This is a genomic window from Chloroflexus islandicus, from assembly GCF_001650695.1.
GTDB classification, from domain to species: Bacteria; Chloroflexota; Chloroflexia; order Chloroflexales; family Chloroflexaceae; genus Chloroflexus; species Chloroflexus islandicus.
In genome coordinates this window covers 1-57,671 of record NZ_LWQS01000036.1, presented here as the reverse complement: position 1 = coordinate 57,671, position 57,671 = coordinate 1, and the positions used below count along the sequence as shown (strand labels likewise).

Here is a 57,671-nt window from a genome sequence, read left to right as displayed (position 1 = left end):
ATTACGCGCACGTATCCATGGAGAATCCTCGGCGCTGAGGTGATGGTGCGCGCGCCGGATGCGGCGCGGCGAGTGTTAACGATCGCGCGCGGGGTTGAAGATGGCGTGCAGGTGGGCATGGCGGTGATTGGCCAGCAACCGGGCGGTCCTCCGGCGCTGATTGGTGTGGTTGAGTCGGTGGGCCCGCGCACCGCCGATGTGTTGATGATCACCGATATTAGCAGCCAGCTCAGCGTGCGGGTGTTGCAGGCCGATGGCGCACCGCTAGGGTTGATGCAAGGCCAATGGCAACGCGGCTCGCGCTTGCGGTTGGAATTAATCGATCGCAACGTAACGATGCGGGAGGGAGAGCGGGTGGTGACCGCCGGTTTGAGCGGGGCGCTTGATCTGCCGCTCGATCTGGCGGCGATGCCGGCAGCCGTGCCGATTGGTGCGATCGAGACGGTACAGCAAGAGGGGCAGCGCCAGATAGGTGCGATCAGGCCCTTCGTCGATCCGGATCAGGTGCGCTACGTGTGGGTGATTCTCAGCCAAGACGAATAGAAGAGCGGCTGGCGCGCGAGCTAGGGCTAGCTTTGGTGTTGCTGGCGCTGGCGCTCGTGCAGGTCACACTGCTGACGGGCCTCGCGGGTTTTAGCGTCCCGATTCTGCTAGTGCTGGCAATTGCGCGCGCCTTAGTTGGCGCCGGTACCGCCGAACCGGTGCGCGGGTTGATGCGCGGGTTGTGGTGGGCATTTTATGGCGGGTTGGCGCTTGATGTGTTAGGCACTATGCCGCTCGGCAGCCATGCCATCGCTCACCTTTTGGCGGTGGCGATTGTTGGTTTAGCTGCCCGGCGGTTTGCTGTGGAACGTCCGCTCGTGCCGTTGCTGGCGGTGGCGGTCGGTACCGTCATCTACGAAGGAACGCTGGCCTTGATTGCTTTGCCGGCAATCGAAGACTGGCGGATGTATGGGTTGGTGGTGGTGGCGCCGTCGGTGTTGCTGGCTTTGATCCCAACCTTGCCGGCGGTGGCGATTGTTCACCGGTTGGTGCGAGCGGATGGGTAGACAAGCGAAAGGCTGATGCCTAGTTATGGCGAGACTCATTGCGCTACGGAGTGTCTTGTTGCTGGTGGTGGTCGTGCTGGTGGCACGGCTGGCGCAACTGCAACTGGTGCAAACTGATGCGCAGCGATTCGGCGCCGATATTGAAGTCACTACCCGCCGGTATTTGACCAACCAACCGCGTCGCGGCGAGATCTTTGATGCGCGCGGTGCATTACTGGCCGAGAGCGTGCCGATCTATAATCTGGCAGTGGTGCCGGGCCAATTGCCGTCAGCAAGCAGCGCGCCTGAGCAGCGGGCGTTGACGTTGGCGCGGCTGGCGCAAATTGCCGGGTTGCCGGCAACCCTCATTATTGACCCGGCTAGCGCGCTCGAAACGACCCCCGGCTTGCGCACTGAGTTAGCTGCATTGGGGTCGCTGCCTTCACTCACGTCTACTACTGCCCTCACGCTCACCATTGCCCCCCCCGATATCTTGCGCGCGCTCACGATCAGCCAAACCTATCGTGACGTCGCAATGCTGGCCAATCCGGTCGAACAGCTTTTGCAACAGGCCAACGCGCGGAGTTACCAGCCGGTCGTGATTAAAGAGGATATTTCGCCGGAGTTGGTGTTAGCGTTGCGCGAAAACGCCAATTATCTGCCCGGCGCGCGGGTGATCGAAGGCTTCCGCCGGCGTTACCCGTTGAGTAGCGCCATTCCCTCGCTGTCGCATCTGCTTGGGTACGTGGGCCGGATCAACGCCTGCGAGCTGGTGGCCGTGAATCCGGCCAGCTCGTGGTTGCGCGGGTTGGTTGATATTACCGCGAATGCGCCGATCTGCGGCTTGATGGCCAAACAGATTGACCCGGCCAGCATTGGCTTGCCGCCCTATTTGCCGAGCGACCAGATTGGCAAAGATGGCCTTGAAGGCGCGTATGAGCAGGTGCTGCGCGGCCAAATGGGGATTGACTCGTTGCTGGTCGATGCGTTGCAGCGTCCGGTTAGTGATGTCACCACATTGCGCCCGGTCGCCAACGGCCATGATCTCGTGCTGACCATTGATGCTCAATTTCAGGCTGAAGTCGAGCGCATTTTGCAGCGCTGGATCAATGAAGGAGAGCAACGGCGGCAAACGGCGCGCGAGGCGCATAAGCGGGCCTACGATCCGATTGTGGCCGGCGTCGCGGTGGCGATCGATCCGCGGAATGGGCGGGTGTTGGCGATGGTCAGCCTGCCCGATTACGACAACAACATCTGGGTTGATCCGGCGCGGGCCAATGATTTGCGGGGATTGCTTGCTCCGCCGAGCGCTGAAGCGCAACGCGAGCTGCAACGGCTGGCGCCGTTTACCAATCGCGCCATCGCTGGCCAATACCCGCCCGGTTCGACCCTGAAGCAGTTTGTCGGTGCAGTGGCGTTGCAACAAGGCGTGATCGCCGCCGATACCAAACTGCGCGATCCCGGCCTCTTGCGCCTGATCGAGCGGAGCGGAGCCGAGTTTATCTTGCCCAACTCGGTGCGCAATCGCGATAACGGCCAGATCGATGTCCGCGACGCGCTGCGCCTCTCGTCAAACGTCTTTTTCGCCAGCATTGCCGGCGGTAACGATCAGGCGACCAACCTCGACCAGCGTGCCTTACGGATTACGGGGCTCGGGATTGACCAGTTGGTCGAGGGGTTGTCGTGGTTCAATTTTGGCCGCACGACCGGGATCGATTTAGTGGGTGAGGCCGGCGGGCGAGTGCCGACGCGGGCATGGAAAGCGCAGGTCTTGCGCGAAGCATGGACAACCGGCGATACCTACAATACCGCGATCGGGCAGGGCTATCTCGAAGTGACGCCGCTGCAACTGGCGGTGGCAGCCGGTGCCATCGCGACCGATGGCACCCTCTATCGCCCGCACGTGGTTGACCGGATTGTTGATGAGAACGGCCAGCTTGTGCAGCAGATCCAGCCTGAACCGCTGGGCAAAGCGCCGATCGAACCGCAGCATCTGGCCGCCATCCGCCAAGGCCTCTTGGCCTCGATCACCGACGGTTTGGGCATTGCGGCGCGCGAAGCCTGTTCGGGCTTGCGCATTGCCGGCAAAACCGGCACGGCCGAGTTTGGGCCGTTGCTTACTACCACCGATGGCCGGCTGGTGCGGCAGAGCCATGCGTGGTTCGTTGGCTTTGCGCCCTACGAGAACCCTGAAATCGTAGTGGCGGTGCTGGTCGAAGGCGTTGGCGACCTCAACGATGGTTCATCGACGATTGCGGTGCCGGCGGTGACGCAGATTATGCAAGCGTACTTTGGCATCACGCCGCCGGCAAATCCGCCGTCGATCTGCCCGGTGCTGCCGCAGCCGTAACGGCGGGCTGGTTGAAGGTTTACCGCAGGGGGCGCAGAGGACGCGGGGGATGATCGCCATCCCCAAGCAACTTTGCGATCTTAGCGTTCTTTGCACCTTTGCGTTCAACGTCTCTGCGCCTTGGCTCGCTTTGCGGCGTTGAGTTGGCCCTCACCTCCCGGCCTTCTTTCCTACCTGACTTCAAAGGCGGAAAGAACTTCTGTCCGAAACCCGGCCCTAAAGGGCCGGGCTAGGGTTACGAAGCCCGCTGCGCGGGCTGATGGCCCTCACCCCCAACCCCTCCCCCAGCGGGGGAGGGGCAAGACGACTTCCCCCCGCTGGAGGGAAGTGAAATGTTACCGCAGGGGACGCGGAGGACGCGGAGGACGCGGAGGAACATCACCATCCCCAACCATCTTTGCGTGCTCTGCGGAGCCGGACAGCCGTCCGGCTCTACTGCGTCTTTGCGTTAAGAATCTCTGCGCCTTGGCTCGCTTTGCGGCGTGGCGATGGCTCTCCGCTCCCCCGCTGGGAGAGGTGATCCGGCTTACACCGTCCCACGGGGCAGGGTGAGGGTAAAGGTGCTGCCTTTGCCGAGGCCGGCGCTGTACGCAGTGATGTCGCCACCCATGGCCCAAGCTAAGTGGCGGGCGATGGTGAGGCCGATGCCGCTGCCGCCGCTGGCCCGTGAGCGCGAGGGGTCGGCGCGGTAGAAGCGCTCGAAGATGTAGGGCAGGTGTTCGGGGGCGATGCCGATGCCGGTGTCTTCCACCACAACTTGCACTTGCTCGTCAACCAGCGCCGAACGGACGGTAATGCAGCCGCCTTCGGGGGTGTAACGCACGGCATTGCCGATCAGGTTGAGCAGAATTTGGGCGACGCGATCGGGATCGGCGCGGGTGAGCAGCGGCTGGTTGGCGCGTTCGCAGACGACTTGCAGGCAGCCGTCGAGCACTTGCGGTTGGAGTTGGGCGACGACGCGGCGGATGACGTCGTTGATGTCGAAGGTGGTGAAATTCAATGAGATTTGACCGGCTTCGACTCGCGAGAGGATTTGCAGGTCGTCAACCAGCCGGCGTAGGCGGCGTACTTCGTGTTGCATGTCGATGAAGGTTTCGGGGGCGCTGGGCAATACGCCGTCGATTAAGCCTTCGAGGTAGCCTTCGATACCGGCCAGCGGTGTGCGCAATTCGTGAGCAACGTTGCCGATCATGGCGACGCGGCGCTGTTCGATCTGTTCGAGGGCTTCGGCCATCTGGTTGAAGCTCTCGGCGACGGCGCGCAGTTCGTCGCTGGCCGGCACGTGTACGCGCTCGTCGTAGCGTCCGGCGGCGATGCGCTGGCTGCTGCGGGCGATGCTGCGCAGCGAGCGTAAGATGACCTGCACCAGCAAGATGCTGGTGGTGAGGCCGGCGATGGTGGCGGCGATCGCGGCAACCGTGAGCGCTTGAATAACGGCAGCGCGTACAGTGGCAAGTTGATCGGGAGAGACCGTCTGTTCGAGTAGGGCGTTGGCGGTGAGGCTGAGCGCGACCACGCCAACAATGACGACCAGCATTTGGGCGCCGATGATTTGCCAGCGGAGTTGTCGCCAGAAGTGGATCATACGTTGTATCACCAAGATTCGGAAAGCCGCATTGCTGTGCAGCTCCTATAGGTATGGCTTGGCCGCTATGCCGGTGTATCGACGAAGCGGTAGCCGACGCCGCGGGCGGTGCGGATAAGGTTTTCACCGGTGAGGGCTTCGATTTTGCGCCGGACTTGGCTGACGTAGACATCGACGACGCGGTCGGTGCCGTAGAAATCGGCTCCCCACACCTTCTCGATCAGGTCTTCGCGACTGAGGACGCGGTTGTGGTTGCGGGCGAGGGCTAGCAACAGATCGAATTCGGTGGGGGTGAGTTCGAGCAGTTGGCCGGCGGCGCGCGCTTCGCGGGTATCGGGGTCGATTTCGACATGGGTGAAGCGCATGATCGAACTCTTGGCCGGTTTGCCGCGCCGCCGGCGCAAGATGGCTTCGACGCGGGCGACTAGTTCGCGTGGGCTAAACGGTTTGGTCAAATAGTCGTCGGCGCCGACGCGCAGGCCGGCGACGCGATCCATCTCGTCGCTGCGCGCGGTGAGCATCAGGATGAAGACGTCGGAATGTTCGCGCAGGCGGGCAGCGATCTCCATCCCGTCCATGCCGGGCAGCATTAAGTCGAGAATGATCAGATCAGGTTGATCTTCCAGCGCCATTTGCAAGCCTTCGGGGCCGGTGGTGGCGCACAAGACGCGGTAGCCGGCGTGTTCGAGATAGGCTTTGGCAACGTTGCGAATGCTGGCTTCGTCATCGACGACGAGGATGGTCGGTTGCATAGCGTCCCTACCCAGTGTGTGCTTGTGGATCCGCACTAATGTGAAGTTTGCCTAGCCTTGTGTCGTTACGAGAGGTAAGACGCGGAGGCGCTGCGTGCCTGCCCTCGAAGCGATCGGTTGTGTTAATAAGCATTATACCGGAGTGGTCTGATTCCGTGATCGGGGGGGATTGCTTCGCCGCGCGGGGGCATAGCAACGCTATGCCCCTACGCGCGGCTCGCAATGACCAAGGGGGAGCGGCGGCTTGCCCTGACCAAGGGGGAGCGGCGGCTGCCGGTCTGTCATTGCGAGGGGGCGCAGCCCCCGAAGCAATCTCCCGCTTTGGCGGGAAGGATGCCTGTGCGGGTGGCTTCCGCTGAAGGAGGAGATTGCTTCGCCGCCTCCGGCGGCTCGCAATGACAGAAGGGAGCGGAGCGTGCCCTGACCAAAGGGGAGCGGCGGCTGCCGGTCTGTCATTGCGAGGGAGCGGCGGCCCCAGCATAGCTAGGGGCCGCCCGACCGAAGCAATCTCCTACTTTAGCGAAATGGATGCCTGAGCAGGCTGGTTCCGTGATCGCGGGGGATTGCTTCGCCGCGCGGGGCAGAGCAACGCGATGCCCCTTCTACGTGCGCGCGTTGCTGAGGACGACGCCGAGCAGGTTGGCTTTGACCTTTTCGAGCTTTTGGCGCGCTTCACGCACCCGGTCGCGACGCGAGCGGCCAGCTTGCACGACCAGCAAAACGCCATCGACGCGGGTCGATAGCACGAGAGCGTCGGTGTAGCTTTGCACCGGCGGCGTGTCGAAGATCACGATGTCGGCGGTTTGGCGTAGGCGGGCCAGTAGCCCTTCCATGCGGCGCGAGCCGAGCAGGTCGGCGGGACGGGGAGGCAGCGGCCCGCTAGGTAGCAAGCTCAATCCCGGTACGTCGGTCGGTTGGATGGCGAGCGGTGCGTCTTGATCGAGAATCGAACTGGTGAGACCTTGCTCATTCGAGATGCCGAAGATGGTGTGCAGGGCCGGTTGGCGGAGATCGCAATCAACCAGCAAGACCCGCTGTTCGGCTTGGGCCATAGTGACGGCCAGATTCGCGGCGGTCAGGCTCTTTTCCGGCGTGGGCTCGGCAGCGGTCAGCAGTAAGGTATGGATCGGCTTATCGAGACTCGAAAAGAGAATATTGGTGCGCAGCGTGCGATACGCTTCGGCGGCGGCGGAGGCCGGTTCGCGCAGCGTGATCAGCACCTGCTCGGGCGAAGATGTCACGAGCATCACTCCTGCCTGTCTTTACAATATACGCGAAGGCGCGAAGCGGTGGGCGGTGCAGCAGTAGCGCGACCGCCCTTCATCCAAACATAAACTCACTTCTCGGCTAGCGGTATTGCCCCTAGGGTCGGCAGGCCGACAAAGCGTTCCACATCCTCTGGCGTTTTGAGCGTGTCGTCGAGGTATTCGAGCACAAACGCCAGCAGGACGCCGACCACCAACCCAAGGATCGCGCCGGCCAGCATGTTGATTCGGGTATTGGGCCGGATCTCGACCAGCCGGGCGGGCTGGATGCGGGTCACGTTGATGCGGGCGGTGCCTTCAAGGGTGGCGTTGATGCGGTTGACTTCGGCGACAATGCGCTCACCGACGGCGTCGGCGAGCGCCTGCGATTGATCGAGGCGGGGCAGATCAACCTCGATCACAATCTTCTGTTCGTCGGGGCGCGGTTGAATATTGACATCGCGCATTAAGCGTTCGCCGCTAATGTCGAGGCCAATTTGCTGGCTGATCTGGTCAAGCACGCTCGGTTGCATCACCAGCTCGCGGTAGCTGTTCATCGAGTTGCGCAGCACAATGTTGAGGCCGTTGTCGGCTTGATTCGCCAGCGCCAGATAGACCGCCTGCGAGCGGAAGGTTTGCGGCAGCAACTTGCTGATCGCATAAGCGCCAACCACCGCCGCGATGGCGGTGAGGGCAATTACCCACCAGCGCTTGAACAGCACATTCACATAGTCGCGGATTTCCATAAACGTTCCCCTTTAACTGGGCGCAGCACAGCGGCGACAACCGCGAGCGCAAACCCGGCAACCAAGCCCAACGCAGCGCGGAGGGCGGCATCGAACACGATTGCGCGCCGTGACCCGATCGGCTGCGGATCGCCAACCCCATCGAGCACCACGACGTTGAGGCGGGTACCGGCCCGGCCCCAGAAGGCGAGGCCATCAGTCTGCAACACGGTAATGGCCGCTTCCGCCAGTGCCTGCGCTGCGGCTGGCGATGATGCTTCACCCCGCAGATCAACGGCGCGGTGGAGCGGCGTCATCCGCAGGCCCTGCTGAATGTCGGCGGTGCTGAGGGTGATGTTGCGGGCCGCGAGCAGCGGCTCTACCTTGGCGGCGAAAGCCGCGCTGCTTAACACCTGTGGCAGATCGTCGATCAAAAACTCGGTCATTTGCCAATTTTCGATTGTATCTTCGGCCCCGATAACCGGATAGGTGATCAGCAGACGCGCGGTGGCAGCGTAGCGCGGCGGTTGTTGGAGATCGAACCAGAGACTTAACCCGCCGGCAATCAGTGCCGGCAGCAGGATGAGCAGCCAAAACCGGCGAGCGATACGAATGAGAGTGATCAGTTCCATAGTGTCGCTAGGAGCGCCTCGCACGAGATTTCAGAGGAACGCCGAGAGGTTGTCGGGCAACGTCTCCGTTCTTTGCACATCTTACTACACTTTAGGCCGCTGCGTTGCTTGTCACATCGCCGCTACGGTTTGGCGATACAGACTCTGCTCAAACTCAAGCAGGCGTCCGGCGTGGTGGGCCGCCACTGCCTCATCGATGAAAGAGCGCATCGCAGTGAGGAAACGCTCGCGACTAAACTGTTCGGCGTGGCGGCGCAGCGCGAGCGAGTCGACCGGATCGGTGCGCGATAGGGCGACAGCGGCGGCTAATGCAGCGGCGGACGGCTGATAGAAGAAGCGTCCGGTCACGCCTTCGATCAGCGTCTCGAGCGCGCCACCGGCAGCGAAAGCAATGACGGGCCGGCCAACGGCCAGTACTTCCAGCGGAGTAATGCCAAAATCTTCTTCGCCGGGGAAGATAAAGGCGCGGCAGCGGGCGAACAGGTCGAGCCGGGTCGCTTCATCCACCCACCCCAAGAACTCGATGTTGGGGCCGGCCATCCGTTCGAGCCGCGCTCGATCACGGCCATCACCAAAAATCTTGAGTGGCAGGCGCAGATGGTTGAAAGCTTCGATTGCCAATTCCAACCGCTTGTAAGGGATGAGCCGGCCACCGGCGAGGTAAAAGCCTTCGGGTTGGCGTGGCTGGTAGGGCGGCAGATCGACCGGCGGCGGAATCACCATCGCCGGTCGGCGGTAGTAGCGGGCAATCCGTCCGGCGACCTCGCGCGAATTGGCGATAAAGAGATCAACCCGATTGGCGCTGGTTGTGTCCCACATGCGCAAATAGTTGAGCAGAAACGGCAACAAGCGCGCTTGAAGGCCGCTAATCTGTTCGCGAGCGACATAATCGCCGGTGCGCCATGCAAAGCGCATAGGAGTGTGGCAATAGCATATATGCAACGCTCCCGGCCGGGGGATGATCCCTTTGGCGAAGGCGCTCGAACTGCTGATAATCAGATCATAGTCGCGCAGATCAAACTGCTCGAAAGCGGCGGGATACAGCGGCACATAGCGGCGAAACTGGGTGCGCCATGCCGGCAAGCGCTGCATAAACGAAGTGCGAATATCCCATTGTTGGTAAGCAACCGGCATAGCTGCCGGATCAAAGATCGACGTATAGACCGGCGCTGCCGGGAAGAGCGCGTGCAGCGCTTCGAGCACGCGCTCGGCGCCGCCGTATTGGTTCAGATAATCGTGTACCAGAGCGACCCGCATAGCCAATACCTATCCTATCCGGCTTGATGCCACTGCCGGATAGGATAGCACATTCACGCCACTGCGTTTACTTGCTGTATTGGCGACGGAGGCCGAGACTAATCACGGTCATCAGCGCCATTGCGCCGGCGCAGACGAGGTAGGCGGTCGCGAAATCGAAGCTATCAGCGATACTGGCCATCAGCGCCACGGCGATCAGGGTGCCGATGCTAATCGTGATGTTAATCACGCTCTGGGCCACGCCGCGGTCGGTGGCGGCCACCTCTTCGAGCACCAAGGCGCGTAACGCACCGCCGACCACCACTCCTAAGCCGCTGCCCATAATCAGGGTAGCGACCACAAACAGCCAGAACGGCGCTTGCGGCAGGCCTAGCAGGGCCGTGCCGACCGTCAATTGGCTATAGCCGATCACCATTGTCATCCGTCCGCCGATCCGTGGCAACCACCGTCCGGCGAATACTGATGTCACCGAGGCAAGGAAGACCAGCGGCAGCAGGAAAAAGCCGGCTTGACTGATTGGCACGCCAAAGTTTACCGCGACTGAGGTAATGAAGATAATGCTGCCCATCGAAATGCCGGAACCGACGGCGAGCAGATAGACGACTTGCAATTGGCGGTTGGTAAAGAGTCGCGGCGGCAGCAGGGGCGCCGGCGCGCGCGTTTCGCGCCATGCCAGCACGGGGGTCAGTACCGCCACCAACAGGAAGAGCCACGGCCAGATGGTAACCCCAAAGATGCGATCAAGCAATTGGTTAATGCCGAGCGTGGTGCTGACCAAAATCAGCACCAACAGCACCAGCCCTTGCCAGTCGAATGCGCCATTGGCCGCTTCATGCTGGGCAGTCGAGCGGGGCAAGGCGCGCCATCCGAGGAAAATGACTACCGCGGCGACCGGCAAATTGAGTAAAAAGATCCAGTGCCAATCGGCGACAGCCAGTATCAATGAAGCCATCACCGGCCCAACCAGAAAGGCCATCCCCGAAGTCGCTCCAATCAAGCCTAGCGCCTTCGCCCGTTCCGCCGAGGGCAACACATCGCCGATCACGGCGCTGGCGGTCGGGGTAATGCCGCCGGCGCAGACGCCTTGCACGGCGCGCCCCAGCAACACCATCGTCAGATCGGATGCCAGCGCGATCATCAACGAGCCAATGGCAAAGCCAAAGACATTCAGCAGGTAGACATTGCGACGTCCGTAGCGATCGCTGAGACTGGCCATTAATGTTGTGCTGCTCAGCGAACAGAGGGTAAAGATAATTGAAACCAACACCACTTGGGTGTTGTCAATCGCAAATGCTGCCCGCAACGCCGGCACGATTGGGCCAATGATTGCCGAGTCGAGCGCCGACATAAAGACGCCCACGAACAACACGGTCATAATCGCGCGGCGGGTATCGGTTTCGGGCACGGCCACCGAAGTCATGCGACCTCCTTCATCGCTGATCAAGGGATAGCGGATAAAGAGAAGAGAACCGCCGTTATAGCAATGCCTGCTCTGAACCCTTCGTTATTCGATCACGTGCAATTGGGTTTGCCGGCCATGCAACCATACCATAGCGCCCCCGGTCAGCGCAGCATCTTCTTCGAGGGCAATGCGTACCGGTTGATTGCCCCATTCGGGTACGAGCGCCACATTATTCAACTCGATGGAGTAAACAGTCTCGTCGTACAGCGGGTAATCGCCGGCGCCGGGCACCCCTTCTTGGTGATCCCACAATCCAATCGTTGGCCCGGCAGCATGGCCATGGTAGCCAAGCGGATGCGAATAGATCGAAGGTTGCAACCCTTCGGCCAGCGCGCGCGCACGGGTTGCTGCTAACACCTGATTGCCGGTGCGCCCAACCCGCATCTCGTCTAACAGGATATCTTGCAGCCGATTCGCTTGAGCTAACGCGGCGACAAGTCCCGCCGGTGGCGCGGTTTCATTGCGCGCTACCACATACGCATGCTGCTGTTGGTCGGTACAGAGGCCAAGGTGGCAAAAGCCAACATCACAATGGAGCAAATCGCCGGGCCAGATCCGGTTGCGGGTTGGCGGGACGTCAAATGGCATACCGTGGGCTTGAATACTGACGGTTGGTTGGAACCAAGCCTGCACACCGGCCTCGTGCATGGTTTGGCGCAGCCACCACACGACATCATCGGTCGTGGTGACGCCGGGTGTGATCACGGCGCGCGAAAATGCGGTGGCGATGATCCGGTGACCAAGCGCAACTAATTCCGGGTAGACCGCTAATTCGGCTGGAATACGGCGTTCGAGCCAACCGATCACCAGCGCTTCGGCGCTGACGCAACGTTCGGCGTAGCGCGGGCCAAGGGCGGCGCAGAGACGTTGGTATTCAGTGTAGGTCAGGCCATCGGCAAACGCAAAGGTCGATGACATATTGATCCCGATCCGCTGCGGATCATACTCGGCGACGAGGCGGGCTAAGCAGTCATCTTGTGACTCGGTGTCAGGACTCCAAGCCTGCCGGTAGAGATCGCCATAGCCGTAGCGATCAAGCGTCAGTTGCTCGACCGTGCCGTCAGGGCAACGGGCAAAGAGCAGAATCGTACGGCGACGGGCATTCATCGCCGGCGCTGGCAGCAACGTCATGATGACGGGGTCTTCATTGTATTCACGGGCAGTCACAATCCACAGATCGATCTGGGCGCGTTCCATCAGTTCGGGTAACAGCAGCGTCAAGCGTTCGGCTAGCCATTGCACGCGCAGATCGATCTGCGTGCGGAGTGAAGTCACAACGGGGGTGATGATCATAGCGCAAGATCGTCTTTCCACACAGCGCCGGGTTGGGTTATCGCTAACCTGAATCTCGACTATTATAACGCATGCGATGAAAGTGCTGCTGTCACTGTCGTAGTGAGTGAGCTTAACGTAAACGGTTTAGCCAAAAAAGAGACCATACTGCTCGCTCGCAAATGAGCCGGTAATTCTTGTTGAGAGAAGCCACTCATCAGAATGATCCGCAAGGAAGGATAGCGACTGAGGATCTCGGTCGCCAGCTCATCACCCGTTTGGCCCGGCATGCTCAAGTCGATGAGGGCTAAGGCCAATTGGTGGCCGTGCTGTTCGAGCACTTGTTGCGCCTCGGCGCTACTGGCGGCTTCGTAGACGGTAAATCCTATCCGGCGCAACATCCGTTGCGCGACCATCCGTACATCAGGTTCATCATCAACGACCAAGGCCGATTGTTCATGTTGGACCAAAGGCTGTTCAACCACTGCTTGGATCGGTTGCGACTCTGGTGGTGTCGTTGAGATGGTATCAGAAAGGGTCGTCATTGGCCAAAAGACGGTAAAGGTTGTGCCCTGATTCGGTTCGGTGTCAATGTGTAGCATGCCGCGGTGGGTGCGCACAATGCCATTCACCGCCGCCAAGCCAAGACCGCGACCGGTAAATTTAGTGCTGAAAAACGGATCGAAAATGCGCGCTTTGGTGACTTCGTCCATCCCATGGCCGGTGTCTTTGACAATCAGCGCGGCGTAACGTCCGGGTGGCTGATCAGCGCCAATCTGCATCGTAGCCGTCTCATCGGCGCTAACGTCACGCACCTCAGTCGCAATGGTGACGGTGCCGTTACCGGTAATGGCTTCAGCGCCGTTAATGGCCAGATTCATTAACACCTGCCGGATTTGGGCAATGTTACCCTCAATGGGTAATGGGATGGGGGAAGGTTGAACGATCAGATCAACCCGTCTGGGTAAGATGCTACGCAGCAATGTTTGCATCTCTTCCACCACCCGGCTGAGGTCAAGCCGTTGCATATCGGGTTGGTGGCGGCCAGTGTAGGTCAATAATTGATTGGTGAGCTCGCTGGCCCGCAACGCGGCTTGCTCGATTTGCGCCAGCAAAGGATAGGCAGGGTGATCGGCGGGCAGTTCGCTGAGGGCAAGTGAAACATTGCCTAACACGCCGACGAGTAGATTATTGAAATCGTGGGCGATTCCGCCGGCCATGACGCCTAAGCTCTCAAGCCGTTGGGTCTCACGGAGTTGCTGCTCGATCCGCTCGCGTTCGCGCTCCATCCGGCGCCGTTCGGTGATATCGATCGCAATCCCGGCAATGCCGTAGATCTTCCCTTCGTGATCGAACAGCGGAAATTTGATAGTGGTAAACGCTGTCAGCCCATCAGCCGTCCAACGATCGTCATCGCGTTGAATCGGGCGGCGATGACGCAAGACCTCACGGTCGAACGAGCGGTAGTAGTCGGCCAAGGCCGGCGCGAAGAGTTCGTCGTCTCCTTTGCCGATCATTGCCTGCGGTTCATAGCCGGCAAAGGCGGCTAAGCGCTCGTTCACCATCAGATAGTGCCCTTCGGCATCTTTAACAAAGATCAGTGCTGGTATCTGGTTGATAATGTCTTGCAGCAGGCGACGGCTGGTTTCAACCGCAGCCTCGGCAGTGCGTTGGGCGGAAATATCTTCGATCAAGCGGACGAGAAACGTGATCTTGTCCTCTTTGTCGCGCACCGCCGAACAGGTCATGCGACCGTACACAATATGGCCATCTTTATGCAGGTACCGCTTTTCGACCGTATAGCTATCGCGTTTGCCGTCGAGTAATTCTTCCCACAGCAGCAGATCGGTATTGCGATCATCGGGATGGGTGCGATGTATGATTATCGTGCCGATCAGCTCGTCGCGTTCAAATCCCAACATCGTCGCAATGGCTTGGTTGCAATCGACAATCCGGCCACTCTCTTCAATCACCACAATCCCAATGCTCAGTTGATCAAACAGCGCGGCAAAGCGCCGTTCGCGTTCGTACAGTTCGGCGGTAAGGCGTTGTTCTTCGTCGCGGATCCGCACCCAATCGGTCACGTCACGGTTCATTTCGCCGATCAGCACCAGCCGGTGCATGTGATCGTAGATCGGAAAATAGGTTGTTTCTGCCCAAAATTGTTGATCAACAACCCGGCCTTCGATCTCGGCTTCGGCAGTATCGTAGGGAGTGGGCGGCATTGCGGCGATTTGGCCGCGGCGGGCGGCCTCGAAGGCGGCGACAAAGCCGCGCTTCTGGGCCGCCGGATCGTTGTAAATGTTGTAGCGCCCGACGACTTGATCGATCGGTGTTGCCACCAATTGTTCATTGGCCCGATTCATTGCCACTGACAGCCCATCAGGCGCAAACAACACCATTGGGATGGGCAATTGGTGGAAGACCATATCGAACGGCAACTCATGAGCGGCCAAACTCGCGGTAAACTGCGCGCGGAGGATTGAGAGCTGTTGGCGTAAGATGGCGTTTTCGCGTTCGAGAGATCGCAATCGCTCGTGTATATCCATAACTGTGTCCTTATGAGCATTGCGGAAGGGTCGATCCGGTTGGTTGGCCGCCCTGAATTCGTTACCGCCCGCTAAAGTTGGGGGCGCGTTTTTCGATAAAGGCGCGCATACCCTCTTTCTGATCCTCGCTGGCGAAGAGGAGGTAGAAATTGCGCAATTCAATCGCCAACCCTTCGCGCACGGTGGTTTCGGCGGCGGCGCGTACCGCCTCTTTGGCCAATTGCACAGCCAGCGGCGATTTGGCGGCGATCGTCTGCGCCACTCGGCGCGCTTCGTCGAGCAGGGTTTCCGGCGGGCAGACCCGGTTCACTAATCCATGTGCGGCGGCCTCGTGGGCGCTGATCGTGGCGCCAGTCAAGACCATCTCCATGGCGCGGTAGGGGCCGAGGGCGCGGGTAAGGCGTTGGGTGCCGCCGGCGCCGGGAATGATGCCGATATTGATTTCAGGTTGGCCGAATTGGGCCGTCTCGCTGGCCAAAATGATGTCGCACATCATCGCCAGCTCGCAGCCGCCGCCGAGCGCGTAGCCATTAACGGCGGCAATCACCGGTTTGCGGATGGCCGCAATTCTGGCCCAACGGGCAATCATGCCGCTGGTGAGCATCTCGATCGGGGTGGCGTTGGCCATTGCCTTGATGTCGGCGCCGGCAGCGAACGCCCGCCCAGCCCCAGTGATGATGATGGCCCGGATCAAGTCATCGGCGTCATACATCTCGAGATGGCGAATGAGATTATCGATGAGCGCTGGGCTGAGGGCGTTGAGCGCCTGTGGCCGGTTGAGAGTCAGGATAGCGATAGGGCCTTCGACCGAGCTGATGACCAATGGTTCGTTGCTCATGACAGTCGCTCCTTATATGTGCAGCGGTGCGTACGTAACGACATTACAATGCACTATCATTACGTTACCTATCGTAACCCGATTGTACCACGCCCGTTGCAGGAAATAGCCGCTCTATGGTACATTGAAGCCAGCAAAATCGGGTTTCGCGCCGCCAGAAGGAGACGCGCCTTGACCCCTGTCGAAGATGCCAATCTGTCCAACCGGATTACGCCGGCCATTGAAGATTATCTGAAAGCGATCTATTTGCTGCAACAGCAGGTCGGTGCGGTGACGACGACAATGCTCGGCGAGCTGCGCGGGTCGCGCCCAGCATCGGTTACTGGGATGATCAAGAAGCTGGCCGAGATGAATCTGGTGCAGCATACGCCCTATCAAGGCGTGGTGCTGTCACCAGCCGGCGAGCGGATTGCGTTGGAGGTGATCCGGCATCATCGTTTGCTCGAACTCTACCTCGTCGAGGCGCTCGGTTATAGTTGGGACGAGGTGCATGAAGAGGCCGAGCGGCTCGAACACCACATTAGCGAGAAGCTCGAGGCGCGGATCGCCGAACGGTTGGGCTACCCGGATTTTGATCCGCATGGCGACCCGATCCCCGGCGTCGATGGGGCCTTGCCTACCACCCGCGCCATCCGGCTGGCCGATCTGCCGCTCCACCAACCGGCGCGGATTGCGCGGGTGCGTGATCAGGCCGCTGAGCGGCTGCGTTATCTGGCCGATCTCGGTCTTGTGCCCGGCGCGCGGGTGGTGGTGACGGCCAGTGCGCCGTTTGACGGGCCGTTGACGGTGCAGATTTGCGATGCCGACCCGGTGCCGCTCGATCGGCGCTTGGCCCGCACGATCGAAGTTGAGGCCGAGGAGCCGGCGGTTACGGCGTAGCGGTCACGAAGATCGGGTTGGTAAAGAGCCACGGTTTGCCGCCCCAATACGCTTCCACGCGGTAGATGCCGTCGTCGTCAACGGTTTGGCGGATGCGGCGGATGCCGCTGGTCATAACTTCGCCGTTGACGATTAAGCGGGCGTAGGCATCGGCGCCAACGTCAACCTCGACCAACAGCGGCCCGCCGGCAAGACTGATTGTATCGCCCATTTCCGCCGTTTCACCGGGACGGCTAAGACGAAAGACGATCGATGGCGCTTCGCCATCAAGCCGGTTGGCAAAGTAACAACGTCCGGCGGTTAACGCAGCGTAGACCTGATTGGTTGCCTCTTTCGCATCACTGCTGAGCGGTTCGGCGAGCAAAATGTAGTTAGTGAGGGTGCGGAAGATCCACGGGTAGGGAAAGACTTCGATTTCGCCCCATGGCGCTTGGCGTTTGAAGCCGTGGGCATCGACGCCGCCGATGCCGAAGGTGCGCCGGCCAGCCATATTCAGCCGATCCCACCACCACAAGGTCGCCAGCGTCGGCCCGCTTAGACCCAAGCGTGGGTTGAGCACCAGCGCCAGTTTATTGCGTTCGGTCAGGTGCTCGCCCCAATCGCTCATCAAATTCCACAACTCAAGCCCAACGACGCGCCCTTCGCGCTGGCTTGGCCCATCAATCGTCCAGTCATCCCACCGGTAAATATCCTTGAACGAATTGCGGATTCGCTCGTCGGGATGGGCGATAATGCCGAAGCCGCCGCGGTCGTACACTTCATCAATGAACTGTTGCGGCGGCAGTTCGTTGCTAATCACCGTGTCAACGTTGAGGGCGAGGAAGTGGTTGTGATCAGGGGTGATTTCATAGCCGACAATGACTAACACATCGTCGTGCCAGCCGGCGAAGGGTAAACCTTCGAGCGTGTCGTGGTCGGTGACAATCACCCAGCGCAGACCGGCCTCACGGGCAGCGGCGATCAGGTGCGGGAAGGTGGCCGATCCGTCCGAATAGGTCGTATGCATGTGGATGGCGCCGGGGTAGATGAAGGGATAATTCATAGCGTACTCCGCTCGTAACATCGATATGCGGCTGTTGTAGATAGTATAGCCGCAAAGAGAGACAAGCGATACGTGGCTGTCAAATGTTGGGCGGGGTTGTGTGCTCGCTGTCATTGCGAGAGCGCGGAGCGCCCGCAGCAATCGCCTGCTTCAGCGGCGGGGATGCGTGAGGGGGGCTTTATACACTCTACCAGCACAGGGCTGATCTGGCGCGAGGTGCGCAGGCGGTTCACGTATGGACTGCGGCAGTGCAACTGCCGCACTCCACCCGCTATCGGAGGGGATTGCTTCGCCGCCGTACGGCAGCTCGCAATGACAGAGGGGGAGCGGGGGCGCTTGCCAAACTGGGAGCCGCCCGACCGCAGCAATCTCCCGCTGGGGCATACGATGCTGGAGTGGTGCATACCGGGGGTGCAGGGTGGTGGATGCGGCAGTTTTACTGCCGCACTCCAAAGGGTGCGTTTCGCTCTCGCGGGGGATTGCTTCGCCGCCTTACGGCGGCTCGCAATGACGTGGTTCGTTTGTCATTGCGAGGGAGCAGCGGCCTCCAGCTCTGCTGGAGGCCGCGCGACCGAAGCAATCTCCTGCTTCAGCGGAGGGGATGCGTGAGGGGGTTCTTCCCGCTGTCGGAGGCGATTGCTTCGCCGCGCTGCGCTCGGCTCGCAATGACAGGAGGGGCGGGGCAATGCAGCGCATTGCCCCTACTACGCGCCTGTCAACTACAGATATGCTACTATACCCGCGTATGATCACCATTGACATCGATGCCAGCCGGGCGACGGTGGCGCAACGCACCGGTACCGAACGCTACAGTTACGAAGTGATTGCGGCCTTAGACCGGATCGCGCCGGCTGAGGTGCAATTTCGCCTCTACATTAACGGCGGGTGCGAGCGGTTGCCGCCGCTGAGCCAGCGGGCGCAGGTGCGCGATCTGCGCTTGCCGCGGCTGTGGACGCATCTGCGGCTGGGGCCGGCTAGTTGGCGCGCTCGTCCGCGGGTGTTGTTTGTGCCGGCGCATGTCGTGCCGCTGCTCCATCCGCCAACGGTGGTGACTATTCACGATGTGGGCTATCGGGTCTTTCCCGAAGCGCACACCGCTCGCCGCCGGCTCGAACTCGAAGTGACGACGCGGTGGAGCTTGCGCGCGGCCCGGCGGGTGCTGGCCGTTTCCGAGGCAACCAAGCGCGATCTGGTCAATTGGTACGGCGTTAACCCTGACCGGATTACCGTCACGCCTCTCGGCTTGAGTGCGGATTTCGGGCCACCGGATGATCGGGATTGTGTTACGGCTGTACGCGCGCGCTATGGTTTGTTGCAACGGCCATATCTCTTGTACATCGGCACGGTGCAGCCGCGCAAGAATCTAGCGCGGGTGATTGAGGCGCTGGCGACGGTATTGGCTGCCGGTTACAATCTTGATCTAGTGCTGGCCGGCAAGCGCGGCTGGCTGAGCGAACCGATCGAGCGGCGGGCCAGCGAGTTGGGGATTGCCGATCGGGTGCGTTTTACCGGCTATGTCGCCGATGCCGATCTGCCCGCGTTGCTAGCCGGCGCGCTGGCGTTCATCTTTCCGTCGCTGTACGAAGGCTTTGGCATCCCGGTGCTAGAGGCGATGGCATGCGGTGCGCCGGTCATCACGAGTACGATCTCGTCGTTGCCGGAAGTGGCCGGCGATGCGGCGCTGCTGGTTGATCCCCTCGACGTGCATGCAATTGCCGCGGCCATCATGCGCGTGCATGATGATGCGACTCTGCGTGCTGATCTGCGGCAGCGCGGTTTGGCGCGCGCGCGCCAGTTTACGTGGGAGGCGTGCGCGCAGCGGACGCTAGAGGCGTTGATGGCGGAATAAAACGATGGATCATGCTCGTGAACAAAACCTTGCGCCCGATCCTTTTCTCGCCGGTATCCAGCTTTTCAACGCCGGCGAGTATTGGCATGCCCACGAGCAATGGGAAATCTGCTGGCGGGAGGCGCAGGGGATAGAGGCCGAGTTTTACAAGGCCTTGATCCAGATCGCGGCGGCGCTGGTGAAGTGGCGGCAGGGCAACCGGCGCGGCTTGCAGCTCAATTGGGCCAAGGCGCAGCGCCGGCTGGCGCAGTTGCCGGCGGTGTACCGCGGGGTCGATTTGGCGGCTTTGGGAAGAGCCATGGCGGACATCGTGGCCGATCCGGAACGCGGGGAAAGGCCACGGGTAGGGACATAGCGACGCTATGCCCGCGCGGGCATAGCGTCGCTATGTCCCTACCAATTTAATCGTCGTCGTCAATCCGGCGCGGGATGACGCGCGGCGCGCGGCGCGGCTCTTTCGGCGGTGGCGGGCCGAGGACGAGTTCGAGCGCCTGTTCGATCCGTTCGATCAGGTGGATGGTCAATTGCCGGCGCAAGACGGCTGGAATCTCGGCCAGATCGTGCTCATTGCGCTTGGGTAGAATGATCTGGCGAATGCCGGCCCGGTATGCACCCAGCACCTTCTCTTTCACGCCGCCGATTGGCAAAATCCTCCCGTGCAGCGTAATCTCGCCAGTCATGGCAATATCGTGGCGCACCGTGCGCCCGGTTAGCGCCGAGATCAAGGCAGTAGCGATGGTCACACCCGCCGAAGGGCCATCTTTCGGAGTAGCGCCTTCGGGGACGTGGACGTGAACATCGAGCTTATCGAAGTGGCGGACCTCAATGCCTAATCGAGCAGCGTTGGCGCGGGCAAACGAGAGCGCCGCCTGCGCCGACTCTTGCATCACCTCGCCGAGCTGGCCGGTGAGCAGCAGATTGCCTTTGCCGTCCATCAATACCACTTCCACTGGCATAATGTCACCGCCGGCGCTGGTATAGACCATCCCAACCGCCACCCCTACCTGATCGCGCGGATCAATCTTGCCAATCTCGAAGCGGGGCGGGCCGAGCAGTTTGGGCAAGGCCCGCGGCGTGATTTGGCGCTGGTAGCGTTTACCCTCAGCGATGCGGCGAGCGATTTTGCGGCAGATCGCGCCAATCTCGCGTTCCAGATTGCGCACGCCGGCTTCGTAGGTGTAGTTGCGGATAATCGCATGAATCGTTTCATTCCCGAACCGGATCGTCGCCGGCGGCAGGCCGCTATCGGTCATTTGGCGCGGAATGAGAAAGCGGCGAGCGATGTGCAGCTTCTCATCCTCGGTATAACCCGGCAACTCCACCAGTTCCATGCGGTCGAGCAGCGGATCAGGGATAGCGTCGGCGACATTGGCCGTGGTGATGAACAGGGTCTGGCTGAGGTCGTAAGGCAGATCGAGATAGTGATCGCTAAAGGTGCTGTTCTGTTCGGGATCGAGCACCTCAAGCAGGGCGGCTGACGGATCGCCGCGAAAATCGCTGCCCAGCTTATCAACCTCGTCGAGCATAAAGACCGGGTTGATCGTGCCGGCCACCTTCATCCGCTGCAAAATGCGTCCGGGCAACGCACCGATATAGGTGCGGCGGTGGCCGCGGATCTCCGCCTCGTCATGCACGCCGCCAAGGCTGAGACGGACGAAGCGGCGGCCTAGTGCCTCGGCAATGCTCTGGCCGAGGCTGGTCTTGCCGACGCCGGGAGGGCCGACGAAGCAGAGGATGGGCGCACGGCGGGCGGGGCCGGCCAGTTGGCGCACAGCAATGTATTCGAGGATGCGATCCTTGACTTTGCGCAAGCCGTAGTGGTTGCGTTCGAGCACCGCCGCTGCGGCGCGCAGATCGCGATTCTCCGGGCTGGCGTTGCTCCACGGCAGCGAAATCAGCCAATCGAGATAGGTGCGCAGCATACCGTGTTCGGGTGACATTGGCGAGATAAGATCGAGCCGGGCCAATTCCTCCTCGAAGCGGGCCATCGCATGGGCCGGCAACCCGGCGGCAGCGGCGCGTTCACGCAAGAGAGCGATCTCGCGGCGCGATGGATCCTCTTGGCCGAGTTCGCGTTGAATAGCGCGCAACTGCTCGCGCAGAAACATCTCGCGCTGGCTGCGATCAACCTCCTGCTGCACTTGGCTATGAATGCGATTTTCGAGTTCGAGGAGATCGAGCTCTTTGGCCAGCAAGACTTCGAGATGGCGCAGCCGTTGCTCGATATCTACCAATTCCAGAATTTTTTGCCGCTCTTCGACCGAAATGGGCAAGAGGGCAGCAATAATATCGGCCAACTCACCGGGTTCGGCGCTGTTGAGCGCGGTGAGGTAGGCATCGTCGGGCAAATTGCGCGACAAGCGGACGATCTTCTCGAAGGTGGTCAGGATCGTGCGGCTGAGGGCTTCGACCATCAGCGCCGCATCTTCATCGAGCGGCGGCGTTTCGAGCGGCGCGGCTAGCACGCGCAGCGCCGGATGTTCGGCCACCACGCTGATGATTTGCATCCGTTGCCGGCCTTCGAGCACCACGCTCAACGTGCCGTCAGGCAGGCGACGCAGCCGTTGCACAATCGCTTCAACGCCGATCGAGTAGAGGTCGTTCATCCCAACCGAAAAATCTTCGGTTGGGCCGCGGGCGGCAACCGCCAGCACAACCCGATCGCTGGCGGCAGCTTGCTCGACCGCATTGATTGCGCGTTCGTCATTGACGAACAGTGGCGCCAGCATTTGCGGGAACAGGACGCTGTCGAGCAACGGGAGCACCGGCCGCTCGACCGGCGTTGCGCCGGCAGTAGGTGATGGCGATTGTTCGTTGGCCGGAGTCGTGGTCATAGCCTCGCTCCTGCGCAGGCCAGCGGGTTGCTTGAACAGTGCGCCTGCGCGTTGTCATGATTGTACGTTCAGTGTAGCATATACTGGCAGGTTTCGCGTTATTCGTTGGTTGTTGCGGGAAAGAAGACGGTGAAGATTTCGCTCAACGATCTCACATTGCACGTCGCGCTAGCCGGCGCTGGGCCGCCGCTGCTCTTGTTGCACGGCTTTACCGGCAACGGGCAGACATGGCAACCGCTGGTTCCGTCCCTCGCTGCGCACCACACGTTGGTGATGGTTGATCTGATCGGGCACGGCCAGAGTGACGCTCCCGCCGATCCGGCGCGGTATGCGATCGAGCAGTGCGTGGCCGATGTGCTGGCGTTGATCGATCAGCTCAGCTTCACGCGGGTTGATCTGTGCGGCTATTCGATGGGCGGGCGGATCGGGCTGCTCTTGGCTGCCGGCGCGCCGGAACGGGTGGGGCGGCAGGTCTTGATCGGGGCCTCGCCGGGGTTGGCCGATCCGGCGGAACGGGCGGCGCGCTTGGCGAGCGACGAAGCGCTGGCCGAACGGATCGAGCGCGAGGGGCTGGAGTGGTTTGTCGAGTATTGGGCGGCGCAGCCGCTCTTCGCGTCGCAACGACGCTTGCCGGCGGAGGTGCGCGCGGCGCAGCGGGCGCAGCGGCTAGCCGGCAGTGCGTGCGGGTATGCTAACGCGCTGCGCGGGATGAGCGTCGGGCGGCAGCCGTCGTTGTGGGCAGCGTTGCCGGCCATTGCGACCCCTACCTTGCTCATCACCGGCGCGCTCGACGAGAAGTTCTGCGTGATCGGGGCGCAGATGGCGGCGCTGATGCCGCATGCGCGTCATGTGATCGTGCCGGATGCCGGTCACGCGGCGCAGATCGAGCAGCCAGCGATGGTTGGCAGGTTGATCAGCGATTTTCTCGCTGAAGCGACAGACTGACATGTCTTTCGCTGAAGGGGGGATTGCTTCGGGCACTGCACCCCGTGCCCCCGTTGTCCTTGCGAGCCGCGCTGCGCGCGGCGAAGCAATCTCCCGCGAGCACGGAAGCTACCCGCTCAGGCATCCTTCCCGCCAAAGGGGGAGATTGCTTCGGTCGGGCGGCCCTGCGCTACGCTGGGGCCGCCACTCCCTCGCAATGACATGTGGAATGCGCCCCGGTTGTCCTTGCGAGCCGCCGCAGGCGGCGAAGCAATCCCCCACGAGAGCGGGACACCATCACTCATCGATCAGCCCGCGCAGCGGGCTTCGTACCGGTAGCCCGGCCCTTGAGGGCCGGGCGATACGGTGCGGGGAATGCACCTTCTTGCCCCACTCCCGCGGGGGTAGGGGATGCCGCACAGGCATCCTTCCCGCCAAAGGGGGAGATTGCTTCGGGCGCTGCGCGCCCTCGCAATGACATAAGGGGCTGGCGACCCCTCGCAATGACAGGCGAGTGCGAGAGCAATCTACTCAGGCACAGGTACCGCTGAAACAGGGGATTGCTTCTATGCTTGACCCGCGTTGCTGGCGGATAGTGCGTACAGCGACAATGGTGACGTTAGCGCCGGTCTTGCTCTAGCCGAATAGTGAGGTGTCAATACTGTTAACGTATTGATTTACCGCCTTCCTTGATATACAATGTTCCTATCATACTCTCACGCAAACGTCAATAAGGCAGTGCAGCCGGGTGTCAACATGAAGTGGCGGGAAGGTGTGTGCTCAGAGGGTCATTGCAGGTGGAAGCGCATCCAGACAGACTGGGCGCCGGTTTGCGCTGACCGCTGCTGCGTGCGCCGTCTCCTGCGCACCAGCTAGCATCTGCGCCGGTTACGCTGCCCTTGGTCGTCTGCGTCAGATAGTCGTTGTGGGGTGCCGATGTCGCTTCGTTTGCTGTTGTGAGGAGGGACGCTATGGCTCTTGGCGGGTACGCAAACCGAATCGCCCATGTCGATCTGACGGCTGGAACGGTGGAATATCGCGGCATTCCCGAAGACTGGGCGCGCAAGTATATCGGCGCGCGCGGGCTTGGGGTGCGCTATATGCTCGAGAATGGCCCGCAGGTTGATCCACTCTCGCCCGATAACCTGCTCTGCTTTATGAACGGCCCGCTGACTGGCACCGAAGCGAATATGAGCGGGCGGATGGCGATTGTCACCAAGTCGCCCCTGACCGGCACCGTCACCGACAGCCACCACGGCGGTTGGTCGGCGGCGCGGCTGCGCTGGGCCGGCTTTGACGGCCTGTTGGTGAAGGGCAAGGCCAGCGGCCCGGTCTACCTGTACGTGCATGATGGCATCGTCGAGATTATGGATGCCTCGGAGGTCTGGGGCAAAGGCATTCACGATACGGTCAAGTTCTTCCGCGAGCGCTACGGCGAGAAGGATTTGAGCGTGATCGCGATTGGCCCCGCGGGCGAGAATCTGGTCAAGTTTGCCTGCTGGGTCAACGAGAACGATCGCGCCAGCGGGCGTGGTGGCACCGGCTGCGTCGGCGGCAGCAAGTTGCTCAAGGCGGTGGTGATCAAGTCGGCCAAGAAGATGCCCAAGGCGGCCAACCTCGAGGCGTGGAAGCCGGCTCAGAAGCGCGCCCTCGCCACGATCATGGACGAGCGCAACATTACGAGCCCGCGCAAGGGCGGTCTCTCGGTCTACGGCACCAACGTGCTGATGAATATCACCAGCGCGATGGGGGCGTTGCCCACCAAGAACAGCATGGTCACCTCGTTCGGCCCCAGTGCCGAAAAGATCAGCGGCGAGTATGTCAAGGAGCATATTCTGGTCGATGACCCGACCTGTCACGCTTGCCCGGTGGCCTGTAAGAAAGAGGTCGAGATCAAAGAGGGGCCATGGAAGGGCCTCCGCATGGAGAGCGTCGAGTACGAGCCGGCATGGTCGCTCGGCGCGAACTGCGGCAACGATGATATCAATACCGTCGCCAAGCTGATCGATATGTGCAACGACTACGGCATGGACGCTATCGAGCTGGGCCATCCGCTTTCAGTCTACATGGAAGCGACTGAGCGCGGCTATACCAACGGCGATGGCGGCCTTGCTTGGGGCGACACGATGGCGATGGTCGAGATGGCGCGCAAGATTGCGATGCGCGAGGGCATCGGCAATGTGATGGCCGATGGCGCTGAGGCGACGGCGCGGTACTTTGGCCACCCCGAATTGGCGATGACGGTGAAGGGCCAAGGCGTGCCGGCCTACGATCCGCGCGGTCTGAAAGGCATGGGCATTGCTTACGCGACCAGCAACCGCGGTGCCTGCCACCTGCGCGCCTATACTCCCGCCGCCGAGCTGGGGGTGATGCCGTTCGGCTCGCTCAAGGTCGATCCGCTGGCGTGGAAGGGCAAGGGTGAGCTGGTGAAGATCTTCCAAGATGTTCACGCCTTCTCCGACAGCCTCGATCTGTGCAAGTTCAGCGCCTTCGCCGAGAGCGCCGAGGAGTACGCGGCCCAGTATGCGGCGATGGTGGGGGTTGAGTGTACGCCGGAAGATGTGCTCAAGATCGGCGAGCGCATCTACAACCTCGAGCGCTACTACAACAATCTGGCCGGGTTCCGTGAGGGCAGCGACTATCTGCCGGCTCGCTTCACCCAAGAGCCGTCAACGATGCCCGGTTCGGAAGGCCACGTCTGCGAGCTCGATGAGATGCTGGCCGAGTACTACGCGGCCCGCGGCTGGGTGAATGGCGTGGTGCCGGAGAGCAAGCTGCGCGAGCTGGGGATTATCGATTAAGTGGTGAGCTGGCTAGCCGTGGGGCGGGCGCTCGGATGCGCTCGCCCCGTTCTAATGACTGAAACGCGATGCAAGTGAATTTCTATGCGACTCTGCGCCCGATCGTTGGTGGCCGGACGGTAGAGTTCCATGTTGGTGAGCATGTGACGGTGAAACAACTGGTTGATGTCATCGTTGAGCGGTTTCCGCGCCTGCGCAAAGAGCTGCTCAACGAAGACGGCAACCTCTACCCGCACGTGCATGTGTTTATCAATGGCCGCGATGCTCCGTACCTGCCCAATGGCGTCGAGACGGTGATCAAGCCGGGTGATACGGTTGATATTTTTCCCGCTGTCGCCGGCGGGTGATGTGCGCGGCAGAATTAGTGCGGTGAGGCATGCCTCGCTAGGTATGCCGCGCCGTATGCTGGGTTAGGGGTGCGGTGAGGCATGCCTCACCGCTACTGTTTCCCCCATACGGGTGACGTCATACCCTCCCAACGCCGCAACCGCCTGCCGGTAGGCCGGTTCACACAACATCTGCCGCAGCGGTGCTAGCAAATCGCTCTCCCAATGGCGGCGCGGGACGGCAAGGTCATACTGTTCGCTAAAGAGCGGGATGAAGGTCAGGCCCAAGGCTTGAGCAGCGGCGCGAATGCCGAGGCCAACATCGGCAGCGCCGCTCTGCACCGCCGCCGCAACCGCCATGTGCGTATACTCTTCGCGTTCGTAGCCGGTGATAGCGCTGGGGTCAATTCCCGCTTGGCGCAGTTGGTAATCGAGCAGCACCCGCGTGCCCGATCCGCGTTGCCGGTTGACGAAGCGCACACCGGTGCGGGTGAGATCAGCGAGCGTGCCCAATCCCAGCGGGTTGCCCGGCGCCACCAGAAAGCCCTGTTCGCGATCGGCCAAATGCACCAGCACAATCTCTTCATCGGGCAGGTACCGCCGTACATACGACACGTTATACTCACCGGTCTCTTCATCGAGCAGATGCACCCCGGCGAGGTGCGCGTCGCGGCGCTTGAGCGCCATCAAGCCGCCGAAACTGCCGACGTTGGCCGAACTGAGCCGGCGGCCTGCGCCGGTGCGTTGCAGATAGCCGGCCAAGAGGTCGAGGGCTAGATCGTGGCTGCCAATCGCGACGATGGTAGACTCGATCTCGGCCTGTGGGCGCAGCAGCTCGACCGTCACTTCCGCCCCGGCGTGCAACCCTTCGGAAAAGCGGGGAATATGGGCGATCGCGTCGGCGCGGATCAGCGACGTCACCACGCCGGCCCCGCGCGAAAGCGGCGTCGCAATCAGTCTCCCGTCTACCCGGCCCAACGTCACGCGCACAAACTCATCTTCCCCCATCGGCGAAAGCAATTTGCGGCTGATATACGCCGTCGCCTTGGGCCGTTCCGGTGGCGTGAGCCCCTGCAGCCGGTAGAGCAACGGGCGCAGGAAGAGTTCCGCCGTCAACGCTGCCGAGACGGGGTAGCCGGGCAAGCCAAAGGCCGGCTTGCCGCCGGCCACACCGAGGATGACCGGATGGCCGGGGCGAATCGCAACGCCATGCACGGCCACCTCGCCAAACTCGGCAATGATCGAAGCGGTATAGTCTTCGGAACCAGCGGACGAACCGGCGTTAATCACAAGCACATCATGGTTCGCCAGCGCTTCCGCCACTGCCGCGCGCAACAGCTCTTGCCGGTCGGGGACGGGCGGCAGGCGGGTGGGAATTCCGCCCCACTCCTCAACCAAACCGGCGAGGATCAGCGAGTTAAACTCGATAATCTCACCCGGCTGCACCGGCTGGCCCGCCGCTTCGCGCGCGGCGGCGGCTTCCGGCGTGATCAGCTCGGTACCGGTAGGGATAATAGCTACACGCGGACGGCGCCGCACGGTGACGGTCGCGTAACCGGCGGCGGCAATCGCACCGAGATCAACCGGACGCAAAACCGCACCCTCGGCGACAATCAGCTCTGTCGCCACAATGTCTTCACCCAGCGGGCGCACGTGTTGCCACGGCGCCACCGCAGCATTGATCGCCACCGTCGTCTCGTCGAGCACCTGCACATTCTCGGCCATCACCACCGCATCGGTGCCGGGAGGCATCGGATCGCCGGTATCCACCCACACCACCTGCTCGCCGAGGGTGAGCGTCAGCGGCGACGACTCGGTCGCGCCAGCGGTGGCCGCCGCGCGCACGGCAATCCCGTCCATCGCAGCGGCGTGATAATGCGGCACCGAGCGCGCGGCCCACACCGGCGCGGCGGTAATCCGTCCGCGAGCTTGGGCAAGCGGGATGGTCTCGCTGTCGAGCAGATGCACCCCGCCGGCACGCGCAAGGGCTGCTTCAAAGCGGGCAATCGCCTCATCGAGAGCGCGATCTTCGAGGTAGTAGCGTCGTTTTGACATAAGAAACTCTATGGTGTTATGCGGGCGATTCCGGTTGCAGACTTAGCTGATCTATAGGCAAGCAATGCTCGTCCTCGATCTTTGTCATTGCGAGCCGCCGGAGGCGGCGAAGCAATCTCCTGCAAGCACGGAAGCTATCCGCTCAGGCATCCTTCCCGCCGAAGCGGGAGATTGCTTCGGGCGCTGCGCGCCCTCGCAATGACAAGAGGGCGGGCGGCACCCGCTCAGGCATCCTTCCCGCCGAAGCGGGAGATTGCTTCGGGCGCTGCGCGCCCTCGCAATGACAAGAGCGTGGGTGGCCTTGCGCAATGGCAGCCAACCGTTGTCCTTGTGCGCCGCCGTTTTCCCCTTGTCCTTGCGCGGTGCGCTCCCCCTTTTGTCCTTGTGCGCCGCGCTTCTCTTTTGTCATTGCGAGCCGCCGGAGGCGGCGAAGCAATCTCCTGCGAGCACGGAAGCCACCCGCTCAGGCATCCTTCCCGCCGAAGCGGGAGATTGCTTCGGGCGCTGCGCGCCCTCGCAATGACAAGAGGGCGGGCGGGACCCTGCGCTACGTTGGGGCCGCCACTCCCTCGCAATGACAAGAGGGCGCACATCCTTGCGCAATGACAGGCAACCTTTTGTCCTTGTGCGCCGCGCTTCTCTTTTGTCCTTGCGCGCCGCCGGAGGCGGCGAAGCAATCTCCTCCTTCAGCGAATGGCACCCGCTCAGGCATCCTTCCCGCCGAAGCGGGAGATTGCTTCGGGCGCTGCGCGCCCTCGCAATGACAAGAGGGCGGGCGGCACCCGCTCAGGCATCCTTCCCGCCGAAGGGGGAGATTGCTTCGGGCGCTGCGCGCCCTCGCAATGACAAGAGCGTGGGTGGCCTTGCGCAATGACATACGGGATTTCCCCCTTCGCAATCACAAAACCCCTTCAGAACAACGTAATGTCAACCGTTGTCCCTGCGTACAACCCGGTCAGATCGAGTGGTACCCGCACAAGCCCATCGGCGTGGGCCATGGTGTAGATCAGATTCGACTTGCCAAAGACCGGCTCGGCATACAACACCCCGTCGCGCCGTTCCAGCCGCACCGGCACAAAGTCTTCGCGGCCCGGCTTGGAAGGCACATTGAGGGTCAGCACGGCTTGGAGAGCCGGCGGATCGGCGTCGGGCATGCCTTGCAGGCGGCGCAGGGCTGGGGCGACGAAGAGGCCGAACGCGATCATGGCCGACACCGGATTGCCGGGCAAGCCAAAGATCGGGCGGTTGCCGGCGGCGGCGATGATGGTGGGTTTGCCGGGGTGAATGGCCACGCCATGCACCAGCACCCCCGGCGCGCCGAGCGACTCGATCACTTTAACGGTATGGTCACGCGCGCTAACCGAGCTGCCGGCGGAGAGCACCAGCATATCGGCGGCTTCCAGCGCTGCGCGCGCCATGCGCTCCAGTACCGCCGGATCATCAGGCGCGATGCCGCACAAGATTGGCTCGCCGCCGGCGCGGCGCACCATTGCGGCGATGGTATAACTATTGATGTCGCGCACTTGCCCCGGCGCAACCTCGGCATCGGCGGGCACCACTTCGTCGCCTGAGGCAAGGATCGCCACTTGTGGCCGCTCAACTACCGGCACATTGACGATGCCGACGCCGGCGAGACCGCCAAGATCTTGCGGACGGAGGCGGTGGCCGCGCGGGAAGAGCAACTCGCCGCGCTTGACATCCTCGCCGATTGGGATCACGTTCTCGCCGATCGCGACGGGCCGCACCACTTCAATCGTGGTGGCGTCAAGATACTGGGTATGCTCGATCATCACCACGCTATCGCTGCCGGGGGGGAGCATACCGCCGGTATGGATCAGCGCCGCTTGGCCGGGGCCGACAGTGAAGTTCGGTGCGCGGCCCATTGGCACCTCGCCGCAGAGAGTTAGATAGGCGGGCAGGCTCTCGCTGGCGCCGTAAGTGTCGGCGGCGCGCACTGCGAAGCCATCCATGGTTGAACGCGGAAAGGCCGGCAAATCAACCGGCGAATGCAATGCTTCGGCTAGCACCCGGTCGAGGGCCGCGTGCAGCGGCAGCGACTCGCGGCGGGCCAGTGGGCTGATGTGCGCGCTGAGGCGAGCATTGGCCTCGGCAATCGTCACTACCTGAAACAGTTCAGGCATAGCTGCTCCTTGGTCTCAGCTTGGGCTATCGCCATTATACCAAGTTTTCGCGCGTGGTTGGGGTTGCCGCTGAGGACGCGAAGGCAGGCAACGACGTCTCCCTGCCGGTGGCCTGTTTTCACCTCTTTCAAGGGCGGACAGAACGCATGAGTGTAGATGCGGTTGATGGCTGTGAGATGCGTCGTTTCGCCCTCACCCCCAGCCCCGCTACCGCACGAGCGCGGGTTGAAGGGTGGCCTGCACATCTGATCCGGCGCCCGGCCCTGAAGGGCCGGGCTAGGGGTACGAAGCCCGCTGCGCGGGCTGCTGGCCCTCCTCCCAGCCCCGCTCTCGCACTAGCGGGAGCGGGGAGCAAGGCATCGCACAGCGATCAACGGTTGTGATTGACCAAATTTCTGTTCGTTCCCCCCTGCGCCCCCTGCGGGAAAGAATATGGTACATTATTTACAGGCTGCCAATTTGACGACAGCGAGGAGATATATGCCAATCGAGTGGGTGAAAGTTCACGATTATACTGACATTATCTACGAGCACGACGCGGCTGGCGAGGGGATTGCCAAGATTACGATCAACCGGCCCGAAAAGCGCAATGCGTTCCGGCCTGAAACGGTCAACGAGCTGATCGATGCCTTCTCGCGCGCTCGCGACGACGAGCGGATCGGCGTGATTTTGTTCACCGGCGCCGGTGATAAGGCGTTCTGTTCGGGCGGAGATCAGAGTGTGCGCGGGATCGGCGGCTACGTGGGCAAAGACCAGATTCCGCGGCTGAATGTGCTCGATCTCCAGCGCCTGATCCGGATTATTCCCAAGCCGGTGATTGCGCTGGTAGCCGGTTATGCCATCGGCGGCGGCCATGTGTTGCATGTGGTCTGCGACCTGACGATCGCTGCCGATAATGCCATCTTTGGCCAAACCGGGCCGAAGGTGGGCAGCTTCGATGGCGGCTATGGCTCGAACCTGCTGGCCCGCATGGTCGGCGACAAGAAGGCGCGCGAGATTTGGTACTTGTGCCGGCAGTACAATGCCCAGCAAGCGTTGGAGATGGGCTTGGTGAATACGGTGGTGCCGCTTGAGCGGCTGGAAGACGAAGGGGTGCAGTGGGCGCGCGAGATTCTGGAAAAGAGCCCGCTGGCGATCCGTATGCTCAAAGCCAGCATCAACGCCGCCGCCGATGGCTATGCCGGGTTGCAGCAGTTGGCCGGCGATGCGACACTGCTCTACTATTTGACCGAAGAGGCGCAGGAGGGCAAGCAAGCCTTCCTTGAGAAGCGCAAGCCGAACTTCCGCCGCTTCCGCCGTTATCCGTGAGGCGAATAAGGTGAGATATGGACTGCGGCAGTATGACTGCCGCACGCCACACCAGCAGGTGGTTCCCTTATGGACTGCGGCAGTGCAACTGCCGCACGCCACACCAGCAGGGCTGTTCTGGTGAGAGGTGAGCAGACGGTTCATTGATGGAGTGCGGCAGTTTGGCTGCCGCACTCCACACTAGTACATTGTATCGCGCATCGGTTTTGATACGAGACAGAAAGCTCTTGCTGTGTGTCTCTGCGTTCCGAAAAAGGGAGTATGAAGATGACCACCAAAGCAGCTCCGGCAGCGCCGCCGTCACGGCTGAAGGTATGGCTGATGGCCGCTCGTCCGGCGACGTTGCCCGCCGCCGTGGTGCCGGTGCTGGTTGGTTCGGCGCTGGCCTTGAGTGCCGGCAAGTTTCAGCCATTGGTCATGCTGGCGGCCTTGTTGGGGGCGCTCTTTATTCAGATTGGCACCAATTTGGCCAACGACTATTTTGATGCCAAGAAGGGGGCTGATACCAGCGAGCGGCTTGGCCCGCCGCGGGTGACGCAGCTCGGCCTGCTGCCGGCCAAGACGGTGCTGGCGGCGGCGCTGATCAGTTTTGGCATTGCGGCGCTGGCCGGCATCTATCTGATTGTGGCGGCTGGTTGGCCGATCCTTGTGATTGGGTTGCTGTCGATCGCCGCCGGCATTCTCTACACCGCCGGCCCGTTCCCGCTCGGCTACAACGGTCTCGGCGATCTGTTCACCTTTGTCTTTTTCGGATTGGTGGCCGTAATCGGCACCGACTACGCTCATACCGGCCAGTTCCGTTGGGTGGCGTTGTGGGCCGCGTTGCCGGTAGCGATGCTGGTGACGGCGATTCTGGTGGTGAACAATCTGCGCGATGTGCCGACCGACCGCAAGGCAGGCAAACGCACGCTGGCGGTGATCTTTGGCGAACGCTTTGCCCGCAGCGAGTTTGCCCTCTTGGTGCTTGGCGCGTTTGTGTTGCTGCCGCTGGCATGGATGTGGGGCGGCGAATCGCCGTTCACGCTGCTGGCGTGGCTTACCGCACCGATGGCGCTCAACCTGATCGATTTTGTCAACCGCGAGCGCGGGCGGGCGTTGAATAAGGCGCTGGTCGGAACCGGACGGTTGCATCTGATCTTCGGTGTCCTCTTTGCCATCGGGCTGGCGCTAGGCTAGCGACCGTTCATACCGCTATGATCCACCTTCCCGATTGGCTGGCCCGGCAAGCTGCCCTACGTCCCAACCATCCGGCGCTGATTGGCGCGGAAGCGACCTACACCTTTGCCGAACTCGACCGCTGGGCCGGGGCAGTGGCGGTGCGGTTGGGCCAAAGCGTGCCGCCGGGATCGCGCGTAGCCTTGCTGGCGCGGAACCGGCTGGCGTATGCGGCGGTGGTGCATGCCGCGCCGCGGGCCGGCGTGACGCTGGTGCTGCTCAATACCCGGCTCACCGCCGCCGAGCTGGCCTTTCAAGTGCGCGACAGCGGGCCAGCCCTGCTGATCGTCGAAGATGAACTGATGGCGACAGCGCGCGAGGCGGCGGGGGAAACACCCATCATCACGCTGGAGGAACTGGCCGCTCCCGCAGAAGCATCGCCGCCGCCGGCTCCGCCAATCGATCTGAACGCGCCGCATACGATCATCTACACATCGGGCACTACTGGGCGGCCCAAGGGCGCCATTCTCACCGCTGGTAACCACTGGTGGAACGCGATCGGCTCCATGCTCAACCTTGGTTTGCGCGACGATGACCGCTGGCTGGCGGTACTGCCGCTCTTCCACGTCGGCGGCTTGAGCATCTTGCTGCGCGGCGTGATCTACGGCATCCCGGTCATCTTGCACGAACGGTTTGATCCGGCGTTGGTGCGGCGCGATCTGGCTGCACAGCGCGTAACCATCGTCTCGCTGGTGGCAGTGATGTTGCAGCGGTTACTCGCGGTTGACCCCGCGCCGTTCCCGCCGCACTTGCGCTGCGTCTTGCTCGGCGGCGGCCCGGCCCCGCTCGCGTTGCTCGAACAATGCGCGGCGCGCGGCATCCCAGTGACGCAGACCTACGGCATGACCGAAGCGGCTTCGCAAGCGGCGACGCTGGCCCCTGCCGAAGCCTTGCAGCGGCTCGGTTCAGCGGGCAAGCCGTTGCTACCGGTCGAACTGCGGATCGTGACGCCAGCCGGCCATGATGCGGCGCCGGGAGAAGTGGGTGAAATCTGTCTGCGCGGGCCGACGATTTCGCCGGGGTATGTGGGCAGGCCGCCGCGCCAGCCTGACGAATGGCTGCCCACTGGCGATTTAGGCTATCTCGATGGGGAAGGCTACCTCTACGTGGTTGACCGGCGCAGTGATCTGATCATCGCCGGCGGCGAGAACATCTATCCTGCCGAAGTCGAGGCGGCGCTGCTCAGCCACCCGGCGGTCGCCGAAGCGGGAGTAGTGGGTGTGCCCGACCCCGAATGGGGCCAGCGACCGGTCGCGGCAGTGGTGGTGCGCCAGCCAGTAACGAGTGAAGAGCTGATTGCCCACTGTCGCGCGCGGCTGGCCGGCTACAAAGTGCCGCGCGCGATCGTGTTCGTCGATGAACTGCCGCGCACAGCGGCGGGTAAGCTCCGCCGGCATACATTACAACGAATGTTGGAACGAATAAACGAATGAAGCATATAAAGCGCCCCTCTCCACCTCCATTCGTTTATTCGTTTCTCTATTCGTTTAGCAAGCCGCGCGCCTCAATTTGCTGCGCCACCACCACTGATGGGCGGGTCAGCCAAAAACCCAGCACACTCGTCAAAATGACTGCCGTCCACATCGCAAATGCCGGTGTCACCACCCACGTCAGCGGCGGGTGGAAGCCGAGGCCGTAGTCAACGAAGATTGACAGGCTAAAGAAGGCGGCCACCACGGCGCGAGCGCCTATCCCAAGCGGGCCAATGCGGGTTGCCAGCAAGATGCCCTCAAACGTCAAGCCAATGTGCGACACGAACAGCATCACTTCCAGCGGTTCGATCACACCGGCGCCGATCCAATGGCGCGACCAGAAGGCGAGCGTCCACAGACCGTATTTGATGCAGGCGAAAGCGGCGAAGGCGGTAAACCATGGCACGGCGCGACCATAGCGGATCAAGATGAAAGCAATGGTGGCATAGAGCGCCGCAGCCGGGCAGTCGGGAATAAAGATCCAAGCCCATGGCGGCGAGGCGACCAGCATCGGCCCGTACCAGACGATGCCGCCCCACACGACGCCAAACAGATTGAGGGCCATGCATGTCCAGAAAATGAACGGGTGGCCGGTGATGAATGCATATATCCAGTCGATAAATGGGCGGATGTGGCGCATGATATCCTCTGCAATTGATCGTTCTGGAGCCGCACGGCCGTGCGGCTCTACATTTTTTCACCGATCCAGCCGCCGGATGGGGACGCCGCCAACGAACGCTCCCGGTGGGACGTCACGGTTTACCAAACTCATGGCCGAAACGGTTGCACCGGCGCCGATGATGACCCCCGGCAAAATGGTGCAGTTGGCGCCGATCGTGACGTCCGGGCCAATCACCACGGGGCCGCGCTTCCATTCGTGGCGGGTCACCTCGTGGCACAGAATGGTTGTATTGTACCCGATCACGCAATTTTCGTCGAGGGTGATATCTTGTGGGAAGAAGATATCAAACATCACCATCAGACCGACGCTGGCGTGCGGAGCAACCTTGACGCCGAGCAGGCGGTAGATCGCGTTCTTGAGCGGAATGCTCGGCGTGTAGCGGGCTAATTGAATCAGAGCAGCGTTGCGGATGATGCGCGGGTAGCCGCCGGCCAACTGCGGAAAGTACCAGAGCGCGTTGTGGGGGCCGGGCAGCGGCGCGCTGCGCAGCCGCGCTTTGCGTTCGGCAGTGGAGCCAAGGCCGTCGGTTAGGTTAGGGTTGGTCGTCATAGTTTTGTTGATAGGCTCACCGCAGAGGGCGCGGAGGGCGCAGAGGATTGTGGCCTTCAATTAGGTGCCTTCTGCAACCCTCAGCGTCCTCTGCACCATGTCGTTGTCAAAGGCCCCCCTCCCAACCTCCCCCCGCTAGGGGGAGGGGCGAACTGAACCACTGATCTGGTGCCCGGCCCTGAAGGGCCGGGCTAGGGGTACGAAGCCCGCTGCGCGGGCTGATGCCCTCACCCCCAGCCCCTCTCCCACTGGCGCGGGAGAGGGGAGTGCAGATCCGGGCTATAAGGCATCGCACAGCGATCCATGGTTGTCCTCAATCACATGTACTGTCCGTCCTTCAATCCCCGCTGGGTGGAGGGGCCGGGTGAGCAATCCAACTGGCAAAAAACGCCACTTTCCCTTACACTACCATGGAAAATCTTTTTAGATGCCGGAATGGGTATGGTACAGTCGATCGATCGCGCCTTTGATGTGTTAGAAGCGCTTGCGCTAGCTGATGATGATCTGAGTGTTTCGGAATTGAGCGAGCGGCTCGATTTGCCGTTAGCGACCGTTCATCGCCTGCTCTCTAGTTTAGCGGCCAGAGGCTACGTTGCGCAAGAGGCGAGCACGCGGCGGTACGGGCCGGGGCCGCGGCTGTTGGAAATCGCTGCCCGCGCCGCCCAAAGCCGGCGGTTCGATCTGATCCGGATTGCGCGGGCCGAGCTGGCCAAACTGACCGCCGAGACCGGCGAGACGAGCAATTTGATTATTCGCCAAGGCGATGCGGCGGTGTACCAAGAACAGTTTCCAAGCCCGCACATGGTGCGGATGTTTACCGAAGTCGGCCAGCGCGCGCCGTTGTACTGCACCGGCGGCGGTAAAGCGATCTTGGCGGCATTGCCAGTTGCCGAACTCGAACAGTATCTGGCGAGTGGCCGGTTTGAGCAGTGGACAACCAAGACCATCACCGACCGCGACCGCTTGCGCGCCGAGCTGGCCGTGGCGCGCGAACGCGGCTTTGCCCTCGACGACGAAGAGCGTGAAGCGGGAGTGTGCTGCGTCGCGGCGCCGATCTTCGACCGGCGCGGGCAGGTTGTAGGGGCGATTAGCTTATCCGGCCCCTCGATCCGGCTCAGCCGGGAGCGGGCCGAAGCGTTGGGGCCGCGGGTGCGCGAAGCGGCGCTGGCGTGCAGCCGGCAGTTAGGTTATCGCGTTGATGATTGAAGTCTGGTAGGATGGCGTGCGGCAGTTGTACTGCTGCGTGTTATGGCGTGTGGCAGTATGACTGCCGCGTATTATGGAGTGCGGCAGTATGACTGCCGCGTGTTATAGAGTGACGCCTAACATATCCTTCTCGCGTGAGCAACGGTGTCTCAATTAAGCACACAACTTGTCAGCGGACTGCGCAAGCATAGCCTGCCCCGTCAGGGCGGGCAAGTTTGCGATAGGCAAACCGCGCTTTATGAGCGAACTGTAAGCAACCCCCATGGACACCATCATCTCAGTACTGAGCTTGCTGATCGTCGCCGCAACCATCTTTGGGGTCGCGGTCGGGCGCTGGCCATTGCTGCGCGCCGATCGGACGACGATCACCGTGATCGGCGCGGCGCTGCTGCTCGGCATCGGCGCGATGTCGTTGGAACAGGCGTATGAGGCAATCGATTTCGACACCATCTTACTGCTGTTTAGCATGATGGTCATCAACGGCAGTCTTTTTCTCGCCGGCTTTTTCGGCGTCGTCACCCAGCGCGTGGTGCAATTCGCCCGCGGCCCGCGCTCGTTGCTGGCGCTGGTCATCGGCGCGAGCGGCGTGCTCTCGGCGCTGTTCCTCAACGATACGATTGTGCTCATGATGACGCCGATCGTGCTCGATGTCACCCGCGCCCTCCGGCGCGATCCGCTGCCTTACCTGATCGGGCTAGCAGTCGCGGCCAACATCGGCTCCACCGCTACCATCACCGGCAACCCGCAAAACATCATCATCGGCAACGCCTCCAACATCCCTTACCTCGATTTTGCCGCTGCGCTGACGCCAACCGCCTTGATCGGCCTCGTCATCTGCTGGGTGATCGTCATACTCGTGTACCGCGACGAATTCCGCAGCGGGGCGCTCGCAGCGCCGAACGTCTTGCGCACACGGGTCTACCGGCCATTGCTGCGCAAAGCGGCGCTGGTGATCACGCTGATGCTAATCGCCTTTCTGGTTGGGGTGCCGGTGCCGGTAGCGGCCTTTGTCGCCGCCGGTGCGCTATTGGCCACCCGCCGCCTGCGCCCCGAACGGGTCTTCAAAACCATCGACTGGGGCCTCTTGGCTTTCTTTGCCGGCCTGTTCGTCGTCACCCACGCCCTCGAAACCCAAGGCTGGACCGAACAACTCTTCACGGCCTTGGCCCCGCTCGCCCAAGCCGGGATGGTTCCGTTCGGCTTGGTGTCGGTCGTGCTCTCGAACCTGATCAGCAACGTACCAGCAGTGTTACTGTTGCAAGGCTTAATCCCGGCCTTTGCCGACCAGCAGCGGGCATGGCTCACGCTCGCCGCCACCGCCACCCTCGCCGGCAACCTCACCCTGCTCGGCTCGGTCGCCAACCTGATCATGGCCGAGCTCGCAGCGCGCTGGGGGGTGCGGGTGAGCTTTGGCGCGTACCTGAAGGTGGGCCTGCCGGTGACGATCTTGACCGTGGCGGTGAGCTTGGTGCTGGTGTGACCTCTCTTGCACAGCAATCCAGAGTATGGTAGACTCGAACCGGCATTGCCCTCGTAGCTCAGGGGATAGAGCAGCAGTTTCCTAAACTGCGTGTCGCGCGTTCGAGTCGCGCCGGGGGCGCCAGCTCCGAAAGGGCGAGAGTCAAATGACTCTCGCCCTTTTTGGTGTTCAGGGGCGCAGAGGGGGCAAAGGCGCAGAGATGCTTAACGCAAAGGCGCGAAGGACGCGAAGGGCGCAAAGCTATTTTGGGAGGGGGGATGATCCTTGGCGTCCTCTGCGGTAAACGAACCCTCACCCCCAACCCCTCTCCCGCTAGCGGGAGAGGGGCGCTGCTGTTTTTCGCTTCACGATGCCGTTCCCGTAAACCACGCGGCTCCCCCTCTCCCACCGTCAGGTGGGAGAGGGGGCTGGGGGGGTGAGGGCGTCAACGCAACGGCGCAAAGCGGGCAAAGGCGCAGAGATGCTTAACGCAAAGGCGCAAAGAACGCGAAGGGCGCAAAGCTATTTTGGGAGGGGGATGAGCCTCGGCGGCCTCGGCGGCCTCTGCGGTAAAGAGCGTATCCCCGTTCTTGCGGTGAGGCGCGGGGCGGGTGCCCGGTTGTCATTGCGAGGGGGCGGAGCGCCCGAAGCAATCTCCCGCTTCGGCGGATACGATGGCTGCGTGGGGGCATTTGTGGAATGCGGCAGTGGAACTGCCGCACGCCATACGGGCAGGCATGGCTCCCGTGCTCGGAGGGGATTGCTTCGCCGCCTGACGGCGGCTCGCAATGACAGGTGGTGGGCGGGAGCGCAGCCCTCTTGTCATTGCGAGGGCGCGGAGCGCCCGAAGCAATCTCCCGCTTCAGCGGATACGATGGCTGAGTGAGAGCATTCGTGGATGCGGCAGTGGAACTGCCGCACTCCATACGGGCAGGCATTGCTCCCGTGCTCGGGGGAGATTGCTTCGCCGCCTGACGGCGGCTCGCAATGACAAAGGGCGGCCTCTGACTACAATGATACTTGACTGATCACCTTTGTTGAGGTACAATAGAAATAGGATTTAGGTAATCCTAAAATTGAACTTGTGATTACCTAACTACGTGCAAAACCGATTGGTGGGAGCTTAGCGACATGGAATCGCTCACCTACGCAGGCCAACATAACGATACACTGGCCGCACCGCAGCCGCGCCGCCGGTTGTTGGCGCGGCTCTGGCCCTTTTTGGGGCCGGCGTTTGTGGCCTCGATCGCGTACATTGATCCGGGGAATATCGCGACGGCGGTGCAAGCCGGCGCTCGTTTCGGCACCATGCTGTTGTGGGTGGTGGTCGCCAGTAATCTCGCGGCGATGCTGATCCAAGCGTTGGCGGCGAAGGTTGGCATTGCCACCGGCTATAGTCTGGCCGAGTTGTCCCGTGAGCATTTTCCGCTGCCGGTGGTGTGGTTGATGTGGTTGGTGAGCGAGCTGGCGGCGATGGCGACCGATCTGGCCGAGTTTATCGGGGCCGCGATCGGGTTTCAGTTGCTGTTTGGCTTGCCGCTGCTGTGGGGCGGGGTGCTGACAGCGGTGGTGACGTGGTTGATTATCAGCCTCGAGCGGCGCGGTTTCCGTCATCTTGAAGCGGTGATTTCGGCGTTGCTGGCGGTGGTCGCCTTGTGTTATGTGGCTGAACTTGTGTTTGGCCGGCCTGATTGGGCCGAGGTCGGGTTTCACATGGTGGTGCCGCAACTGGCCGGGACGGAGAGTTTGCTGCTGGCGGCGGGCATCCTTGGCGCGACGGTGATGCCGCATGCGATTTTTCTCCATTCGGCGCTGACCCAACATCGGATTGTAGGCCATACGGACGCCGAGCGCCGCACGATTTATCGGTTTGAGTTGGTTGATATTGCGATTGCGCTCGGCATTGCCGGTTTGGTCAACGCGGCGATGTTGATTATGGCTTCAACGGCCTTCTATCGCCACGGTCTCCACGATGTCGCTACGATCGAAGGTGCGTATCAAAGCCTCACGCCGTTATTTGGCTCGGCGGCGAGCCTGATCTTTGGGGTTGCCCTGCTGGTGTCGGGGCTTTCCTCTTCGGCGGTGGGTACCTTGGCCGGCCAGACGATTATGCAAGGGTTTTTGCACTGGGAAGTGCCACTGTGGTTGCGGCGTCTGATTACGATGGCGCCGGCGATGCTGGTGATCGCACTTGGTGTCGATCCGACCAATGCGCTCGTGCTGAGCCAAGTGGCGCTCAGTTTTGCCCTGCCTTTTGCCCTGATCCCGCTGATTTGGTTCACGAGCCAGCGCCGCGTCATGGGTAGCCTGCGTAATCAGCGGGTGACGACGGTGCTGGCCAGTGTGGTGACGCTGGTGATCATCCTGCTCAACGTGGTGCTGATTGTGCAGGAGTTTATCGCTTAGCGCCGTTTGCCCCCGATCAGCCATTATTGCAGCAGGGTAGCCAGCGTCTGCTCGAGTCCGGCCGCGCGTTCGGCGGTGTAGGGGCCGGTGTCGCGCCAAAAGATCCGTCCGGTGCGATCGACTAACAGCAGGGTAATTGTCTCGGTGCTGGCAATCTGCAACGCCGTCACCACTTGCTGCACGTCAGTATAGACGGTCAGTGTCCGGTTGCGCACTGCCGGATCGGGAATAGCGAACGCCATGCCGCCGTCGATGAAGGGGCGGGCAAGGATGTATTGCCTCCCAATGATGGGCAGTTCATAGGCCCGTAGGGTGGGATGGGCAGCGAGCAGCGGGTTGAGGAAGGTGAACCACGAGTCGACCAAGGCTTGATGCCAGCGTCGAAACGCGATGATGGCGATATTGAACGCGCCGCCAAATTCTGCCGGCAAGGTGAGCGTGCGTCCGTTGAGGTTGCGGGCGGGCAGGGTAGGGAAGAGGAGAGTAGTTGGTTCAAGGTTCATGGGCTAACCCTTCCACGGTGATAACGTGATCCTGTGGGTAGTGTAGCGCCAAGTAGCGCCGTATATAAGGATGGAACATATTCTTCTCCACTAAGCGAAGGTCACTGACCTTCGCTTTTTTGGTGTATAAAAGGTTAACCATTGTGGGGTTAGGATGATAGTTTGAGTTGTTGGATGGTCTTACGTTAGTTTTTATTGGCAAAAAGTTTTTGGTTCAAAAAATCACAAAATTACTGTAGTAAATGACGAAATTGTTATCAAAAACCGTATCGATAACATTTGTTAACTAAAGAAAGATGTGCTGCTCCTAGTGTGTTTTGTTGGTGAATTATATAGTGATTACAATCTCATTAGAAACGGAGCACTCTACCCGCCCATCTCCTCTTATCACCTTCATTCACTCGACTGCCAGAAAGGAGCAGATGATGCACCCCGTCCTCCGTTCTTCATTTCTCAGTTCACTGCTGCTTGCGCTAGTGGTACTGGTTGCCCCGGCGGGCAAGTGGCGATTCCGGCCTGTACCCCGATTACAACCGGCACGATGTGGGAAACTGGCAATGTGTATGTGGTGAACAACCGTAATAGTCGATGGTTGAACCGACGCTGTTGTGATGTGGCGCTCGTATGCGTGGGTGTATGTGGTGAACAACCGTAATAGTCGATGGTTGAACGGGTTATCAACGTCTTGGGGGCGAACCGCATCGTGTGTATATTCCAATGATTAGTCGTTCAAACCCGTAGCTGGTCACGATTGGTTGGCGCACAAGCGCCGTTGCAGGCGCCGGTCTGGGTAAGGTGCGCTTGCCTTGTCCTACCGCAGCACTCTTACGTCTTTTACTGTGTGTGACCGGTAAGGAGGCTCACCGTGCGATCCCGTTTCCTCTTCCTGATGGTGTGTGGGTTGGGTTGTCTCGCTCTGGCTTGGTCGCTCGTTGCATGGGCCGTGAGCGCATGGACAAATCCGGTAATTATTGTGGCACAAGCATATCTCGGAAACATCAGCGTGAGCGATGACGGCACCCGTCTCGTTGCGGTTGATATTGTGCATGGCGAGGATAAGAGTCGCAATATTGTGGTCAGTGAGTTCAGTAATGGCGCTTGGCAGCCAGCGCAAGTAATTGCACAGAATGGCGTGTATGATACCGGTTTGGTCATCTTCATGCCGCAGTACACGCATCCGGTTATCAGCGGCGATGGCAACACCATTGCGTATGTTGGCTGGACTGGCAGCGGCCATGCGGTGTATATCGTGGATCGGCTGCCTAATGGTAGGTGGGGCGAACCGGTGTTGCTGAACACGAATATAGGCACTATTCATTATTGGATCAGTCTCAGCCGGGATGGCCGCACGTTGGCATTGGCAAATTATGCCGTTTTCTTTGATACCGCTCAGGTATACGTTACGACGCGCACCAGCAGCGGTTGGTCGCCGCTCACGCGCGTATCTGTTCTGGAGTCTGGCGGGAGTCGTCCGGCGCTGAGCGCTGATGGACGCCGCATTGTCTATATCCAAAATGCGCGGGTGATGTATAGCGAACGCATCGGCCAGCACTGGTCGCCGCCGATCTATCTGACGTTGAATAACCACTGGGAAGGCGCTTCCGTCGATTATCCATTGTTAAGCAGCGATGGCCAGTCGGTAGTCTATTGGCTGGTGCTGAGCGAAGGCAATACGCTGGTCAGTAAAGAACTCTATGTGATGCGCCGGACCAGCGCCGGTTGGGGAACGCCGGAACGAGTCAACAGCCGCTTGAATGTTCCGGCGTCAAAGACTGATTCGGCGGCGGCGCTGAATAGCCAAGCCACGCGCTTGATCTATCCGCGGGCTTTGGTCAGGGATAATACGGTTAATGCAAGTGTGTTGGAGGTTGCCGAATGGACGAATAGCGGATGGCAGGAAACGACCTTGCCGGTCGCGGCGGCGGGCGAGACGTTTGAGTATGGGCCGCGCTTAACGCCTGATGGTATGGCATTGACGTATCTCAGCAGCGGCGCTGGGATCAAGCGTACCACCACGAACGCGCCACCGGCGATGATATCAACCCCTGCGACCACCAGCCGGATCATCACCACCGCTGGCGGCCATTTGTGCGCCAATCATGAACCGATTTGCTACGAATTTGCGCCGGACACCTTTACCACGACGGTGCAAATCACGTACACGCCAGTAACGCAATTGCCGGGGCCAGCGCCGGTGATTACTGATACGAATGCTCCTGTCCAAGCGCAGTATCTCTTTACCATCTCGGCGCAACCGGAATCAGCCGGCGCTGCCGCAACTGCTGCGATCGAGCCGCAACAACCGGTGACGGTATTCATCAATTACCGCCAACCGGTGATTGCCGGCACTGTTGGCCTCTGGCGCTGGGAGGGGAATGGCTGGGTGCCCGTCGCTGGCGTGGATGATCCGGAGACGCGCCTGCTGACGGCGACGTTGGATCAAACCGGCACGTATGCGATCTTCGGTGCCAGTTATCCGGTGTATCTGCCGGCAATCCAGCGTTAAGCGGTTCAAGGGCGGGCAGAACCCATGCGTGCAGATATGGTTGATGGCTTTGAGATGCGCCGTTTCGCCCTCACCCCCGGCCCCTCTCCCGCCCTAGCGCGGGAGAGGGGCGCTGCTGTGTTCCGCGTGAGCAATGGCTGTGCCGCCATGCCGCGGCTCTCCCTCTCCCGCCGTCAGGTGGGAGAGGGGGCTGGGGGGTGAGGGCGGGTAACGCCAAGACGCAAAGGGAGCAGAGGCGCAGTAGAGCCGGACGGCTGTCCGGCTCCGCAGAGCACGCAAAGATGGTTTGGGATGGTGATGATCCTCCGCGTCCTCGGCGCCCTCTGTGGTAAAAACGTACCCCCGTTCCTACGGTGAGGCGGGGCGTACCCCCTTGTCATTGCGAGGGGGCGTAGCCCCCGCAGCAATCTCCTGCTCAGGCGGATGCGAGTGCGTGCAGGCATTGCTCCCGTGCTCGGAGGGGATTGCTTCGCCGCCGGATGGCGGCTCGCAATGACAAGCGGGGAGCGGAGGTGGCGTGCCCTGTGGTCAGTGCGTGGGCGGATACCCCCTTGTCATTGCGAGGGGGCGTAGCCCCCGCAGCAATCTCCTGCTCAGGCGGATGCGAATGCGTGCAGGCATTGCTCCCGTGCTCGGAGGGGATTGCTTCGCCGCCGGATGGCGGCTCGCAATGACAAGCGGGGAGCGGAGGTGGCGTGCCCTTTTGTCATTGCGAGGGCGGATACCCCTTTGTCATTGCGAGGGCGCGGAGCGCCCGAAGCAATCTCCTGCTTCAGCGGATACGATGGCTGAGTGAGATCATTCGTGGATGCGGCAGTTTCACTGCCGCACTCCAGAGGGTGCGTTCCGTGCTCGGCGGGGATTGCTTCGCCGCGCGGGGCGCGGCTCGCAATGACAGAGGCCGGCTGTCATTGTTGAAGTAGGCAGTTTGCGAGCAACGGTGCGCGATCAGCTATGAGCGCTATCATTGCCGAGAGGAGCAGTCTGCCTGCTCCTCTCGTGTTTCTACCCAATACTATCCAACACCGCTGCCAATTCCGCCGGTCGCGGTGGCGTAAAGATGACCGACAGCGGCGCTACCCAGCTCCAGCGAATGATGCCTTGGGCATCGATCACGAACGTGCCGGGCAAGGGCACGCCCATCGCCGAGCCGACGCCGTAGCGGTAGAAGACGCCCCATTCCGGGTCGCTCAGGATCGGGTACGGCGCGCGTAAGACTTCCGCCACGTAACTGGTCATGTCGAGGTCGGTGCTGCTGACCACCAGCAGGTGGGCATTGCGCTGCACAAACACCTCATACTGCTCCCGCAACGCATCCAGTTGCGGCGCGCAATTCGGTCAGAAGAAGCGGTCACTGACAATTCGGGTCAAGTTGAGCACGACCGGTTTCCCGCGCAAGGCGCTGAGCGTGATGGTGCGTCCGTACTCAACCCGGTCTTCGGGCGGGCCGCTAAGGAATTGGGCGTAGGGCAAGGTGAAGTCGGGCGCTTCACTGCCCACCGGCGGCACGTTGGCCGGGCCGCGCGGGCGAATGAACTCTTGCCGCCATTTGTCGGTCAGCGGAATGATCGGTCTGGCCATAGCACCTCCTTGTCTGTAAAGGGGCTTGTTTTCAGTATACTGCGATTTGGCCGGCAGCGGCAGGATCATGGTTTACCAGCGATGAAGATCTGTTTGCTATTGTGCGCCGTGTGGCTTAACGGTGATGCTGAAGGTAAGCGCTTTTCCTTACCAAACCCTTACAAAACCCTCGTACAGCTCTAACGCTGGCGCGGTATCCTACCAGTGAACCAAAAAAGCGTATCGGTTCACAAAGAATGAAAGGGTTTACGAGCAATGACCTTCACGCAAGATCAATCGACTGTCACTGAGATTTCTCCCCGCGAACTGTATGCCCGCCTGCTGAGCGCGCAACCGCTCTTTATCCTCGATGTGCGCAACGAAGATGAGTTCAAGCGCATGCCGGTCGAGGGCCATGCCACCCTGCGCACGCTCAACCTGCCCTACTTCGACTTCATCGAGGACGAAGAGGCGGCGCTGGCGCGCTTGCCGAAGGATGTCGAAGAGGTGGTCGTGATTTGCGCTAAGGGTGGCGCCTCGCAGTATGTAGCTGAGGTGCTCAATAACCATGGTTATCGCGCCGTGTCATTGACCGACGGCATGATTGGTTGGGGCAACTATTACGACGTGCGTGATGTGGCTAGCGCTGCTTGGGGCCGGATTGTGCAGATTGCCCGCCCCGCCCGCGGCGACCTCAGCTTCGCGATTATCAGTGATGGGCAGGCCGCGTTGGTTGATCCGCTCCGCCATATTAACGTTTACCGCGAGCTGATCGAGGGCGCTGGCGCGAAGTTGACCGCTATTCTTGACACCCACGTTCACGCTGACCACATCAGTGGCGGCCCAGCGTTGGCGAAGGAGACCGGCGCGCCGTACTACATCCATCCCTACGATGCCATTCACCCGATCGATATGCTGCCGGCAGTGATCGCCTACGAGCCGCTGCGCGATGGGCAGGTCTTCCAGATCGGGCAGGTGCGGGTCACTTCGATCTGGTATCCGGGCCACACCCTCGGCCAAGTCAACTTCCTCGCCGAGACGCCGGATGGCGGGCGCTATCTGTTCACCGGCGACGGCATCTTCCTGCGCTCGTTTGGCCGGCCTGACCTCGGCGGCAAGGGTGAGGCGTGGACGCCGATCCTCTACCGCAGCATGTTTGAGTGGCTGCCGCGCTATCTGACCGATGACACGATGATCCTGCCGGCTCACTTCAGCACCCTCGATGAGGACGCCGGCAATGGCATCTTCGCTGCGCCCTACAAGCAGGTGCTGGCGCAGAATGACAGCCTCAAGCCGCGCACGCTGGAAGAGTTCACCAGCTACGTGCTCAGCCACCTGCCGGTCTTCCCGCCGGAGTACGTCGAGATCAAGCGGGTCAATATCGGGTTGGTCGAGCCGTGCGACGGCAAGGCGAACGAGTTGGAGTTGGGCAAGAATATCTGTGCATTGGCCGGTTAAGTATCGTACAATAAGGAATAGTTGGGGCGGCAGGTGATCCGCCTGCCGCCGGTGAATAGAGGAGGAGACTACTATGCCGCATTTTGATCAGACATTGGACGTAAAGGGCGCGAAGTGCCCGATGCCGCTGGTGAAGAGCCGCAAGGCGATCACTGAGCTGCCGGTGGGGCAGGTGTTGCAGGTCATCTCGACCGACCGCGGTTCGGTCGCCGATTTTCAGGGTTGGGTCAAGACGGCCAAGAATGTCGAGCTGGTCGCCCAAGAGACGGTGCAAGAGAACGGGCAGGAGCTGTACGTTCACTACCTGCGCCGCACGGCCTAACCCAAAACGGTTGCTCCGGCAGGTGAAATACATACGTGAAGGAAGGAAAAGGAATGACAACACCGATGACGGAAGCCGTTGATACGCAGGCCCTGCTGGCCCGGATCGCCGAACTTGAGCAGCGCGTCGCCGCGCTTGAGCAGTCGCCGGCGCAGGGGATCGAAGATCGGCTGGCAATGGTCGTCTTCTCCGGCGATCTTGACAAGGCAATTGCCGCGTTCATCATCGCCACCGGCGCCGCCTCGATGGGTCTCGAAGTGAGCATGTTCTTCACCTTCTGGGGCATCGGCGCGGTCAAGAAGCAAAAGGTCTTCAGCGGCAAGAACCTGCTCGAGCAGGGTTTCACCGCGATGCTGCCGGGCAAGCTGGGCGAGCTGGGTCTGTCGCAGATGAACTTCTTCGGCGCTGGCGCGCAGATCATCCGTGGCCTGATGAAGAAGCACGATGTCGCGTCGCCGGAAGAGCTGTTCGGAATGGCTCGCGAGCTGGGTGTGCGCATGGTCGTCTGCGATATGTCGCGTGAGCTGCTCGGCATCAAAGACGAAGAGCTGGTTGAAGGGTTGGAGACCGGCGGTGTGGCGACCTTCCTTGGCGATGCCGCCCGCGCGAAAGTGACGCTGTTCATTTAAAAGCAGAGCCAACGCAGGCATAGTTTTGGAAAGCTGATCGGCGACGGCGCGATCACTCACCTACCGAGGAACGCGCCGTCATTTCTTGTGAAAGGATAATGAGACAATGTTTCGTCAATTATTTCGCAATCCGCGTGAAACCCAAGCTAATCACATTGGCACGATGACCGTGCAAGAATTGAAAGCTCAGTTGGACGCTCACACGCCGATGGTGCTGGTTGATGTCCGCCAGCCCGAAGAGTTCGCATACGACGGCCACGTGGCCGGGGCGCGGCTATTGCCGTTGCCGATGCTGGCGATGCGGATGAATGAATTGCCCAAGGATCAGCCGATCGTCTGCATCTGCCGGTCGGGCAACCGCAGCCAAGTGGCCTGCGAGATGCTCCAGCGCCATGGCTTCACTAATGTGACCAACGTGGTTGGCGGGATGGTGGCATGGCAACGGGCCGGCTACCCTATGAATCGCCAACGGTAAGGGGACAGCGACTAGCAGGGCATAGCGGCGCTATGCCCGGACGGCATAGCGCCGCTGTGTTCTGATGAGGGATACACGTATGCAGAACCAGACCTCTTGCAATGCCTTACAACACCAGACTGAGGTCGCACCGCTGCGCAGCTATGCTGTCACCGAGCAGGTCTTGCTCGCAGCGCAGCCGCAGCCGGAAGATTGGCAACGTTTTGCCGAAGCGGGTTACAAGACCGTTTTGAATATCCGCAGTGATCCTGAGCGGGCCGCAGTGCAGGCTGCCAATGCCCGTGCCGCCGGTTTGCGCTACATTCATGCGCCGTGGCCGGCCTACGAGCTTGAACCGGAGCATCTGGCCGAGTTTGCCCGCATTGTCGAAGACCCGGAAACCGGTAAGCTCGTGTTCCACTGCCGTAGTGCGACCCGCGTCGGTCTAATCTGGATGCTCTACCGGATTATGCATCAAGGGTGGACGCGCGAGCAGGCCGAGGCCGAACTCCGCGCCGCCGGCTATGATAGTGATGCGATGGAGACCTTTGAGTTTTGCGCGGGTGATTTCTTCGAGCGCGTTGGTATGCAGGCCTAGGGGGACACTATGGCGCCCGTTTCTGCTCGCCAGCCCGGTATTCAAGCCGCTTTGCTGGCGACGCTCTACCGTTATCTGCCGTTTCTGAACTGGCTGCGCCGCTACCAGCGGGAGCATTTGCCCAGCGACGTAGTGGCAGGCATTGTCACCGCTATCATGCTCATTCCCCAGAGCATGGCCTACGCGCAGTTGGCCGGTCTGCCCCCGCAGATCGGCCTCTACGCCTCGGTAGCGCCGTTGATCGTCTATGCGCTCCTAGGCACCTCTGGGCAATTGTCGGTAGGGCCAGTAGCCATTACCTCACTGCTGGTCTTTAGCGGGGTCAGTTCGCTGGCGACGCCGGGCAGTGAACGCTATATTCAATTGGTGCTCTTGCTGGCCTTTATGGTTGGCGTGATCAAGCTGCTGCTCGGCGTGCTGCGGCTGGGTGTGATCCTTAATTTCATCTCGCACCCGGTATTGGCGGCTTTTACCAGCGCCTCGGCGTTGATTATTGCCGTGGGTCAGTTGAAATATATTCTTGGCTACCGGATTGGCGGCGAACACCTGCACGATACAATTGCGCAGGCGATTGCCGGCTTGGGCCAGACCAATCTTGTGACGCTGGCGATCGGTCTGGGTAGCATTGCCCTGCTGCTCTTCTTCCGGCAGGGGTTGCGCCCGCTGCTACGGCGGGCCGGGTTGCCACCGCTCGCCGTTACCCTGATTGTGAGCGGCGCGCCGCTGCTAGCGGTGATTCTGGGGATTGTGATCGCGCAAGGTTTCCAGCTTGATCAGACGGCGAAAGTGGCGGTGGTTGGCGCGATTCCGCCCGGCTTGTCGCCGCTGAGCACGCCCGCGATGACGATGGCCGATGCACAGGCGCTCTTGCCGACGGCGCTGACCATCGTGCTGGTCAGCGTGGTTGAATCGATTGCGGTGGCGAAGGCGCTGGCTAGCAAGCGCCGGCAAGCGATCGATCCCGATCAGGAATTGGTCGCGCTAGGCGGGGCCAATATTGCGGCCAGCTTCTTCAGTGGCTATCCGGTGACCGGCGGTTTCGCCCGCTCGGTGGTCAATGCGCAGGCTGGCGCGATTACCGGTTTGGCGTCGCTGATTACCGCTGCCGGCATCGCCCTGATCTTGCTCTTCTTCACCCCGATCTTCTACTACTTGCCGCAGGCGGTATTGGCCGCGACTGTGATCGTTGCGGTGATCGGGTTGGTCGATCTGCGTGAGCCGCAGCGGATCTGGCGCACCAACCGCGGCGATGCCTTCACGTGGCTCATCACCTTCGTCGCCGTGCTCGTGCTTGGCATCGAGACCGGCATCTTCGCCGGCGTAGCCTCGGCGCTGGTATTGTACCTCTGGCGCACCAGCCGCCCGCATATCGCGATTGTGGGCCGGTTGGGGGATAGCGAAGTCTACCGCAACGTCGAGCGTCATCAGGTGAAGACGTGGCCGCATGTGGTAGCGGTGCGGGTTGACGAGAGTCTCTACTTCGCGAATACCCGCTACCTCGAGCAGGCATTGCTGCGGATTGTGGCGGAACGGCCCGAAGTGAAGCATCTCGTGCTGATCGGTTCAGCCATCAACTTCATCGACTCGAGCGCCTTGCATACCCTCGATCACCTGATCGACGAGCTGCGCGACGCTGGGGTCGAGTTCCATCTGGCCGATATTAAGGGGCCGGTCATGGATCGGCTCAAGCAGTCGGAGTTGCTCGATAAGATCGGCCACGATCACATTCACATGACGACCCATGCTGCAATGCTGGCGTTGGGGTGCCGGGATTGACATAGAATAGCAAATGGGTTGGGGTCGCGTCCCCTGCGTCCGCAGGGGAACGCGCTTTTAATAATAAGCGGTGTGAAGAAGGTGGATAGCGCTGTGCGGCAGTAAAACTGCCGCACTCCATAGTGGAATCACTGCGCTACGCCGCCCTGTGATTTGAAAGGCAAATCCATGCGACGCTTCTTTATCAGTGCATTCCTCTTGGTGTTCGTAATGCTGGCCGCTTGCGGGCCGGCCACCACGACGACCACCGCGCCGGCGACAACCGCCAAGCTGCCGGCAGAAATCAACGTGGCCCGGCTGAAGACCATGCTCGATCAGAATGAGAATTTCTTCTTGCTGGATGTGCGCACGCCACAGGAATTTGTCCAAGACGGGCGCGTCGCGCAGGCAACCCTCATCCCGCTGCAAGAACTTGAGCAGCGGTTGAACGAATTGCCCACCGATAAGCCGATTGTCTGCATCTGCCGGTCAGGCAATCGCAGTGCGGCAGCGTGTGATCTGCTCCGTTCGCACGGATTTGAAGCGGTCAACGTTGCCGGCGGCATGCGGGCATGGAAGGCCGCCGGCTATCCGGCAGTGGTCGGGCCGTAATGAGTTAAAGAACCGCACGGCGGTGATACTGCACCGCCGTGCGACGTTACGGTCACTGCACGCAAGGCCGGAACTTGTACCCGTACACCAACACCCCATCTTCACCGGTATCCATCAACCGGCGAGTGACCATCTCGACCGGCATGCCGATCGCGAGATCAGCCTCATCGCAATCGGTCAATTGGGCCGTGACGAGTGGTCCCTCCTCCAACCGCACCAGCGCTACCGGGTAGAGACCGAGACTTTCGTACCCCGACGGCGCTTGGCGGATCACGCTGAAGCTATAGATCTCGCCGCGCCCGCTGAGCTGGTACGGTTCCCAATCGTTCGGGTCTTCATCGAGGGTTGGCGGCTGGGCCGGGAAGCGCACCTCGCCGGTGCGGCGATGGCGCTGCCCCTCCAGCCGGTAGCGGGTGGTGCGTTCCCGCCAGTGTCGAGCAATGTTCATGGTGCAAAACCTCCACCAAGGGCAAGACTGACAGCCGCTATGAGTCCTGCCGTCACGCAGACAAAGATAATGGCGATGACGGCCAGAATGATGGCAACGTAGAGCGCCTTCTGCGCTGGCAGATTCATGCCTGACTGAATGGCCAGATAGACCAAGTAGACACCGTACAATGATAGTGCCAGCGAAATGACCCCGCCAATGAAGGGGATGGCGCCGGCAATGGTCTGTGCTACTGACAACGGTGACGAGAAGAGCGAAATCCCCCACGCGAGCTCGCCGAAGCTGCCGGTGCCGCCAAAGGCGCGGCCAAGCAGATAGATGATCCCCCAAATAATCAGCGAGCCGATAATGGTGTTAAAAATGCCGCCGAGGACAAGGTTGATGATATTACCCTGCTGGGCGAGCGTCGTCTCGATCAGGTCGGGGGGCACGTTTTGCGCCTCTAGCTGTGCGCGGATTTGCCCCACGCGCAAAGGCCATGTGATGGCGGTAAGGATGCCATTGATCACACTGGCAATGACTGCGTAGATCAAGGCCCACACCAGATTATCGCGCTCGTGCTGCTCGAACGTTTGTGCGGACGGTTTAGTAAGGACTGCAATACTGCCGTTGATCATTTCCTGAATCACAGGAATGCTCCTTTGTGGTTACAAGAAGGCGGAAAACAGCCTTATTGTACCGCACGCAACTACCTGCGTAAAGGGGTTTCGCTTACGATTCGCGAATCAGAACATGGCTCACCGCGGTGGCGCCGATCCCGCCAAGCGATTGGGCCAAGCCGATGCGGGCATGGGCGACTTGGGTAGCCCCTGCCGTACCGCTGAGTTGGCGGGCGATCTCAATCACTTGGTAGATGCCGCTAGCCCCACCCACATCGCCGCGCGCTTTGTAGCCGCCGGCGGTAGCAATCGGTGTTTTGCCGGTGGGTGTGATCGCGCCTTCGGCAGCGTGGCGCGGGGCCGTGCCGGGTTCGTAACAGCCAATCGCTTCCAGCGCCAAGGTTGCGGCAATGCCGTGCGGGTCGGTCAGCTCCCAGACATGCACATCGCCGACGCCGAGGTGGGCGCGGCCTAGCGCGATGTGGGCACTGGCACGGGCGGCGCTGAGTTCGAGCGGGTTGCGCCGGCGGTGCAACGCTGGGGTGTCGGTGGCAACCGCCGACCCGGCGATGCGGATGCGCGGGCCGTCAAGTTCGCGGGCCAACTGCTCGCCAGCGATGAGGAGGGCGGCAGCGCCGTCGGCCAGCGTGCTGCAATCGAGCAGGTTGAGCGGCGAGGCCACCATCGCCGCTTTGCGATACTTGTTGGCGTCAATCGCAAACCGGTAGAGCGCGAGCGGATTTTTCGCCCCGTTGGCATGGGCATTGATCGGGAACGGCGCGAAAGCGTCCGCGGTGTAGCCGTACTCGTGCAGATAGCGCCGCATCAGCATTGCCCACTGCGCAGTAAGGGTGACGCCGTGCAACGCTTCCTCGTTGCTGTCGGCGGCCATTGCTTGCGCGGCCTCGATCGCGTCTTCGAGGTGATCAGTGACCTTTTCGACCCCAATCACCAAGGCCAGCGGCAAACCGTTTTGCACCGCTTGCACCGCTTGGTAGAGCGCCAACGCGCTGCTAGCGCCGGCAGCTTCGATACGGAGGGCTGGAATCGCTGGCGATAAGCCGAGCACGTTGGCCAGATATGCGCCAAGCTGGCCTTGCCCGTACAATTCTTCGCTGTAGGCGCTACCCACATAGAGCGCGCCGATCTGATGCGGCGCAATCCCCGGCGCGCTGGCCAGCGCCAGCCGCGCCGCTTCACTGGCCAGATCGGCCAGATCACGCCCGTAATGCTCGCCGATGGCGGTCGCGCCCATGCCGGCAATATAGACGTTGGTCATAACGACTCCTTCATCGTAGCGATGACCTTCATTCCTCTTGGGTGCGTTTGAGGAAGTGAAGGGGTTCGATCCTCTTGGTGCGTGTCCTTGCTCTACGTGACGAGAGAACGTTTGGCGAGAGGGGATAGGGGCAGAACTGCATGCGCTCCCTTCACCCCATCACCAACTTTCCGCGCCACTTGGCATAGATCGCGTAATCGATCATCACGGCGCGCTTGAGGTAGGCCGCGGTCAAGGGCGCGCGCTCGCGCCGCTCAAGGATCGCGTCGGTGACGGTGAGGGCGTAGGCGTCAGAACCGGCCCCGCTGCCGTAGCTGGTCACGAAGATGGTGTCACCCGGTTTCGCCACGTCGAGAATGGCGCATAGCCCAACCAGCGCCGCCCCCGAATAGGTGTTGCCGATCTGCGGGCTGAGCAATCCCGGCGCGATTTGAGCGTCGGTAAAGCCGAGCCGCTTGGCGACCGCTTGTGGGAATTTGGCATTGGGTTGGTGGAAGACAGCGTAGGTAAAGTCGGCAGCAGTGCGATTCAGTTGGCGCAACAATTCGCTCGCCGCCGATTGGATCTGGTGGAAATAGGCCGGCTCGCCGGTGAAGCGATTGCCATGCACCGGATAAGGCCGGTCGGCGCGGCGGTAGAAGTCAGGCGTATCGGTGACATACGAGAGGGTCGCGTCAATCGTGGCTAACGCCTGCTCGGCGGGGCCAACGATCAACGCTGCCGCGCCGGCGGAGGCGGTATATTCCAGCGCGTCGCCGGGCCGGCCTTGCGCCGTATCGGCGCCGATCGCCAGCGCATAGCGCTGCATCCCGCTACCGACCAACGCCATCGCCGCCGTTAACGCTTCCGAGCCAGCCTTGCAGGCGAACTCCCAGTCGGCGGCGCTGACCCACGGGCCGGCGCCGAGCGCTTCGGCCACGACCGTGCCCGATGGTTTGACGCTGTAAGGGTGACTTTCGCTGCCGACCCAGACTGCGCCGAGATCGGCGGCAGGAATGGCGGCGCGGGCCAGCGCATTGCGCGCCGCTTCGATTGACATCGTGATCGTGTCTTCATCGGGGCCGGGGACGCTCTTGGCCTCCACCGGCACCCCGTTTTGGCCATCGGTCCAGATGCGGGCAATCTCGCGGGCCGCGATCCGGTAGCGCGGGATGTACACACCATAGCCGATGATGCCAACGGGTTGCTGAGGTTTCATCATAGATGATGCTCCGCTCTCTTGGCGCAAAGCGCACCAAACGATGCTCGTCGCACAGCGACGAACCGCAGATCGGCAGCAGGCGGCTGCCAAACAGCTCCACTCCTTGTTTGGAAGACAAAAACCCTCGCTCCAACGCGAAGTATCGTTCGCGGGTAGGCAACGCTAGCGGCGGCCTGTTCGTCGTTGAGACAGGCCGCCGGAAGTTTAGGTGTTAGTTCTTGGCGGGGTCGCCGGCGACAGTCCGGCCTTCGAGTTCGGCAATAATCTCTTCGGCACGAGCCAGCTTGATATTGCGTTCGGCCACCATCCGGCGGGCGACTTCATCGACCAGCGTGCCGGAAGCGCCAGCAGCCATCGCAATCTGGCGGGCGTGCAGACCCATGTGGCCCTGCTGGATGCCTTCACATGCCAGTGCGCGCATCGCAGCGAGGTTGTTGGCCAAGCCGGCAGCCACGCAGACCTCGGCCAGTTCGTTGGCGCTGCGCACGCCGAGCAGCTTGAGCGCCGCCTGTGCAGTCGGATGCACTTTGGTGGCGCCGCCGACAATCCCGACCGAGAGCGGCATTTCGAGGGTGCCTACCAGATTGCCATGCTCATCGCGCTCCCAGTGCGAGAGTGAGGTATAGTGACCGTTGCGGCTGGCGTAGGCATGCGCACCCGCTTCGACGGCGCGCCAGTCGTTGCCGGTTGCGACCAGCACCGGGTCAATGCCGTTCATAATGCCTTTGTTGTGCGTCGCGGCCCGGTAGGGGTCAACTGCGGCAAAGGCGTAGGCCCAGAGAATGCCCTCCACCACCTCTTCGCCGCTGAGGCCATCGCGGGCCAGCGAGGCTGCCGGCACCACGCAGCGGGCGCGGGCCAGCCGGCGGTCGGTCAGATTCGAGAGGATGCGCAGATAGACCTTGCCGCCAGTCATCTCGGCCAGCAGCGGTGCCACCGCTTCGGCCATAGTGTTGACCGCGTTGGCTCCCATCGCGTCGCGGCAATCGACAATTAGATGCACCACCAGCATCGGCCCCATCGGGCTGGTGGGGAAGAAGCGCACCTCAACATCACGCGCGCCGCCGCCGAGCGTCACTAGCGAACGGCTCTGAGCATTGGCGAGCGCCAAAATCTCTTCCTTGCGGGCAAGGATCGTCTGGCGCGCCTGATCGGGGTCGGCGACATGCACCAACTGCACCTGTCCGATCATCAACGGTTCGGTGCTGCTGGTCTCAAACCCGCCGCCATCACGCACCATGCGGGCGGCATAGCTCGCGCCAGCCACGATTGATGGCTCTTCCACCACCATCGGGATCAAGTAATCGCGCCCATTAATGCGGAAGTTGGTGGCAATGCCCAGCGGCAGGTTGTACGTGCCAACTACATTCTCAATCATTTTATCGGCGCGCTCAATCGTCAAAGCGCCGCCGCTGCCGCCGTGCAGCGCGCGCAAATCTTCATCAACCAGTCCGTCGAAAGATTTGACCATCTGAAGTCGCTCGAACGGATTGAGTTGGTAGAAACCTTGTAGGCGAGAGTTCTTGGTCCCCATGCGAGGACTCCTCCTTATCTCAGAATATCTTCAATCTCCGCTTTCTACGATACCACGATCGCCGTCAAAGATGGTTGAAAACAACTGTCAAAACCTATCATGAGCCTGTCTGAGGGCTGTCATGAGAGGATTTGAGCGCGGTGAACGCCAGTTGTGGTACAATGAGAGGCGTGATGAGCAAACGTTTGTTCGCATTCTTCATCTCCTTGTGGTTGTTGTGGTTGAGCGCATGTGGGGCGGCGCTCCGGTTGCCGTTACCTGCCGACTTAGCCTTAACCGCAGCGCGCGGCCCGCAACAGATGGTCGCCTTCTTGTACCGTGACCAACAAGGGGCGCGGTTAGTCAGCAGTCTCAGTGCCAGCACCGATCCCCCGGTCCCCTTGGAACCTCCTGAACAGCAAGTGTGGCTCGGTGAAGTTGATATACCCGCCAATTTGGGGTTGAGTACAGCCGGTAATGTGCAATACGGGATGGTCATCGCGCAGGGAGATTGGCAGCCTGCCGGCCAATATGGGCCGGGAGGGGTATGGCTGCACGCGCTGGTTTCGCCGCGCCTGCAACCGTTTACGCCGGAAACGGTTGCTCTGGCGGACTTGCTGAGCGATACCCGCTATGAAGGGCAAGTGGTGCGGCTGCGGGCAGCGCTGATTGTTGCTACCGGCGCGAGCCTGCTCGTCGAAGAGATCGGCCCCGGCGGGGTGCCGGCTACGACGGCGCGCCAAGTCAAACTCCTCTATGGCGAGCGTGATCAAGCCCTGCTCGAACGCTTGCAGGCCAGCGGCGCCGCTCGCTTTGGCTACGTTGATGCTATTGGCCGCTGGAAGCAGGGGCGGTTTGAACCGCTCTTGCTGACGCTGGCGCCGTAGTGTCTTCTATTGCAGGGAGAGTAAACAGCCTCCCCTCCCCCAGCGGGTTCAAGGACGGACAGAACATCTGTCCGGTACCCGGCCCTGAAGGGCCGGGCTAGGCTTACGAAGCCCGCTGCGCGGGCTGCTGGCCCTCACCCCCAGCCCCTCTCCCACTGGCGCGGGAGAGGGGAGCGGAGAATCGAGCGTTGAGGTATTGCATAGCGATCAACAGTTGTACTCAACCAAGTGTTCTGTCCGTCCCTCAAAGCGGGGGAGGGGCAAGGGATGGGGGCTGGAAATGAGGCCCCCCTCCCAGCCTCCCCCCGCTGGGGGGAGGAGTCTGACACCCCTCCCCCAGCGTGAGAGGGGCAAGGGGTGGGGGCAACACCCCCCTCCGGGGGAGGGGCAAGGGATGGGGACTGGAAATGAGGCCCCCCTCCCAGCCTCTTTCGGGGGTAGGTATTTCATCGGCTCACCTCCTGCGGCGAGAAGCGGTCGTCGGATGCCAGCGGTGCGGGCGGGT

47 protein-coding genes and 1 tRNA gene (1 of these 48 running past the window's edge) are annotated in these 57,671 nt (G+C 61.4%); 25 read left to right on the top strand and 23 right to left on the bottom strand.

Annotated elements, in window-relative coordinates; translation table 11 throughout:
* The 3 genes in view from mreC to A6A03_RS03730 are tightly spaced (at most 25 nt apart) and all read left to right on the top strand, a layout consistent with a single transcriptional unit that may run on beyond the window.
* Positions 1-543, top strand: partial view of a rod shape-determining protein MreC gene (gene mreC, locus A6A03_RS03740; RefSeq protein ID WP_066783685.1) — the 3' portion only. It extends 366 nt beyond the left edge of the window; 543 of the gene's 909 nt are visible here — the last part of the coding sequence; its start codon lies off the left edge, out of view; the stop codon is at positions 541-543.
* Positions 516-1,049, top strand: a complete 534-nt coding sequence (gene mreD, locus A6A03_RS03735) for a rod shape-determining protein MreD (protein ID WP_066783683.1) — start codon at positions 516-518, stop codon at positions 1,047-1,049. The genes mreC and mreD overlap by 28 nt, the downstream gene beginning before the upstream one ends.
* Before the next feature lie 25 nt (positions 1,050-1,074).
* Positions 1,075-3,378: a penicillin-binding transpeptidase domain-containing protein gene (locus tag A6A03_RS03730; RefSeq protein WP_066783681.1), complete on the top strand. Its 2,304-nt coding sequence runs from the start codon at positions 1,075-1,077 to the stop codon at positions 3,376-3,378.
* A 526-nt stretch (positions 3,379-3,904) separates the two neighbouring features.
* Here A6A03_RS03730 and A6A03_RS03725 read toward each other — a convergent pair.
* From A6A03_RS03725 to A6A03_RS03680, 10 genes are all read right to left on the bottom strand, one after another.
* Entirely contained in the window at positions 3,905-4,963 is a 1,059-nt protein-coding gene (locus tag A6A03_RS03725) for a sensor histidine kinase (protein WP_066783679.1), read from the bottom strand.
* Between the two features lie 65 nt (positions 4,964-5,028).
* Positions 5,029-5,715, bottom strand: a complete 687-nt coding sequence (locus A6A03_RS03720) for a response regulator transcription factor (protein ID WP_066783677.1) — start codon at positions 5,713-5,715, stop codon at positions 5,029-5,031.
* A gap of 602 nt (positions 5,716-6,317) precedes the next feature.
* A complete protein-coding gene (locus A6A03_RS03715; RefSeq protein WP_066783675.1) occupies positions 6,318-6,962 on the bottom strand; it encodes a CpsD/CapB family tyrosine-protein kinase in 645 nt (214 codons plus the stop codon).
* An 89-nt stretch (positions 6,963-7,051) separates the two neighbouring features.
* Positions 7,052-7,705, bottom strand: a complete 654-nt coding sequence (locus A6A03_RS03710; protein ID WP_066783673.1) for a YveK family protein — start codon at positions 7,703-7,705, stop codon at positions 7,052-7,054.
* Positions 7,684-8,316, bottom strand: coding sequence for a YveK family protein (locus A6A03_RS03705; RefSeq protein ID WP_066783671.1), 633 nt, complete (start codon positions 8,314-8,316; stop codon positions 7,684-7,686). The genes A6A03_RS03710 and A6A03_RS03705 overlap by 22 nt, the downstream gene beginning before the upstream one ends.
* Positions 8,317-8,427: 111 nt before the next feature.
* Positions 8,428-9,573 carry a glycosyltransferase gene (locus A6A03_RS03700; protein ID WP_066783668.1) on the bottom strand — a complete coding sequence of 382 codons (1,146 nt, stop codon included), beginning with the start codon at positions 9,571-9,573 and terminating at the stop codon, positions 8,428-8,430.
* 67 nt (positions 9,574-9,640) lie between these two features.
* Positions 9,641-10,993, bottom strand: a complete 1,353-nt coding sequence (locus tag A6A03_RS03695) for an MFS transporter (protein WP_066783666.1) — start codon at positions 10,991-10,993, stop codon at positions 9,641-9,643.
* 84 nt (positions 10,994-11,077) lie between these two features.
* Positions 11,078-12,328, bottom strand: coding sequence for a M24 family metallopeptidase (locus A6A03_RS03690; RefSeq protein WP_066783663.1), 1,251 nt, complete (start codon positions 12,326-12,328; stop codon positions 11,078-11,080).
* A gap of 62 nt (positions 12,329-12,390) precedes the next feature.
* Complete coding sequence (locus A6A03_RS03685) at positions 12,391-14,856, bottom strand: hybrid sensor histidine kinase/response regulator (protein ID WP_066783661.1); 2,466 nt, start codon at positions 14,854-14,856, stop codon at positions 12,391-12,393.
* 61 nt (positions 14,857-14,917) lie between these two features.
* Positions 14,918-15,694: an enoyl-CoA hydratase-related protein gene (locus A6A03_RS03680; RefSeq protein WP_066783658.1), complete on the bottom strand. Its 777-nt coding sequence runs from the start codon at positions 15,692-15,694 to the stop codon at positions 14,918-14,920.
* Positions 15,695-15,865: 171 nt separating this feature from the next.
* On the opposite strand from A6A03_RS03680, the gene A6A03_RS03675 reads away from it, so the two are divergent.
* Positions 15,866-16,573 (top strand): metal-dependent transcriptional regulator, encoded by a 708-nt coding sequence (locus A6A03_RS03675; RefSeq protein ID WP_066783655.1) that lies wholly within the window; start codon positions 15,866-15,868, stop codon positions 16,571-16,573.
* On the opposite strand, the gene A6A03_RS03670 is transcribed toward A6A03_RS03675, so the two are convergent.
* A complete protein-coding gene (locus tag A6A03_RS03670) occupies positions 16,563-17,615 on the bottom strand; it encodes a CehA/McbA family metallohydrolase (protein WP_066783653.1) in 1,053 nt (350 codons plus the stop codon). The two genes, A6A03_RS03675 and A6A03_RS03670, sit on opposite strands and share 11 nt — an antisense overlap.
* A gap of 745 nt (positions 17,616-18,360) precedes the next feature.
* On the opposite strand from A6A03_RS03670, the gene A6A03_RS03665 reads away from it, so the two are divergent.
* Together A6A03_RS03665 and A6A03_RS03660 are read left to right on the top strand one after the other, a co-directional pair.
* A complete protein-coding gene (locus A6A03_RS03665) occupies positions 18,361-19,464 on the top strand; it encodes a glycosyltransferase family 4 protein (protein WP_076798212.1) in 1,104 nt (367 codons plus the stop codon).
* 4 nt (positions 19,465-19,468) lie between these two features.
* Entirely contained in the window at positions 19,469-19,819 is a 351-nt protein-coding gene (locus tag A6A03_RS03660) for a DUF309 domain-containing protein (protein WP_066783651.1), read from the top strand.
* A gap of 46 nt (positions 19,820-19,865) precedes the next feature.
* Here A6A03_RS03660 and lon read toward each other — a convergent pair whose 3' ends face one another.
* Entirely contained in the window at positions 19,866-22,298 is a 2,433-nt protein-coding gene (lon, locus tag A6A03_RS03655; protein ID WP_066783649.1) for an endopeptidase La, read from the bottom strand.
* A gap of 129 nt (positions 22,299-22,427) precedes the next feature.
* Between lon and menH the strand changes: the two genes are divergently transcribed.
* The 3 genes from menH (at position 22,428) to A6A03_RS03640 (ending at position 26,370) form a co-directional block, all read left to right on the top strand.
* Entirely contained in the window at positions 22,428-23,243 is an 816-nt protein-coding gene (gene menH, locus A6A03_RS03650; RefSeq protein WP_066783647.1) for a 2-succinyl-6-hydroxy-2,4-cyclohexadiene-1-carboxylate synthase, read from the top strand.
* A gap of 950 nt (positions 23,244-24,193) precedes the next feature.
* Positions 24,194-26,023, top strand: a complete 1,830-nt coding sequence (locus A6A03_RS03645) for an aldehyde ferredoxin oxidoreductase family protein (RefSeq protein WP_066783645.1) — start codon at positions 24,194-24,196, stop codon at positions 26,021-26,023.
* A gap of 68 nt (positions 26,024-26,091) precedes the next feature.
* Positions 26,092-26,370, top strand: coding sequence for a ubiquitin-like small modifier protein 1 (locus tag A6A03_RS03640; RefSeq protein WP_066783643.1), 279 nt, complete (start codon positions 26,092-26,094; stop codon positions 26,368-26,370).
* A 63-nt stretch (positions 26,371-26,433) separates the two neighbouring features.
* Here the strand turns inward: A6A03_RS03640 and A6A03_RS03635 are convergent, their stop codons facing one another.
* Together A6A03_RS03635 and A6A03_RS03630 are read right to left on the bottom strand one after the other, a co-directional pair.
* Positions 26,434-28,404 (bottom strand): molybdopterin biosynthesis protein, encoded by a 1,971-nt coding sequence (locus A6A03_RS03635; protein WP_066783641.1) that lies wholly within the window; start codon positions 28,402-28,404, stop codon positions 26,434-26,436.
* 911 nt (positions 28,405-29,315) lie between these two features.
* Positions 29,316-30,545 carry a molybdopterin molybdotransferase MoeA gene (locus tag A6A03_RS03630; protein WP_066783639.1) on the bottom strand — a complete coding sequence of 410 codons (1,230 nt, stop codon included), beginning with the start codon at positions 30,543-30,545 and terminating at the stop codon, positions 29,316-29,318.
* Between the two features lie 480 nt (positions 30,546-31,025).
* Here A6A03_RS03630 and menB point away from each other — a divergent pair, with 480 nt between their 5' ends.
* The 3 genes from menB to A6A03_RS03615 all read left to right on the top strand — a co-directional run bounded on the left by menB (position 31,026) and on the right by A6A03_RS03615 (position 34,501).
* Positions 31,026-31,853: a 1,4-dihydroxy-2-naphthoyl-CoA synthase gene (menB, locus tag A6A03_RS03625; protein ID WP_066783637.1), complete on the top strand. Its 828-nt coding sequence runs from the start codon at positions 31,026-31,028 to the stop codon at positions 31,851-31,853.
* Between the two features lie 267 nt (positions 31,854-32,120).
* Positions 32,121-33,029 (top strand): 1,4-dihydroxy-2-naphthoate polyprenyltransferase, encoded by a 909-nt coding sequence (locus A6A03_RS03620; RefSeq protein ID WP_066783634.1) that lies wholly within the window; start codon positions 32,121-32,123, stop codon positions 33,027-33,029.
* A gap of 17 nt (positions 33,030-33,046) precedes the next feature.
* Positions 33,047-34,501 carry an o-succinylbenzoate--CoA ligase gene (locus tag A6A03_RS03615; protein WP_066783629.1) on the top strand — a complete coding sequence of 485 codons (1,455 nt, stop codon included), beginning with the start codon at positions 33,047-33,049 and terminating at the stop codon, positions 34,499-34,501.
* Between the two features lie 46 nt (positions 34,502-34,547).
* Here the strand turns inward: A6A03_RS03615 and A6A03_RS03610 are convergent, their stop codons facing one another.
* Entirely contained in the window at positions 34,548-35,180 is a 633-nt protein-coding gene (locus A6A03_RS03610) for a DUF1405 domain-containing protein (RefSeq protein ID WP_066783628.1), read from the bottom strand.
* Positions 35,181-35,237: 57 nt separating this feature from the next.
* Complete coding sequence (locus A6A03_RS03605; RefSeq protein WP_066783627.1) at positions 35,238-35,771, bottom strand: acyltransferase; 534 nt, start codon at positions 35,769-35,771, stop codon at positions 35,238-35,240.
* 441 nt (positions 35,772-36,212) lie between these two features.
* Between A6A03_RS03605 and A6A03_RS03600 the strand changes: the two genes are divergently transcribed.
* The 4 genes from A6A03_RS03600 (at position 36,213) to A6A03_RS03585 (ending at position 40,842) form a co-directional block, all read left to right on the top strand.
* A complete protein-coding gene (locus A6A03_RS03600) occupies positions 36,213-36,977 on the top strand; it encodes an IclR family transcriptional regulator (RefSeq protein ID WP_245668812.1) in 765 nt (254 codons plus the stop codon).
* Between the two features lie 262 nt (positions 36,978-37,239).
* The gene (locus tag A6A03_RS03595) at positions 37,240-38,457 is read left to right on the top strand and encodes an anion transporter (protein ID WP_066783625.1); all 1,218 of its coding nucleotides are present in this window, start codon (positions 37,240-37,242) and stop codon (positions 38,455-38,457) included.
* 47 nt (positions 38,458-38,504) lie between these two features.
* Positions 38,505-38,580 (top strand) — tRNA-Arg (locus tag A6A03_RS03590).
* A 987-nt stretch (positions 38,581-39,567) separates the two neighbouring features.
* Positions 39,568-40,842, top strand: a complete 1,275-nt coding sequence (locus A6A03_RS03585) for an Nramp family divalent metal transporter (RefSeq protein ID WP_066783623.1) — start codon at positions 39,568-39,570, stop codon at positions 40,840-40,842.
* A gap of 23 nt (positions 40,843-40,865) precedes the next feature.
* On the opposite strand, the gene A6A03_RS03580 is transcribed toward A6A03_RS03585, so the two are convergent.
* Complete coding sequence (locus A6A03_RS03580; protein ID WP_066783622.1) at positions 40,866-41,345, bottom strand: hypothetical protein; 480 nt, start codon at positions 41,343-41,345, stop codon at positions 40,866-40,868.
* Positions 41,346-42,210: 865 nt separating this feature from the next.
* On the opposite strand from A6A03_RS03580, the gene A6A03_RS03575 reads away from it, so the two are divergent.
* On the top strand, positions 42,211-43,851 hold the full coding sequence (locus A6A03_RS03575; RefSeq protein ID WP_156525253.1) for a TolB family protein: 1,641 nt from the start codon (positions 42,211-42,213) through the stop codon (positions 43,849-43,851).
* Positions 43,852-44,856: 1,005 nt separating this feature from the next.
* On the opposite strand, the gene A6A03_RS03570 is transcribed toward A6A03_RS03575, so the two are convergent.
* Entirely contained in the window at positions 44,857-45,432 is a 576-nt protein-coding gene (locus tag A6A03_RS03570; protein WP_082908915.1) for a peroxiredoxin family protein, read from the bottom strand.
* Positions 45,433-45,687: 255 nt separating this feature from the next.
* Here A6A03_RS03570 and A6A03_RS03565 point away from each other — a divergent pair, with 255 nt between their 5' ends.
* The 7 genes from A6A03_RS03565 to A6A03_RS03535 all read left to right on the top strand — a co-directional run bounded on the left by A6A03_RS03565 (position 45,688) and on the right by A6A03_RS03535 (position 51,239).
* A complete protein-coding gene (locus A6A03_RS03565; protein WP_066783618.1) occupies positions 45,688-46,869 on the top strand; it encodes an MBL fold metallo-hydrolase in 1,182 nt (393 codons plus the stop codon).
* 73 nt (positions 46,870-46,942) lie between these two features.
* Positions 46,943-47,191 carry a sulfurtransferase TusA family protein gene (locus tag A6A03_RS03560; protein ID WP_066783616.1) on the top strand — a complete coding sequence of 83 codons (249 nt, stop codon included), beginning with the start codon at positions 46,943-46,945 and terminating at the stop codon, positions 47,189-47,191.
* Between the two features lie 53 nt (positions 47,192-47,244).
* Positions 47,245-47,820, top strand: coding sequence for a DsrE/DsrF/DrsH-like family protein (locus tag A6A03_RS03555; protein WP_066783614.1), 576 nt, complete (start codon positions 47,245-47,247; stop codon positions 47,818-47,820).
* Positions 47,821-47,926: 106 nt separating this feature from the next.
* On the top strand, positions 47,927-48,295 hold the full coding sequence (locus A6A03_RS03550) for a rhodanese-like domain-containing protein (protein WP_066783612.1): 369 nt from the start codon (positions 47,927-47,929) through the stop codon (positions 48,293-48,295).
* A gap of 79 nt (positions 48,296-48,374) precedes the next feature.
* Positions 48,375-48,872 carry a protein tyrosine phosphatase family protein gene (locus A6A03_RS03545; RefSeq protein WP_066783610.1) on the top strand — a complete coding sequence of 166 codons (498 nt, stop codon included), beginning with the start codon at positions 48,375-48,377 and terminating at the stop codon, positions 48,870-48,872.
* A gap of 9 nt (positions 48,873-48,881) precedes the next feature.
* The gene (locus tag A6A03_RS03540; protein ID WP_066783609.1) at positions 48,882-50,648 is read left to right on the top strand and encodes a SulP family inorganic anion transporter; all 1,767 of its coding nucleotides are present in this window, start codon (positions 48,882-48,884) and stop codon (positions 50,646-50,648) included.
* Positions 50,649-50,816: 168 nt separating this feature from the next.
* On the top strand, positions 50,817-51,239 hold the full coding sequence (locus tag A6A03_RS03535; RefSeq protein ID WP_066783607.1) for a rhodanese-like domain-containing protein: 423 nt from the start codon (positions 50,817-50,819) through the stop codon (positions 51,237-51,239).
* Positions 51,240-51,291: 52 nt separating this feature from the next.
* Here A6A03_RS03535 and A6A03_RS03530 read toward each other — a convergent pair whose 3' ends face one another.
* The 5 genes from A6A03_RS03530 to A6A03_RS03510 all read right to left on the bottom strand — a co-directional run bounded on the left by A6A03_RS03530 (position 51,292) and on the right by A6A03_RS03510 (position 56,300).
* Complete coding sequence (locus tag A6A03_RS03530) at positions 51,292-51,687, bottom strand: Zn-ribbon domain-containing OB-fold protein (protein WP_066783605.1); 396 nt, start codon at positions 51,685-51,687, stop codon at positions 51,292-51,294.
* A complete protein-coding gene (locus tag A6A03_RS03525) occupies positions 51,684-52,316 on the bottom strand; it encodes a Yip1 family protein (protein ID WP_066783603.1) in 633 nt (210 codons plus the stop codon). Before A6A03_RS03525 ends, A6A03_RS03530 begins: the two co-directional genes overlap by 4 nt.
* A gap of 82 nt (positions 52,317-52,398) precedes the next feature.
* Entirely contained in the window at positions 52,399-53,565 is a 1,167-nt protein-coding gene (locus tag A6A03_RS03520) for a thiolase C-terminal domain-containing protein (protein ID WP_066783601.1), read from the bottom strand.
* Positions 53,566-53,716: 151 nt separating this feature from the next.
* Positions 53,717-54,766 carry a hydroxymethylglutaryl-CoA synthase gene (locus tag A6A03_RS03515; protein WP_066783599.1) on the bottom strand — a complete coding sequence of 350 codons (1,050 nt, stop codon included), beginning with the start codon at positions 54,764-54,766 and terminating at the stop codon, positions 53,717-53,719.
* A 211-nt stretch (positions 54,767-54,977) separates the two neighbouring features.
* Positions 54,978-56,300 carry a hydroxymethylglutaryl-CoA reductase, degradative gene (locus A6A03_RS03510; protein ID WP_066783598.1) on the bottom strand — a complete coding sequence of 441 codons (1,323 nt, stop codon included), beginning with the start codon at positions 56,298-56,300 and terminating at the stop codon, positions 54,978-54,980.
* A gap of 173 nt (positions 56,301-56,473) precedes the next feature.
* Here A6A03_RS03510 and A6A03_RS03505 point away from each other — a divergent pair, with 173 nt between their 5' ends.
* Positions 56,474-57,166: a hypothetical protein gene (locus tag A6A03_RS03505; protein WP_245668811.1), complete on the top strand. Its 693-nt coding sequence runs from the start codon at positions 56,474-56,476 to the stop codon at positions 57,164-57,166.
* Positions 57,167-57,671: the final 505 nt, after the last annotated feature.

Bases quoted from the DNA above. Each gene is read 5' to 3' on its own strand.
- A6A03_RS03730 (WP_066783681.1), top strand. From the start codon at position 1,075: ATGGCGAGACTCATTGCGCTACGGAGTGTCTTGTTGCTGGTGGTGGTC.
- A6A03_RS03725 (WP_066783679.1), bottom strand. From the start codon at position 4,963: ATGATCCACTTCTGGCGACAACTCCGCTGGCAAATCATCGGCGCCCAA.
- A6A03_RS03720 (WP_066783677.1), bottom strand. From the start codon at position 5,715: ATGCAACCGACCATCCTCGTCGTCGATGACGAAGCCAGCATTCGCAAC.
- A6A03_RS03715 (WP_066783675.1), bottom strand. From the start codon at position 6,962: ATGCTCGTGACATCTTCGCCCGAGCAGGTGCTGATCACGCTGCGCGAA.
- A6A03_RS03710 (WP_066783673.1), bottom strand. From the start codon at position 7,705: ATGGAAATCCGCGACTATGTGAATGTGCTGTTCAAGCGCTGGTGGGTA.
- A6A03_RS03705 (WP_066783671.1), bottom strand. From the start codon at position 8,316: ATGGAACTGATCACTCTCATTCGTATCGCTCGCCGGTTTTGGCTGCTC.
- A6A03_RS03700 (WP_066783668.1), bottom strand. From the start codon at position 9,573: ATGCGGGTCGCTCTGGTACACGATTATCTGAACCAATACGGCGGCGCC.
- A6A03_RS03695 (WP_066783666.1), bottom strand. From the start codon at position 10,993: ATGACTTCGGTGGCCGTGCCCGAAACCGATACCCGCCGCGCGATTATG.
- A6A03_RS03690 (WP_066783663.1), bottom strand. From the start codon at position 12,328: ATGATCATCACCCCCGTTGTGACTTCACTCCGCACGCAGATCGATCTG.
- A6A03_RS03685 (WP_066783661.1), bottom strand. From the start codon at position 14,856: ATGGATATACACGAGCGATTGCGATCTCTCGAACGCGAAAACGCCATC.
- A6A03_RS03680 (WP_066783658.1), bottom strand. From the start codon at position 15,694: ATGAGCAACGAACCATTGGTCATCAGCTCGGTCGAAGGCCCTATCGCT.
- A6A03_RS03670 (WP_066783653.1), bottom strand. From the start codon at position 17,615: ATGAATTATCCCTTCATCTACCCCGGCGCCATCCACATGCATACGACC.
- A6A03_RS03665 (WP_076798212.1), top strand. From the start codon at position 18,361: ATGATCACCATTGACATCGATGCCAGCCGGGCGACGGTGGCGCAACGC.
- A6A03_RS03660 (WP_066783651.1), top strand. From the start codon at position 19,469: ATGGATCATGCTCGTGAACAAAACCTTGCGCCCGATCCTTTTCTCGCC.
- lon (WP_066783649.1), bottom strand. From the start codon at position 22,298: ATGACCACGACTCCGGCCAACGAACAATCGCCATCACCTACTGCCGGC.
- A6A03_RS03645 (WP_066783645.1), top strand. From the start codon at position 24,194: ATGGCTCTTGGCGGGTACGCAAACCGAATCGCCCATGTCGATCTGACG.
- A6A03_RS03640 (WP_066783643.1), top strand. From the start codon at position 26,092: ATGCAAGTGAATTTCTATGCGACTCTGCGCCCGATCGTTGGTGGCCGG.
- A6A03_RS03635 (WP_066783641.1), bottom strand. From the start codon at position 28,404: ATGTCAAAACGACGCTACTACCTCGAAGATCGCGCTCTCGATGAGGCG.
- A6A03_RS03630 (WP_066783639.1), bottom strand. From the start codon at position 30,545: ATGCCTGAACTGTTTCAGGTAGTGACGATTGCCGAGGCCAATGCTCGC.
- menB (WP_066783637.1), top strand. From the start codon at position 31,026: ATGCCAATCGAGTGGGTGAAAGTTCACGATTATACTGACATTATCTAC.
- A6A03_RS03620 (WP_066783634.1), top strand. From the start codon at position 32,121: ATGACCACCAAAGCAGCTCCGGCAGCGCCGCCGTCACGGCTGAAGGTA.
- A6A03_RS03615 (WP_066783629.1), top strand. From the start codon at position 33,047: ATGATCCACCTTCCCGATTGGCTGGCCCGGCAAGCTGCCCTACGTCCC.
- A6A03_RS03610 (WP_066783628.1), bottom strand. From the start codon at position 35,180: ATGCGCCACATCCGCCCATTTATCGACTGGATATATGCATTCATCACC.
- A6A03_RS03605 (WP_066783627.1), bottom strand. From the start codon at position 35,771: ATGACGACCAACCCTAACCTAACCGACGGCCTTGGCTCCACTGCCGAA.
- A6A03_RS03600 (WP_245668812.1), top strand. From the start codon at position 36,213: ATGGTACAGTCGATCGATCGCGCCTTTGATGTGTTAGAAGCGCTTGCG.
- A6A03_RS03595 (WP_066783625.1), top strand. From the start codon at position 37,240: ATGGACACCATCATCTCAGTACTGAGCTTGCTGATCGTCGCCGCAACC.
- A6A03_RS03585 (WP_066783623.1), top strand. From the start codon at position 39,568: ATGGAATCGCTCACCTACGCAGGCCAACATAACGATACACTGGCCGCA.
- A6A03_RS03580 (WP_066783622.1), bottom strand. From the start codon at position 41,345: ATGAACCTTGAACCAACTACTCTCCTCTTCCCTACCCTGCCCGCCCGC.
- A6A03_RS03565 (WP_066783618.1), top strand. From the start codon at position 45,688: ATGACCTTCACGCAAGATCAATCGACTGTCACTGAGATTTCTCCCCGC.
- A6A03_RS03560 (WP_066783616.1), top strand. From the start codon at position 46,943: ATGCCGCATTTTGATCAGACATTGGACGTAAAGGGCGCGAAGTGCCCG.
- A6A03_RS03555 (WP_066783614.1), top strand. From the start codon at position 47,245: ATGACAACACCGATGACGGAAGCCGTTGATACGCAGGCCCTGCTGGCC.
- A6A03_RS03550 (WP_066783612.1), top strand. From the start codon at position 47,927: ATGTTTCGTCAATTATTTCGCAATCCGCGTGAAACCCAAGCTAATCAC.
- A6A03_RS03545 (WP_066783610.1), top strand. From the start codon at position 48,375: ATGCAGAACCAGACCTCTTGCAATGCCTTACAACACCAGACTGAGGTC.
- A6A03_RS03540 (WP_066783609.1), top strand. From the start codon at position 48,882: ATGGCGCCCGTTTCTGCTCGCCAGCCCGGTATTCAAGCCGCTTTGCTG.
- A6A03_RS03535 (WP_066783607.1), top strand. From the start codon at position 50,817: ATGCGACGCTTCTTTATCAGTGCATTCCTCTTGGTGTTCGTAATGCTG.
- A6A03_RS03530 (WP_066783605.1), bottom strand. From the start codon at position 51,687: ATGAACATTGCTCGACACTGGCGGGAACGCACCACCCGCTACCGGCTG.
- A6A03_RS03520 (WP_066783601.1), bottom strand. From the start codon at position 53,565: ATGACCAACGTCTATATTGCCGGCATGGGCGCGACCGCCATCGGCGAG.
- A6A03_RS03515 (WP_066783599.1), bottom strand. From the start codon at position 54,766: ATGATGAAACCTCAGCAACCCGTTGGCATCATCGGCTATGGTGTGTAC.
- A6A03_RS03510 (WP_066783598.1), bottom strand. From the start codon at position 56,300: ATGGGGACCAAGAACTCTCGCCTACAAGGTTTCTACCAACTCAATCCG.
- A6A03_RS03505 (WP_245668811.1), top strand. From the start codon at position 56,474: ATGAGCAAACGTTTGTTCGCATTCTTCATCTCCTTGTGGTTGTTGTGG.